Source organism: Dyella terrae (assembly GCF_022394535.1).
Taxonomy (GTDB): Bacteria; Pseudomonadota; Gammaproteobacteria; order Xanthomonadales; family Rhodanobacteraceae; genus Dyella.
Genome location: NZ_CP089414.1, coordinates 4945291 through 5001007 on the forward strand (window position 1 = coordinate 4945291; position 55717 = coordinate 5001007).

Below are 55717 nucleotides of genomic sequence, written 5' to 3' on the forward strand. Positions count from 1 at the left end.
CGATGGAGAAGACAGCGTCGAACGGTTCGTTGAGTTCGCGGTAGTCCTGCAGGCGAATCTCCACCGGCAGGTCGCCGCATAGCTCACGCGCATAGGCGGCCTGTTCCTGCGAGACGGTGATGCCTACGCCCTGCACGCCATAACGTTCCGCCGCAAATTTCAACGCCATGCCCCAGCCGCAACCGATGTCCAGCACGCGCTGTCCGGGCTGCAGGCGCAGCTTGCGGCAAATCAGGTCGAGCTTGGCTTCCTGGGCGTCGTCGAGGTTGTTTGCCTCTGCCCAGTAGCCGCAGGAATACATCAGCCATTTGCCCAGCATGGCCTCGAACAGGTCGTTACCCAGATCGTAATGCGCGCGACCGATCTCGAAAGCGTGATCTCCGCGCTGCATGTTGATGAAGCGCGCCTTCAGGTGCGCCAGCATCGTGTCGAGCGTCTTCAGCTCAGTGTCCAGTTGCGCACCGAGGATGCGCGTGAACATGCCCGGCAGATCCTCGCTGTCCCACCAACCGTCCATGTAGCTTTCGCCCAGGCCGAGCGAGCCGTGCGCGAATACGCGCGCGTAGAGACGTTCGTCGTGCACGTGCATGTCGGTGGGGCGTGCCCCGTCGAGGCGAATGCCGGCATGTTGGAGCAGGCTGGCAGCCCGTGCCTTCAGTGAATCCTGGCTCATGCGTTCCTCGTTTGACGTGGTGACGATGCGAACAGGAGCGGCATGGCGGCTTCAGCTGGCGCCTGGTGCCTTGCTCAACAAGCCGAAGCTTGCGGAAGCGATTGCATACACCGCGTCGACACGGCTGTCGCGCACCGTTTGCAGCAACGCCTGGGCCTGCGCCTCGCTCAGCAGAAACTCCACTTTCACGGCCAGATCATCCGCGAGCTCAAAGAACTGTTCCTCGCGCAGCACGCCGTGCCGACCGAATCCACAGATGGCGCGGAACGCCGAGCCGCCGCCAATGCCCTGTTTGCGCGCGTGTTCAAGCAGCCACTCGTAAACCAGCTTGCCGTCGTGGCATGCCCGCGCATGGGTGTAGAAGCTGAGTAGTACGCCTTGGTGAAGGTTTTCCATAAAGCACCTCTAGCGCAGCACGGTGCGGGTGAGGGCGATGCCGGAGATGGTCATCGCGATGGAGCCGACCAGATGGAGGGCCATGTGGCCGCCGAACCAAAGATACTGCTGACGTAGTAACAGCGTGGTTGATTCCGCCGAGAACGTGGAAAAGGTGGTGAGGCCGCCCAGAAAGCCCGTGGCGGCAAACAGTCGAAGCTCGGGCGGCAGGGATTGGAAGTGGTCAAATACACCCAGTACCACGCCCATCAGCAGGCCGCCGACCAGGTTGGCGGCCAGGGTGCCCAGCGGCACGGTAGGAAAGATGGGGTTGAGCAGCACGCCGAGCATCCAGCGTAACCAGCACCCCAGTACGCCCCCCACGCCGACGGCGAGAAATCCGGTAAAGCCCACGTTGTCGTCTCCTCACTGAAGAACTTCGCTGGAAGGACTTCCTGGAAACAGGCACATGCCTGCGCCCCGGAAAGTCCGGCGGTGCAGGCATCATCAACCCTAAGGGAAGGGTGGTTCGCCCCGGCTGGGGCCGGAGGCATGCCATCTCCGTGTGGCAATCATCGTAGCGGATGATCCCTCGAACGTCATGGCTCGGGAGCAGGGACGCCACCGCTATACTCGGTGCTCCTCGCCCGCCGTGCCAAGCTCATGACATCTTCCCCGCGCCCCGTCCGGCGCAGCCTGCCGTGGTTGCTGGCGGGCCTGTCGATGATCGGTCCGTTCTCGATCGACGCCGTGTTCCCGGCATTCCCGCTGATCGGCGAGCGTTTCGGCGTGGACAGCTCCGGGCTGCAGCAACTGATCAGCGTGTACCTGATCACCTACGCCGTGATGAGCCTGTTCCATGGTGCCATCTCCGATGCGATTGGCCGCAAGCCGGTGATCGTGGCCGGCATGCTGGTCTATGCGCTGGCGTCCGCGGGCGCGGCGATGTCGACTTCCTACAGCATGCTGCTGACGTGTCGCTGCCTGCAGGGTGTCTGTGCCGGCGCCGGTCTGGTTGTTGGGCGCGCCATCGTGCGCGACAGCCTGGAAGGGGCGGCGGCGCAGCAGATGATGTCGCGCGTGATGATGATCTTCAGCGTCGCGCCGGTGATCGCCCCGATCGTCGGTGCACAGCTGCTCTTTCTCAATGGCTGGCACGGCATCTTCTGGGTGCTGATGGGGTTCACCCTGATGATCGCGGTGGCCCTGGTGCTGTTCCTGGAAGAAACGCACCCGCCGGCGGCGCGCACACCGTTCAACGCAACCACTCTGGTCCGCGGCTACGTGAGCTTCGGCAAGGATCGCCCGTTCTGGCCGTTGCTGTTGTCGTGCACGGTGAACTTCGCAGGGCTGTTCCTGTACATCGCCTCCGCGCCGCACATCATTCGCGACCTCCTACATCTGTCCGCGCAGGGATTCCCGTGGCTGTTCCTGCCCACCGTGGCGGGCCTGATGATTGGCGCGTGGATGTCGGGACGCATGGCCAATCGCCGCAGCGTCAGGTACACGGTGAACCTGGGTTACGGCGCCATGTTGGCGGCGTGCGGGCTGCACGTACTGATGGCGCTCATCACGTCCGAGCCGGTGTTGCCATGGTCCATGCTGCCGCTGGTGCTGCATGGCATCGGCGTGCAGCTGGCGTTCCCCACGCTCACCCTGTTGCTGCTCGACCGGTTTCCACAGCGCCGCGGCGGCGCGTCGTCGGTGCAGGCATTCTGCAGCCTGTTGCTGTGCGCGATCGTGGCCGGCGTGCTGTCGCCGCTATTGTCCGGACACATGGCCTATCTGGCGCTTGGCGCAAGCGTGCTGACGTTGGTCGGCTGGTTCGCGTGGCGCTGGTATCTGCGACTGGCTGAACGACCGCGCGTGCCGCATACCGCAGCGGCCGAGGTCGAGGTGGAATTGCAGACGGAAATTACCGAGCCGCGCTGACGTGTGGCGCTAGGCCCTGAGGCGATGCGCGGAGTCAGGCGACTCCGCGCATCGCTTAATCAGTGCTCGTTGACCTGCAGCTTCTCCAGCAGCAGGTTGAGCTTGCCCTTCATGGCCTCTTCGGGGCGTGGTCCATCCACGCCGTAGAACGCCGTATAGAGCACTTCCGGCTTGATGTCGGCACTGGCTTGGGTGCCGCCCACGGCGCCGATGTAGGTCATGTCGTTCTCGCTGTACGGCACGCCATCGTCAGGGTGGCTGCGATTGACGATCTTGCCCCAGTGGTTGCGGAAGCTGTCGTCCAGATCGTCCGAGGGGGCGACGTGGCGGCCGACGGTCACGCGCTCGGCGTTCTCCACGTTGGATCTCACTTCGACCTTCGAGACGTCCCAGATCGTCTTGCCGCGGTCCTGGAAGTAGGACATGCCAAGCACGAGCTGGCTGTCCGCATCGATCTTCTGCAGTGATGGCGTATAGGCGAAACCGATGCGCTTGGACTGGTACTTGAAGTCGTCGCCGTAGTTGAAGCGAATGGCGATGTCCGACAGTACGCTGGGCAACAGGTCGGTGTTGGCCAGAAACTCTTTCCACTGCGCCAGCGTGCCGCTGTAGGACAGATAGACGAAGTTGGCGAGTTGCGTCAGGTCCGCCATGTCTTCGTGCTCGGTGCGGTTGTTGGTGATGCGGACCACGGCCGCATAACCGTCCGGCACCGGCAGCAGGAAAGCTATCAGCAGGCCATTGTTGTACGCCATCGGCCATTCACGGATCTGCCAGCGACGCTGGTAGGCATCGGTGTAGTCGCGCTCCAGCGACGGCTTGCCGAGCGAGGTGATCTTCACTTGCTCTGCGCCCACGCGGCGCTGCAAGGGGGCGGCCTTCAGCGCCAGATCCATGAACAGCTTCGAGTCAGCGTAGAGCTGCTTGCTGGTGACATCGTCAGGCTTACGCAGGTGGAACATCATCTGTTGACCCACCACAGCCCGGCTCAGGTAGCCGTTGCGCGGCAGCACCGCCTTGCTTTCATTGGCTGTCGCAATCGTCCAGTCGCCGTTGCTGTTGCGGTGAAGCAGGGTGGGGAAGGCATTGAGATTGGAGTTGCTGTGCAGCAGGCGGCTCGATCCGGCGCCATGGGGGAACAGAGTGGCGGCATTCTCGGTCAGCAGGTCGTGCAGCTTCTGGTCAACGTCGGCGTTGTGCAGCTTCTGGTAGGTGGCGCTGAAGTCTGCAAACGACTTGGGCAGCGGGAACTGCGCCTTGAACGCGCCGGTGTGCTTCTCCTCGATCACATCCAACTGATAGCTCTCGCGCGTGTCGATCTCGCCGAGATTGGCTGGGGCCTTCAGTACCAGGTCGATAGGCAGCGCATAGTTGAGGTTCTCGTCGGGCGACTTCATCACCACTACGCCGACAACCTTGCCATCCTTGTCCAACAGGGGGCCGCCGCTATTGCCGGGCGAGGCCGCCGCGGAGAAACGCAGCCATTTCCAGCGACCATCCTGCTCTTCCGGCGTCTGCGAGGTGTAAAGGCCGTCGCGGATCACGATACCGGTGCCCAGCGCGTTGCCAACCGCGTAAACCACTTCGTTCATTTCGGGCTGGGTGTTTACCGCGAGCGGGGCGACCTTGGGTGGATCTTTCAGCGTGAACTCGACGAAATCCTCGTGCAGCGAGTAGCGCGTGATCTTGTCGATGGCGTAGACGTGGCCGCTGGCATCGCGCAGGGCCGGTTCGCCCATCAGGCTGTCGATGCCTATCGCGATGACGTGGCCGGCGGTGACGTAACGGTTCTCGCCAATGGCGAATGCGGTACCGACGGAGTAGTACTTGTCCGTGCGCTCCTGGTACGGCAACTGGTCGAGCGGCAGCGGCTTTTCGTAGGTAAGGGGGTCCTTACCGGGTTTGGGGATGACCACCTCGAAGGTCGCGGCCTGCACCTGCGGCAGCACGGCTGGGTCCATCGTTGCGGCATGCAGCGGCGACAGGGTCGCCAGTGCCAGTCCGGTCAGCCATCCAACACGTCGCCACGCGCGCTGGTGCTTCGAAGTAAGCGCTTGCCGAGCGTTGGTTGCCGGCTTATCCATGTGCTGCCTCGTTGTGTTGTCGGCGCGCTGGGTGGCGCCATCCCCTGGGCATGAAAGCCCTGTCCCGCCCATGAGTTTATCCAACGGACCGGGCGTTGGAATGGTGTACGTCGCAAGTTGTGCCGATGACACGTCAGTAGCTTGAGTACCAGTACACCCGAACAGGTTTAAGCTGCGAGCCGCTTCCGTGGAGCCGTCCGATGTCACGCCCGCCCGCTGCCAGTACCGTGCATCTGCCACAGGGATCATGGGATTCCGTGCTGGACGCCCTGTGCGCGCTGTTTCCCCGAATCGAACGCGCCACCTGGGTGGATCGTTTCGCCCGTGGGCGCGTGCTCGACGAGGCAGGCCAGACGATGCGCGCCGACGTGCCCTACCGCGCGGGGCTATGCGTGCATTACTTCCGCGAGGTGCCGCAGGAGGCGCCGATCCCGTTCCACGAAACCTTGCTGCACGTCGATGCCCATCTGGTGGTGGTGGACAAGCCGCATTTTCTGCCGGTGACGCCGGCGGGTGGCTTTGTGGAAGAAACGGTGCTGGCGCGACTGACCCGCACGCTGGGCAACACCGACCTCGTGCCGTTGCATCGCATCGACCGGCATACTGCAGGACTGGTGATGTTTTCGGCCAATCCGGCTAGCCGTGCCGCCTATCAGTCGTTGTTCCGCCATCGGCACATCGAGAAAGACTACGAAGCATGGGCATCGCCGCTGCCGGCGCTGTCCTTTCCGTTGGTGCGTCGTTCGCGCATCGAAGCGGGCGAGCCGTTCTTCCGCATGCACGAGGTGCCAGGCGAGCCCAATAGCGAAACGCGCGTCGCGGTGTCGGAGCGTCGCGGCGAGCACTGGCGTTACGCACTGCAACCAGTCACCGGGAAAAAGCATCAACTGCGGGTACATATGGCAGCGCTGGGCGCGCCGATTCTGCACGACCCGTTTTACCCGGATCTGCCGGAACCCCAGCCGGACGATCACGCGCGCCCCCTGCAGTTGCTGGCCCGGCGGCTGTCCTTCCTCGATCCGCTCAGCGGCGCGCCAAGAGAATTCGTCAGCGAACTGGAGCTGCTGCCCATCGCATGACCGCGCATGGGGCAGGGCGGTCGCGGTTGGTAACATAGGCGACCCAACCAAGGATCGACCTGCCCGATGCCTGCTTTGTTTTCTCCTGCTGCCCACGACGTGGCGCTGGAGGCCCTCTTCGTGCCATTTGATACCGGCGAGTTGCTGCGCCCGGCCGACGGACGCGTGTTGTTTCTGCGCGCACGCGACGGTTTCCGGTTGCGTGAGATGGCGGGAAGGGGCTGGGTGTGCGAGCAGAGTTTCAAGCCATTCGCCGACGCTCTGGTGCGCAGCGGTCTGAATGTGTCGCCGCCGGGTAGCGAGGAATGCTTCCCGATGGTGTTGGTGCTGCCGCCGCGCCAGCGCGACGAAGCCCGCGCGCTGTTCGCGCAGGCCTTGCGCAGGGTATCGGCTGGGGGCGTGGTGCTCGCTGCCGTACCCAATGCCGAGGGCGCCAAATCCGCCGAGGGCGATCTCAGCGAGCCTGGCGGGGCCGCTGCAGCACTTGTCCAAGCACAAATGCCGTGTGTTCTGGACGCAACCTGTCGGCGCGCAGGTGGATGCCGGCTTGCGGGACGCCTGGGCGTTGCTCGATGCACCACGCCTCAACGATGCGGGCCACATCAGCCGTCCGGGTCTGTTCGCCTGGGATCGGGTCGACACTGCGTCGGCCTTGCTGGCGGCGCAATTGCCCCGCGATCTCGCAGGCGACGTGGCTGACCTTGGCGCAGGTTATGGCTATCTGTCGACACAGGTGGTCACGCATTGCCCGGCCGTATCGTCCATCGACCTTTATGAAGCCGAGGCGCGGGCGCTGGAGCCGGCCCGGCAGAATCTCGTGCGTGCGCAGGATGCCAGTGGCCGGGCCGTGGCGTTCTCGGTGCACTGGCACGACGTCACGCAGGGCCTGCCGCGCCGCTACGACGCCATTGTGAGCAATCCGCCTTTCCATCAGGGGCGTGCCGACCTTCCCGAGCTCGGTCGCGCTTTCATCGATACCGCCGCCAACGCCTTGTTGCCGCACGGCAGATTCTGGCTGGTGGCCAATCGCCATCTTCCCTATGAGGCCACGCTGGCCTCACGTTTCAACGAGGTACGTACAGTGGTGACGCAGGACGGTTTCAAAGTAATCGAGGCTCGTGGAGTGCGCGTATGAAGCTGGTCAAGCTGATCGCCAACCTCGGCTATGGCAGCCGGAAAGACGTTGCGCTGATGTTCCGCGAAGGACGCATCACCGATCCGGATGGCGAGGTGCTTTACGCCGACGATAAGGTGGCGCACGAGCACATCCGCGTCGACGACGAACCGCTGGATCCGCCGACGGGCCTGATTCTGATGATGCACAAGCCGTTGGGCGCGACGTGCTCGCGCAAGGACATCGGGCGCGTCGTCTACGATCTGCTGCCGCCACGTTACCGCATGCGCGACCCCTCGCTTTCCACCGTGGGACGCCTCGATCGCGATACCTCGGGGGTGCTGCTCTTTACCGACGACGGCGCACTCTTGCACCGGATCATTTCGCCGAAGGCGCGCGTCGCCAAGGTGTACGAAGCCACGCTGGCAAGCGACCTACAGGGCGATGAAGGCACACTCTTCGCGAGCGGCACGATGATGCTGGAGTCGGAGAAAGAGCCACTGGAACCTGCGGTGCTGCAGGTACTGGAGCCTCGTCGCGTACGCCTCACGCTCACGGAAGGGCGTTACCATCAGGTGCGTCGCATGTTCGCCGCCGTGGGCAATCACGTGGAAACGCTGACGCGTATATCCGTGGGTGCGCTGACGCTGGGTGATCTGCCGCCAGGCGAGTGGCGCGCCCTTGAAGAGCGGGATATCGCGCGCATCTTTGAACCACCGGCGGACGCTTGATGCGCACGCGCGCGTCAGGCGTTCTTTCAGCCGAACGGATTCTGCCGGCGACGCGCGATTTCGTCCTCGCGTCGGGAATGTGCGCCAGGTTGCCAGGAAATCAGCTGAAAGCTGCCTTGCCCTTGGCGTTGGTTATTGCGGACGTCCTGGCTGTCCTTGAGGTTCAGCATCCCTGCCACCAGCTGCATTCCGCGCCCGAGGGCGGAACGTGCGAGAAGCATGTGCATGTTCAGACTCCCGGCCGCCCCTGTGCTGCCGTTTCGACCTCATATAACCAGCTTCACGTGTGATACACAAATGCCAATTGGCACTGAACATCGGCGTAAGTTCTTAGCAAGGCTGTCACAATTTCCACAAAGGTGAACCGCGCAATGTTCTGCGTTTTCTCGGCGAGATCTCCGCTGTTTGTGGCCCGTCCATTCATGGGTGGCCTCCCTGGCCGCGTGTTGTCATGACTCGTCTGACGTTCGACAACGCTTTCGTCCGCGAACTGCCGGCCGATGCCGGGCAGGGTTCGCACCCGCGCCAAGTGCTGGGTGCCCTTTATTCAAGGGTCGAGCCCACACCGGTGGCGGCACCGCAGGTGGTGGCCTGGTCGGCCGAGATGGCGCAGGCCTTGGGTCTCGATCCAGCAGAGATGGCGAGCCCAGGATTGGCCCAAGTGCTGGGCGGCAATGCGCTGCTCGAGGGCATGGAGCCGTTCGCGGCCAACTATGGCGGTCACCAGTTTGGCGTCTGGGCGGATCAGTTGGGTGACGGGCGGGCGATCTCGCTGGGCGAAGTGCTTACGCATGCCGGCGAGCGTTGGGAGCTGCAACTGAAGGGTGCCGGCCGTACGCCGTACTCGCGTGGCGCCGATGGACGCGCGGTGCTGAGGTCGTCCGTTCGCGAGTTCCTGTGTAGCGAAGCGATGCATCACCTCGGCGTACCGACGACGCGCGCGCTCGGCCTGGTGGTGACGGGTGACACCGTAGTGCGCGACATGTTTTACGACGGGCATCCGCAGCAAGAGCCGGGTGCCATCGTGTGTCGCGTCGCTCCCTCGTTTATTCGCTTCGGTAATTTCGAATTGCCGTCGGCGCGCGGAGATATCGCGCTGCTGAAACGCTTGGTCGACTTCACCATCGCTCGCGATTTCCCCCACCTGCAAGGGGCGGGTGAACCGCTGTACGCACAATGGTTCGCCGAGGTGTGCGAGCGCACGGCGCGCATGGTGGCGCATTGGATGCGCGTAGGTTTCGTGCATGGCGTGATGAACACCGACAACATGTCCATCCTCGGGCTCACCATCGACTACGGCCCGTATGGCTGGATCGACAATCTCGATCCGGAATGGACGCCCAATACCACCGATGCAGGACGTCGACGCTATCGTTTCGGTCAACAGCCGAACGTGGCGTGGTGGAACCTCAGTCGTCTTGCTATGGCGCTGGCGCCTCTGTTCAGCGGCACAGAACCTTTGCAGGCAGGCCTCGATCGTTACGCCGCCGCTTACGCGGAGGCCGATCGCGCCAACATTGCTGGCAAGCTGGGCCTGTCGGTGTGCAAGGACGAGGACGTGGAGCGCATGGGAGAGCTGTACGCACTGCTCACGGAGGCCGACGTGGATATGACGCTGTTCTTCCGCGCTCTGGCTGATGTCGACCCAGCCCAGCCCTCGCTGGCGCCGCTACAGGAATCGTTCTACGACGATGCCAAGCGACAGCAACACGAGCCCGCCCTCCAGGCATGGCTCGACAACTACGCATTGCGCGTACGTGAGGACGAACTTTCCGGCGAAGAGCATCGCGCGCGCATGCGTGCGGCCAATCCGCGCTACGTTCTACGCAACTATCTCGCACAGGAAGCCATCGATCGCGCGTCGGAAGGCGATTACAGCGGCATCCAGGAATTACTCGACGTTATGCGCCGTCCTTACGACGATCAGCCGGGCCGCGAGCGATTCGCACGGAAGCGTCCGGAATGGGCCATACACAAGGCGGGTTGCTCGATGCTTTCCTGCAGTTCGTAAGCCTTAGCGCAGCGCGTTGGCGAGGAACTGGCGTAGCTGCATACCGTTGAGCGCGCCGGCTTGACGTGCCACTTCGCGACCGTTGCGCATCACCAGCAAGGTCGGGATGCTGCGGATGCCGAAGCGCTGGGCCAACGCCGGTTGTGCTTCCGTGTCCACCTTGGCCAGCCGCAGTTGTGGCTCCAGACTCGCTGCCGCTTCGGCGAAGACTGGTGCGAAGCCGATGCACGGGCCACACCAGGGCGCCCAGAAATCGATCACCACGGGCAGGTCGCCGCGTGCTGCCACTGCGTCAAAGTTGTTCGCCGTGAGCGTTGCGGGCTTGCCCTCGAACAACTTCAGCTTGCAACGCCCACAAACGGGCTGTTCGCCCAGGCGGCTCTCCGGCACGCGATTGAGGGCCGAGCAGTGCGGGCAGGGAATGGACAGCGTGGTGGACATAGCGGGCCTCGTTGGCCAAAACTCATTACAGCGCCAGATGGCGTTCCCTGCATCAGGAAACAAGGGAGGCGACGTGCGCGAGCGAGGGCCAGGTTCCCATGCAGGCCGCTGGGCCGGCCTGGCGGCTGGCGTGATTTGGACCTTGCCCAACAGCCTGCTTGGGCTGGTGGCGGGGCTCGCCTGCGTGCCCTGGGGCGCCAGGCCCGAGTGGCGCAGCCGCGACTATGCGTTGGCTTTCCGCCGCATGCCGTCCTGGGGCGCTGGAGGCGCACTGACGTTGGGCAACGTGATTCTCTACTCCTGCGATACGCTCGACACGCCGTGCTTCACTTACGCCCATCGCGCAGGCCTTCGCCAGGAGCCGCGCATTTCACTGGCAGCCCACGAGCGAGCGCACGTATTCCAGTACATGGTGCTGGGGCCGTTGTTTCTTCCGTTCTACGCAGCATGTGGCGGTATCAGCGCACGCAATCGTTTCGAGCGCGCTGCGGATCGTTACGCCCAACGCGAAGGTGGCTGGTGGCCGTGGCCCATGGCGTGAGCCGTGGTGCTCGTCAAACGCGATGGCGCGCGTGTCGTGGAATGAGGCACGAGAGATAGCCCGCGATGCTCACGGGCTTGAGCAGCAGTCCGTAGATCAATGCATAACCGAGCAACCCCAATGGATTTCTGCGCACGTTGAGCCCAAGCGTGTGGAACATGCGCGATTGCACGGCGTAGATAACGAGGTTGCCAAGCAGGGCCATGGGTACCGCGAACACCAATACGGGACCGGCCAACCAATAGATGCCAGTGCATGCGAGAACCGTGGCGGGTATGAGCGCTACGGTGTAGATCAGGTCGGTATAGAGCAATAGCAGGTTCCACCAGATAAAGAAGGTGCTCAGCTTGCGCCGGAATAACAACGAGCCGTGGGTCTTAAGCGCTTCGACAACGCCGCGCGACCACCTCCGGCGTTGTTCGAAAAATGATGCAAGCGACGCGGGCACGCGGACGAAGGCGATCGCGTTCTCCGCGTAGCCCACGCGATGATGGTCGCGCAGGATGGCCCAGGTCAGCACGATGTCTTCGCCCGCGCATTCGGGCCATCCGCCGACGACGCGCAGGATGTCGGTGCGATACAGCGAAAACGTTGCGGGCGCGACCAGCGTGCCCTGGCAAAGGCTCTGCACCCGCCGGGTGGCCGAGATGCCTTGGAAATAGTCCCACTCTTGCATGCGCGTCATGGGGTTTTGCCGCGAATTGCCTACCAATACCGCACCGGCGACCGCCGCAGTATTCGGGGGATCGCTCAAGTAGCGCGTCACGAGTTGCCGAAGCGCTTGCGGATGCAGGTGGGCATCGGCATCCAGCGTTACGGTGATGGGATGCGCGGCTAGCCTCAGGCCTGCATTGAGCGCCCTCGATTTGCCGCCAGCGCATGCGAGGTCGAGCACTTCCAGCCATGGGTAGCGCGCGCTGCGCAAATGGTCGAGCGTGGCATCGGTGGATCCATCGTTGATCACCATCACTTCCACAGGCGCGGGATAGCGCTGCGCTGCAATGCTGGCCAGCGTGTCGAGGATGGTGTCCTGCGCATTGTGGGCAGCGATCAGGATACTCACCGCGGGAAAATCACCGTCGGCGAAGTGAGAACGCACGGGGCGCCGGTCGAGCAGCAGGCCAGTCGCCAGGAACACACTCATGAAAGCCGGAAGTACTGCGATGCCAAGGATGAGCAACTGAGCCAGTAGCCGCGTTCCCGTGGATTCCAAACCGGCAGTCCAATGGGACGACAGAACATACGCAAACGTGGCCCATCCGAACGAGAGGGCGAACGCCAGCATGAACTTGAAGACCACCGGCACGTAGCGCGGGCGATGCATCGAGATGTCGTTGGCGGCAGCAAGCGGCAGGCGGACCGTTATCGGAAACGGCCGTCGTTTTGCTGACCAGTCTTGTGCGTTGACACTCATGCGCGAGCCTGCTGCTGCAATGGCCTGTCGCGTGCCTGCGACGGATGATGCGCCCGCCCGCGGCTGCGGGAAAGCGCTTCATACGCCTGGCGCGCGCACGCCGGGTTGGCCCTGTGGCTTCTTGCCATAACTCGGCCTCTCGTTAGTTTGAGGGCAAGAGTTGTGCCAGTGGGGTGGCGCGGCAATATCGCGACAATCTCCGGGAAAAGCGGTCAATTCACCCGTGATGGCCCATGGTCGAGCTGGGGCGGCAGACGCGCGTCGACACAAATCGACGCGCGACGGCGCATGCGTACGTTAGGAGTGCACGCAAGTTCAGGCGCCCTGATTGCCGCCTTGGTTGCCCGGTGCCGGGCGCGGCTGCGGTCGGGGTGCGGGGCGCTGGTTGCCTTGTCCCGGCGATGGCCGGTTGCCGCCCTGGTTCGGCGGCGGGCGATTGCCCCGGGGCGGACGATTGCCACCTTGGTTCGGCGGTGGGCGATTGCCTCCCGGCGGCCGGGGATTCTGTCCCGGGGGACGGGCTCCCGGATTCGGGCTCGGACGATTGTTCGAAGGCGGTCGGTGGCCTTGCGACGGCGGTGGGCGATTGCCCGACGGCGGGGGACGGTGTCCGCCGCCGGATGGCGGACGATAGCCAGGGCCGGGCGGCCGATAGCCGGGACGCCAGCCGGGCGGTCGCGGCGGCGGGCGCGGTGCATATGGACGGCCATACCAATAATCGCGATTGCGATAGAACGGCCGGTTCACGTAGTACGAGCCCCAGTAAGCGGCGATCGAGAAGGTGACAATGGGAATGCCAATGCGTGCACCGTAGTCGGCCACATACACCGGCTGGTTCTGATAGGTGTACTGCACGTACGTGCCGGCCACCCAGCCGCGCATGCCCATGGTGATCACATCGCACCAGCCCCAGCCCGCGGTACAACCCTGGATCGCCACGCCGGCGCCGGCGGGCAGTTGCGCGATAGTGGGGTAGCTGATGTCCGGCCCGGCGTACAGGTCGACGTACGCGGTGACCACGCCATTCGTTTGCGCGAAGGCCGCGGGACTCGCCAATCCGAACAGCACCAGCACGGTCCAGACGATCCGTTTCATGGCTGCCTCTCCCGGGTATACAGGTCGATGAGACTGCGCCAACCGCGAAGGGGGCGTCAACAGAAGATCAAGTTGGTTGGTCAGGCGAAAGCGTCGGCTTGCGCGCAATGAGCCGCCAACACAGGTAGAACGGGCCGCCCGCCAGCAGCAGCACCGCACCCCACATCAGCGGCTCCGTGCCGGCACCGGCGAGCGCCCAGAGCGAGAAAGCCAGGGCGAACGCGGCTACCAGTCGGCGGGTCCAGGCTGCGCGGCCACTTTCCAGGCGCCACCAGGCCAGCGTGGTGACCAGGTAGGGCAGCAGGTTGGTGGCGGTCGACAGCAGGATCACGAAGGTGAACAGTGCCACCAGTGAGCGTGTGAAATTGGCCGCGATCAACAAACTGGTAAGTACGCTGCTGATGAGCAGGCCGATCCACGGCGTGCCGTGGCGGTCTACCCGTGCGAACAGCCGGGGAAACATGCCGTCCTGCGCTGCCGCCATCGTGGTCTGCGCTACTAACAGCACCCAACCATTGAGTGTGCCAAAGCACGACACGACGGCCACGGCCGCCACGCCGATGCCGGCCATGGTTCCCCATGCGTGCGTGGCCGCTGCTGCCATCGGCGCCGCGGAAGCGGCGAGCTGATCACGCGGAAGCATGCCAATCACCACCGTGCAGGCCAGCATGGTGGCAATGCCAGCGACGATGGTGCCGATCATGGTGGCGCGTGGCACGGTGCGCAGCGGATCCTTCACCACGCCGGTGGGCACGGTAGCTGTTTCCAGCCCCAGCAACGCCCATAGCGCCAGCGTGGCGGTGGATAGCGCCACACCGGGCAGCGACAGCCCGTCGGGGTTGAATGGGCGATACGAGCCCGCGTGCAACGTGCCCAGCCCGATCAGGCCAAACAGCAATAAAGGGACGAGCTTGAGCAGCGTCGTCACCATCGCGACGCGACCGGCTTCGCGCACGCCGGCCAGCGTAATGCCGGTACATATCCACAATGCGGCTAGCGCGCACAGCGCGCTGCGCAGCGGCGTCGATGTGGCGGCCGGCCACAGGGCGCCAAGGCTGCCCGCAAAAGCCACCGCCAGCGCGGCGTTCGCCGACCAAGTGCAAATCCAGTAGCTCCACGCCACCAGAAAACCGGTGGTGTCACCGAAGGCGCAACGTGCATAAGCGTAAGGGCCGCCATGATTGGGAATACCTTGCGCCAACCACGCGAATATCTGCGCCAGTGCGAGCGCGCCGCACAGTGTTATCGCCCAGCCGAGCAGACTTGCCGCGCCAAACGGCGCCATGGCTGCGGGCAGTACGAAGATGCCCGAGCCGATGATGTTGCCGATCACCAGCGCGACCAGTGTCCACTGGCCGATCACACGCGTGGTGCCGCTCATGCGTCGGCCTTCGTTTCGCGATAGGCGCGACGCACCATCTCGTGAAAGTGGTGCACTGCATTTTCCCGCAGCGGATTCAGGCGGCCGGCCTCGTACGAGCCCGATGCCAATCCGCGCTGTACGTCCGCGCAGATGGTGACGTCTTCGTCCTGCACTTCGTCGCTGAACTCGACGTCGCGTGCGCGCCGCGCCTGTGCTTCCGGACTGTCGTCGGGTGGGTAATAGAAATCGAACTCTACCCGGCAGCGATCTACGCCCAGTGGCAGCACGCGGTTGGTCTGCAAGCGCGCGGGCAAGATATTGAGCATCGTGTTGGGATGGATGAAGTAGTACAGCGCCTCACCGCTGCCATACAGGTCCCCCGAACTTTCCAGCGGGCTGTACTGGAACGAATACCACTGCGCCGTTTCGGTGATGTAGCTGCGGTAATCGAGCAGGCTATTGAGGCCAGGGTGAATGTGCGGGACGTGGTAACCCTCCAGATAGTTGTCCACGTACACCTTCCAGTTGCAGGCCACGTCGTAGCTCGCTCGATGATGGAACTGATAGTTCTCCAGCGAGCGTTCCGGGCCCAACCGTTCATCGATGCCGGCCACCAGCTCCCGAAAAGGCGGCGCCTCACCGATCGCCACAAACACCAACCCCTGCCATACCTGTACGCGCACCTCAGGCAGACGGATATCCGACGGATTGAAATCCTGCGCGCGGCCCATCTCGGGCGCACCGCGCAGCACGCCGTCGAGGCCGTACGTCCAACCGTGGTAGCGACAGCGCAGAGCCTTCGCGCCACGGCCATCGCAACCGGCGATAGGGCCCGCGCGGTGGCGGCATACGTTGTGGAAGGCTCGGATGATGTTGTCCTCACCGCGCACGATGATCAGCGGCAAGCCGGCGATCTCCGTGACCACGTGATCGCCTGACTCAAGTATTTGCGACTGGTGGCAAACCAACTGCCAGCTGCGCGCGAAGATGGCGCGTGCGTCCAGGTGAGGCATGCGTGGATCGGTATAGAAGCGGGCGGGCAGTGTCAGCGCGTAGTCGAGCGGCTGGGGCGCAAGAACGGAGTCGTCGAGCAGGTCACGCATGGACACATCACCGGCAGCTATTTGTCCTACTATTTAAACCTATGGGGGCGGCAAGGGAAGGGGGGGGATGCGGCCGGCGCCTCAAATGTGGGGTGGTTGCTCGCCTCATCGTTTCGATGAAACCGTCATCCCTGCGTAGGCAGGGATCCAGTAGCCGTGGGTATGGTTGTCGCTTCATGCGCTGCCGCGATCTGGCCGCTTACGCAGCGGGCGTTTCGACCTCCTGCCGGAGGCCGGGTTACTTTTCTTTGTTGGTCCAAAAGATCCCACGGGGACTAGCTTCGCGTCGAAAGTAACCCAAAGAAAATGGCCGATAAGGCCAACGCCCGCAGCATTACCTTGGGATAAGCCCGAACGCTCGAGGAACGTTGCTGCTTGGCAACCTTCGCCGCTACACAGCAGGTACTTCAGAGCGCTTCGCAACGCGCCGTCGCGGAGAGGACTTAAAGCAGGCTTCGCTACGCTTCCCGACCGGTGTGGAGAACTCGCCACACAACGGCACTCCATTTCTTCCCTGAACTTTCCTAACCTTGTGCACCAAGGCAGGAGCAACGCGACTTGCCGCGATGCGATGTGCAGCGAAGCTGCACGAGCCGTCGGCTCGGTGCTTTTGACCTTCGGGCCCCCTGTGCGGCGGTGAGGGGTGGACGAGAAGGCCCGCAGGGGGGATCGGCAAGGATGCCGATCCCTTTTCGCCGGGGCAGGAGCCCCGTCGAAAAGCCCGGCCGCCCCTCACGAACTGGCCGGCGCAGCCGGCCAGCGCCAAGTGGGGGTGCCTTTCTCTTTGGTTACTTTCTCTTGGGCAAGCAAGAGAAAGTGACCCGGCCTCCGGTAGGAGGACGGAAGCCCGCCGCAGGCGAGCCAAGTCGCCGCATCGCTAAAATCAAGCGATAAAACCAAATCTTCGCGTTAGCGATAAAAAGCAGCACAAACGACAGAAGACGCCAACCAACCCATCAAGCCTCAGCCAACTGCTGCTGCACCTCATTAATCGAATTACGAATACGCTGACTAAAAATCGAATCCTCGTGATGGATCAACACCAGCCGCTCCGTCGCCCGCGTCATCGCCACATAAAGCAAGCGCGCCTCCTCCGTTTCATTCTTGCCCGGCTTCGGCAACGACCCAAGCCCCGGAATGATCACCAGCGGAAACTCCAGACCCTTGCTCGAATGCATGGTGATCAGTTTCACCGTGTCGTCCACGACAAAGAGCGAGCTAGCACCATTGCCTTCCGCCAGTTGGCTGGGAATACCTGCTTGCTGCAACGCCTCATGCAGTTTTTCTCCCTCCCAGCTGTTGCGGAAAATGACTGCCATGTCCGGCAGGCGCCGTCCGGCGGTTCGTTCCTCGCGCAGGCGATGAATGATCGCGGGAAGTTGATCCTTCTGCTGTTCGACGCGGATAAGTTCAGGCAGCGCGCCGCGCCGCCCGGCGCTTTGCGGTTCGATCAACGGAATGCCGTCATCGTCTTCGTCGTGCCCCAGTAGCAGCTCGTTGGCGAATACGCGTGCCACGGAGAGGATTTCCAGGGTGTTGCGGTAATTGAGCTTGAGGATGGTGGTGCGGCCTTGCGCCTGCACGCCCAGGCTCTTCCAGCTGAGCTTTTTGCGATTGGCTTGGCCGTAGATGTTCTGCGCGTCGTCGTACAACACCAGCAGCGAGTTGGTGTTGGGATCGATCATCTGCACGATGAGCTTGTACCACTCGGGTTCGAAGTCGTGGCCTTCGTCGATCAGCACCGCGCCGTACTGGAAGCGCGGGATCTGGCCGCTATCCACGCCCGCGATAACGGCGGGCGGCAGCTCTTCGGCGACATGGGGGCCGTCTTCCGGCACCGGCACGTGGTAGGCGGTGAGCATGCTGCGGCACCACCTGTGGAAGTTGTAGACCTGCACTTTGTCGCTGAGGCCGCGTTCGCCCATCAGTTGCTCGAGCCGCGCGGCGAGTGCCGTGTTGTAGCAGAGCACGAGGATAGGCTTGGATAGCGTGCGCGCCAATTCCATGGCGCGGAAACCCAGGATCATCGTTTTGCCCGAGCCCGCGACGCCGTGAATGATGCGGTGTTCGTCGCCCAGCGAACGCGCCAGCATTTCCTGCTGCGCGTCCATCACTTGGATCAGGTCGGGAATGGCTACCTTGCTGACTTTGCTGCGCGCACCGGCGGCGAACAGGCCGAACTGACCTTCGCCGGCCTCTACGCGGATATCGGGGAACAGGTGCCAGCGCACACGGTCGATCTGCGGCAGCGTGAGCGCGGTAGGGAATATCTGCGGGAACATTGCCCACAGGCGCTCCTGAAATGCCTCCGATTCCACCGACTCGAACATCTCGTCCTGACAGATCGCGAGGTGCGCGGGAATCGCCGACTCGAGCTGACCAGCCTCGAACTGCTTGCGGCTGATATTGGCGAGCACCACGCCATGGCCCAGCGGCATCTGCAGCCGACCTTCATAGGCATGGCCCGGCGGATAACACAGGGCGGGATCGCGCTGCAGCATCTTGGCGATCTCGTTCGCGCCGTCGCGGGCCTGCATCAGCGGGTTGTGTTCCTTCAGGCTGCTGTTGCCGGCGATCAGGGTGAACAAGGTGCGGTCAGCCTGCTGGATGCTGCCAGGCTTCCAGTCCTTTACCTCCAGCACCAGCAAGCCACGCCGTGGGTGGAACACGATGAAGTCGGGGCGGCGCTCTTTCGGGCCGATGGCCACGTCGTACCACAGCAGGTAGTCGGCCTCGAGTTTCTGCTCCAGGCGTTCGGAGAAGCGTTTTTCGCCGCCGGTCATCTCGGGCAGGCAGCTGTTTCGGGATGGAATGAGCGTCGCCACTGGGAGCTGCCTCTTGCCTTTCCTTGGGTGTACGCGGGGCGTTTCAGGTCCGGCGACGTTAACGGATCGGCGGGAGGAGTCAATCTAGCCGGCCTGTCACCGGGAGGGGGGGCTGGGATTTTCGCCAAGACGCCGATCTGGCACCGTGCGTGATCCCTTGGGTCACGAATGGCTGGTGGGGCACGAGATCGAGAAGGTCAGCGCCGAGGAAATGCAGCGGCGCTACGACGCGGTTACCGCTGAGTGTTAGGCCTTAACGCCAACGATGAAGCGTGTCGCCTGCGACACCGACACGCGCGCATGCGCGGCTGGCGATGCCGTCGGGCAGCGCCATGCGAAACACCGGGGCGACTGACCATAGCGCCCGTGCCGCCAGTCGCGACTGTGCACGTTGCAGTGGTGTGCGCTCCAATAAAGCATCCGCCCACGGGGGCAATAAGGCGGCGCCCGCTTGCAGAAAAACGTCGCGCGACAAGCCCGCCACCGGCACGGGGAGCCGCACGCGATACAACACCGCCAGCACCTCGCGCGAGCGTTCGGTAAAACGCAATTCGGGGCGCATGCGTCGGAAGTAGGTAGTGATCTCCGCTTCGGATGCCGGTACGTCGCGCGCGCCCAGCGCCTCGGCAATGCGTCGCACCTCGTCGTAATAGCGATCCGCTGCACCGGCAGGAAGATTGATGTGGCTATAACGACGATAGCCCTGCAAAAAGCTGTAGGCCTCGGTGACATGCACCCAGGTGAGGAGGTCCGGATCGTCGGCGGCGTATGGCCGTCCATCTTCGCCCACGCCCTTCACCTGCGCATGAATCTGCTTCACCCGCTCGATCAGCATCTGCGCTTGGTCGAGCGGCGCGTAGCTGGTGCCGCTGACGAAGGACGTAGTGCGACGCAGGCGGCCGATCAGGTCCTCGCGAAAATTGGAGTGATCCCACACGCCCGCGAGTGCGAGCGGGTGCAAGGTCTGCAGCATCAATGCCGCAAGGCCGCCTGCAAGCATGCCCGGGAAGTCGCTGTGCACGCGCCAAGTGGCGCTGTCTGGGCCAAACAGGCCTGGATCACCGACCGGATGATCATAGTCGACGTGCCCGCCACCGCCGCGTGGAAACGCGCTGAGCACCCAACGTCGGATGGGTTCACGGGCAGGGCGGGTAAGTAGGTTCCACGGTGAAGTCATGCGGGCAGTTTAGCGTTCGCCAAGCGTGTTGGTTTCAAATGCATCCTTTGCATGCGCGAAAAGCCTGTGTTATTCCTTATCGCCATGACCTTCCACGCCACCCGCCAGTATTTTTGGTTTTACGGCTATCCGATGCCGCTGGCGGAGGGTTGGTCGCGATTGTCTTAACGACAAGACACCATTCCCAAAAAGGCCGCCAGCCACCACTGGCGGCCTTTTTTATGGTCGCCAGTGGCCCCCCAAGGAGACCACAGTGAACCCTTCTACCGACGATTTACGCATCCGCGCCATCACACCGCTCAGCACCCCGGCTGAGGTGATGCGCGATTGCGCTGCAAGCGTGCACGCCGCGCATACCGTGAGCGCCTCGCGACAGGCCCTGCATCGCATCCTGACGGGCGAGGACGACCGCCTCGCCGTGGTGATCGGCCCGTGCTCGATCCACGACACCCGTGCCGCGCTGGAGTACGCGGAGCGGCTGGTGGCGCAGCGCAGTCAGTATGCGGGGGAGCTTGAGATCGTGATGCGTGTGTACTTCGAAAAACCGCGCACAACGGTGGGTTGGAAGGGGCTCATCAACGATCCCGACCTCGACGGCAGCTTCCGTATCGACAAGGGGCTGCGGCTGGCGCGTGGCTTGCTGCGCGACATCAACGAACTGGGCGTGCCGGCGGGCTGCGAGTTCCTGGACATGATCACGCCGCAGTACATCGCCGATCTCGTGGCCTGGGGCGCCATCGGCGCGCGCACCACCGAGAGTCAGGTACATCGCGAATTGGCGTCCGGTCTTTCGTGCCCGGTGGGTTTCAAGAACGGTACCGATGGCAACGTGAAGATCGCCGTGGATGCGGTCAGTGCGGCATCGCAGCCGCATCATTTCATGGCCGTCACCAAGGGCGGCCAGACGGCCGTCGCCACGACCACGGGCAATGAGGACTGCCACGTGATTCTGCGTGGCGGAAAAACGCCGAACTACGATGCGCCCAGTGTGGATGCAGCATGCCTTGCCATCGCCAAGAGCGGGCAGGCGGCGCGCGTGATGATCGACGCCAGCCACGCGAACAGCAACAAGCAACCGGAAAACCAACCGTTGGTGATCGACGATATTGCCGCGCAGCTGTCGGCGGGCGAGCAGCGTATCGTTGGCGTGATGGTGGAAAGCCACCTCCTTGGCGGTCGGCAGGATCTGGTGGAAGGACAACCGCTGCGCTATGGCCAGAGCATCACGGACGGCTGCATCGACTGGGACGCCTCGGTGCAGGTGCTCGATCGTCTCGCCCAGGCGGTGCGCGCACGCCGCATCGCGCGGCAGGCGGCACAGCGAACGGCGCGCCTGGCCTCCGGCTGCTGAGCGAAAGTATGCTCAGTGCATGCTTTCACGGCTGGTGGCGCTGGGATCGACGGCGAGCGTCAACGTCGCCACCTGCAGGTTTCCCTCGAGGGACATCTGCGCGATGGAATCGCTGCCATGCTGATTCGTGTAGACGTTGTCTTCCGGCAGCGTAGTGCGCTCAAGGCCGTGCCGCTGATAGGCCTCGCCGGCCATGGCGTCGAGCGATGACGCTTCGGGAAAGAACAGCTGCCCCGTGTGCACCACCGTGCCGCCGCGATAGTGGCCGTCCTGCATCTTTCCGCCTGCGTGAAGCTTGAGGTGGATGTGATTGCAGCGGCCTGCGTAGTAGCCGGGGAAGATGGTGTGGAACGTGACCGCGCCTCGCGCATCAGCGATCTGCACGCCGCGCAGGAAGGTGAGCTGGTCCGAGGGCACGCTCTTCGGCGGCGCGCCACGTGGACCGCCGGCCAAGCCCGGTGGCATGCCGCCCGGCGGCGGACCCGGGGGAGGCGTGCCGTGTGCACCTCCGGGCGGTAGGCCCATGCCGGGACCGCCGGGCGACATGTGGGTGAAGCCGGAGTAGAGGCCCTGCGCATCGCAGTGCCAGATTTCCAGTGCGGTGTCGCTCAATGGGCGGCAGGTGCGGCTGTCCAGTACCTCAAAGCGCAGTGTGAGCGGCAGGCCGGGTTTGCCTTCCGTGATGTCCTGTCGCAGCAGGGCGCGATCGAGGTAATAGGGGCCTTCCGTCTGTTCCGCGCTCAGGCGGCAGGCCGGACGTCCATCCGGTAAGGCGCGTGCCACGCGAGAGAAGGGCAGGGCGGCGACGCCGCCAAGGCACATCTGCAGAAAATGACGTCGATTCCAGGTGATTTTCACTACGCGTCCTGAGCGGATGACGGGCGCCGCGATGGCGCAACTCTTCATCGAACGCGTTGGCGCGCGCGAGGATGACACGCGTGAACGATTCGTTGACGCGATGACTATTGTTCAGTCTTCCAATTACGCATCAAGGTTGATCGTCGCCTTGAGCACGTTGGATACCGGACAACCTTCCTTCGTCGCACAGGCGATGGCATCGAACGTGGTCGCATTGCCAGAGCTTGCCGAAAGTTCCATGCACGAAATGCGAACGTGGAAGGCCGACATCTTCACGCGTGGTTCGCTGCCATTTGATTTACTCTCCGCGCCTTGCTTCATCAGGGTGCATTTCATGTTTGCCGATATCAACCACAACCCCAGGGCGCATCGTTTCGAAACCAAGGTGGATGGTGTGCCTTGCGTGCTGGACTACACGCTCGAAGATGGCGTGATGACCATCACCCACACCATTGTGCCGTCTGCTGTCGGTGGCCGCGGCATTGCCTCCAACCTTGTTCGCACGGCGTTGGACACGGCCCGCGAAGAGCATTGGAAAGTGGACCCGGCCTGCTCGTATTCCGAGATATGGATGACCCGCCATCCGGAGTACCAGGATCTGCACGTCTGAGCTAGCGGTTGGCGCCCGTGATTGGGGCGGATGATGGGGATGCGGCCAGCAGGCTCTAAGATGCGCCATGCCCGATGTGGGGTCATGGAGAGATCGTTGTGTCGACGAGTTACCTGAACGTCGCGGAGACGCTCACATGAGCGTTACGCCCGGTGAAACCCGTCCACGGGCGCGCGGCTTCGGCCCGTTCCGGATATTGCGTGCGCGCCCGCGCTTGATGATTTCCGGGGCTGTAGCGTTGTTGACCGGTGTGTCGCTCTGGCATTGGGCAGAACTGAAACCAGCAAAGGCGCTGTTGCTCGGGTTCGACCTTGGCGTGGCGGTCTATCTGATCGCGCTTGCCATCCTGTTCTGTCGTACGACATCGGTGGAACTGATGCAGGGACAGGCGCGCAGGCAGGACACGGGCCGTTGGGGCGTGCTGTGGACGGCGATGCTACTGACCGGTTTTGTATCGCTTGCGCTCACCACCGAAATGGGAGCGGCCAAGGGTGGTGATGCCAAGGCGCTGACGATCGCCGCCGTGAGTATCGTGCTGTCGTGGCTGTTTCTGAATGTGATGTTCGGTATGCACTATGCGCATGGTTATTACGGTGACTTCGGCAAGAAGCACGAAGGGCTGGAATTTCCGGGAACGCATGAGCCGGACTACTGGGACTTCATGTACTTCGCGATCGTGATCGGCATGACTTTTCAGGTTTCTGATGTGCAGATCAGCAGTCGTTATTTGCGGCGCGTTGCGCTGTTGCATAGTGTGATCGCGTTTTTCTTTAACGTGTTTATTATTGCGATCAGTGTGAATATTGCGGCGGGGTTGGCGGGGTGAGGTTCGATTTCTGCTGAGGTTTTGTTGTTGGCGTTGTCTTGGCGCGTGCTTAGGGAGTCAGGATAGGACAAGCGTCGAGTGCACCGGTTGCCTCAGTTCTTCTCCCTCTCCCTTTCGGGGAGAGGGTTGGGGTGAGGGGCGGGTGCTCGCTGTATCGTTTCATCTGAGCCGTCATCCCTGCGAATGCAGAGATCCAGTAGTCGTGAGTGTGGTTATCGCTTCGTGCGCTGCCGCGACCTGGCCGCTTACGCAGCGGGCGTTTCGATCGTCTGCCGACGCTCGAGTCACTTTTCTTTGCTGGCCCAAAGAAAAGTAACCCGAAGAAATGGCCTGACGGGCCAACGCTCGCAGCATTGCGCAGGGATAAGCCCGAGCGGGTGAGGAACGTTGCTGCTTGGCAACCTTCGCCACTACACAGCGAGTACTTCGAAGCGCTTCGCAACGCGCCATAGCGGAGAGGACTTAAAGCAGGCTTCGCTACGCTTCCCGACCGCCGAGGCGAGGTAAAGGGAGCGCTACGCTTTCCCACCACTCGGACAAGACAAAGGGGACGCTACGCTTCCCGACCGTCGAGGAGAACTCGCCACGTTACGGCGGTGTCCGTCTGCTTTGACTTTGGGCACATGTAGCAGGAGCAACGCGACCTGCCGCGATGCGATGTGCAGCTCCGCTGCACGAGCCGTCGGCTCGGCGCTTTTGACCTTCGGGCCCCCTGTGCGGCGGTGAGGGGTGGACGATCAGGCCCGCAGGGGGGATCGGCAGGACGCCGATCCCTTTTCGCCAGGGCAGGAAGCCCTGTCGAAAAGCCCGGCCGCCCCTCACGTACTGGCCGGCTTCATCGGCCAGCGCCAAGTGGGGGTGCCCTTTCTTTGGGTTACTTTTCTTTACTCCGGGCATCCTGCCCTCCGCCCTTCGGGCCGGCTTCGCCGTTCGCACGCGCTCCTGCGCGTGCGTGGGCAAGCAAAGAAAAGTGACTCGGCCTCCGGTAGGAGGGCGAAAGCCCGCCGCAGGCGAGCCAGTTCGCGATTACGCGACAACCAAGCGACACGGAAACTGGATCCCTGCCTGCGCAGGGATGACGAGACACACGGTGAGGCTAGATTGCCCCCTCACCCCAACCCTCTCCCCAAAGGGGCGAGGGAGCACAGCTGTTCGCATGTGTAGGCCACACGCAGCGGCGTCCACCCCCTCAGCGACAGCACACCCCATCTTCAATCGCGGAAATTATCAAACTGCAACGGCAACTCCACGTCAGCCTTGCGCAGCACCGCCATCGCCAACTGCAAGTCATCGCGCTTCTTGCCGGTCACGCGCAGCTTGTCACCGTTGATCTGCGCCTCGACCTTGATCTTGGCTTCCTTCAGCGAAGCCACCAGCTTCTTGGCGATGGGCTGTTCGATGCCCTGCTTTACGGTGACCTTCTGACGCGAGCCACCCAGGTTGGTTTCGGCGTCACCCACATCAAGTGCGCGGATGTCGATTTTTCGCGAGATGAGGCGGCCACGCAGGATGTCCAGCATCTGTTCCAACTGGAATTCGCTGGGCGCGGACTGGGTGATCTCGAACTTGTCCAGCTCGAACTTCGCATCGGTGCCCTTGAAGTCGAAGCGGCTGGCCAGTTCGCGGTTGGCCTGGTCGATGGCGTTGGTCAGTTCGTGCTTGTCGACTTCGGAAATGACGTCAAAGGAAGGCATGGTGGCGGTTCCGGCACAAAGGAAAGCCGCAGTGTAAGCGATGTGGCCTCTCCTGACGGATAATACGCAGCCATCGGGATAGGAGCGGGTTATGACAGCGGTGTGCGCATGAAAGTGGATGTACTCATCATCGGTGCCGGCGCAGCCGGGCTGATGTGCGCCATCGTGGCCGGGCAGCGCGGGCGTAGCGTGCTGGTGGTCGATCATGCCAACAAGGTCGGCAAGAAGATCCTGATGTCGGGTGGCGGGCGCTGCAATTTCACCAACACGGGTGTGACGCCAGCGTGCTATCTCTCTGCCAATCCGCATTTCGCCAAGTCGGCGTTGGCCCGCTATACACCGTGGGATTTCATTGCGATGGTGGAGAAGCACCGCATCGCATACCACGAGAAGGAACTTGGTCAGCTGTTCTGCGATGAGTCGTCGAAACTGATCGTGCGCATGTTGCTGGACGAGTGCGCGCAGGCCGGTGTGCGCATCGAAACCAGTTGTGGCGTGCAGCGCGTGCGCAAGACGGACGAAGGATTCAGCGTCATCACCGCGCACGGCGAGGTACATGCGCAATCGCTAGTGGTCGCCACGGGCGGCTTGTCGATTCCCACCATGGGCGCCACCGGATTCGGTTACGAATTGGCGCGTCAGTTCGGCCATGCGGTGTTGCCTACGCGTGCAGGTCTGGTGCCGCTGACGCTAAGTGGCAAACACCAGGAGCGCTATCACGACTTGTCAGGTGTTGCCTTGCCCATGGTGGAGGCGCGTGTGGGTAAGCATTCCTTCCGCGCCGGGATGTTGTTCACGCATCGGGGTGTCAGTGGGCCTGCCATTCTGCAGATTTCTTCGTACTGGCAGCCGGGTGACGACTTGCGTATCGATCTGTCGCCCGCACTTGATCTAGGTGAATGGTTGCAGGAACAGCGCAACGTGCGACCGGCAGCAGAGCTGAAGAATGTGCTGGGCGACGCGTTGCCTCGACGGCTCGCGCAGCGTTTGTGCGAGCTCTGGTTCGAAAGCAAGCCGATGCGGCAGTACCGCGAGGCAGAGCTCAAGAACATTGGCGAGCAATTGCACGATTGGCCTGTGGTCGCCAGCGGCACGGAAGGTTACCGCACGGCGGAAGTGACGTTGGGTGGTGTCGATACGGATGGCCTGTCGTCGTCGACCATGCAATCCAAACTCGTGCCCGGCCTTTATTTTGTCGGGGAAGTGGTCGATGTCACCGGCTGGTTGGGCGGTTACAACTTCCAGTGGGCTTGGGCTTCAGGGCATGCGGCGGGTGAAGTTGTGTGATTTCGCGTTGGTTGAACGCACGGCGTGATCCACTGCGCCTGTTGTTTTGTTTGGAGGATGTCGCATGAAGGTAGGTTTTATCGGTCTCGGATCCATGGGCAGTGCCATGGCGAGCAACTTGATCAAGGCCGGGCACGAGGTGACCGTGTGGAATCGCTCGCCGGGCCCGACCGAGCCGCTCGCATCGCTGGGCGCGAAGGTGGTGAAGACGGCGGATCGCGCAGCGCAGGGTGATGTGCTGTTCAGCATGCTGGCCAATGATCAGGCCGTGCGCAGCGTGTTCTTTGACGGTGGCCTGTTGGATGGCATGGACAAGGGCACCGCACACGTCAACCACGCCACTATTTCGGTGGCGCTGGCTCGTGAGATGGCGGAGGCTCACGCCGCTCGTGAGATCGACTACGTGGCTGCGCCGGTCTTTGGCCGGCCGGATGTGGCCGCCGCGGGCAAGCTGAATATCCTTGCGGCGGGAAAATCGCATGTCATCGATCGCGTGCGCCCGTTGCTGGAAGCGATGGGTAGTCGCATCTGGCCGCTGGGCGAAGCGCCCGAGCGGGCGAACGTGGTGAAGATTGCCGGTAACTTCATGCTTGGCGCGGCCATCGAAAGCATGGCCGAGGCGTCCGCATTGACGCGTGCGCACGGCGTCAGCGCAGCGGATTTTCTGGAAGTGATGACCAGCACCTTGTTTGCTGCGCCGGCTTATCAGGGTTACGGCAAGCTCATCGCGGAGTCGCGTTATACGCCAGCGGGCTTTGCGCTGCCGCTGGGCTACAAGGACATCGGCCTTGCATTGGCTGCTGCGGATGCCACCCGCGTGCCGCTACCGCTGGCGGGTCTGTTACGCGACAGCCTGCTTGAAGCGCTATCAGCGGGTGATGAGGACGTGGACTGGTCGATCCTGGCGCAGGTCGCCGCGCGTCGCGCGCATCTGGACGAGCGGAAGCTCTGAACAAAACGTGGCGTGGTTTCGTGCAGGCGCTCAGCGCGCCTGCCGGAACTGCACCAGCCAACGATCCAACTGGTTGGCAAAGGCCTGTTTGTCGCGTGCATGGAACGCCGCGGGGCCGCCGGTATCCACACCTGCGCCGCGCAGTTCGTCCATGAAGTTACGCATGGAGAGCCGCTGCGCGATGGTGTCGGGCGTGTAGAGCTCGCCACGCGGATGCACGGCGAGCGCGCCCTTGGCGATCACCGCGGAGGCGAGCGGAATGTCTTGTGTGACGACCAGATCGCCGGCGACGACGCGCTCGACGATCTCGTTGTCCGCCACGTCAAAGCCGCCGGGTACCTGGATGGCACGCACGAAGCGTGAGGGCGGCGTGCGCAGCCATTGGTTGGCAACCAGGGTGACGTGGACCTGCTCGCGTTCCGCCGCACGGAACAGCACTTCCTTGATCGGGATGGGGCAGGCGTCGGCATCCACCCATATTTGCGGTCGCGTGCTCAATCGCGACCGCTCCAGTGCAGCGAGCCATCGATGATGGTGTTGGTATGGCCGCCGATCCACACGGTGGCGCCGTCGATACGCGCGATGAGGCTGGCGTCGTGGCCGATCTCACGGCCCTGGCTCACGACGTAGCCGCGGGCCAGCGGACCCTCAGGCTCGGCATGGGCGATGTAGGCGGCGATCAGCCCGTTGGCTGCGCCGGAGGCAGGGTCTTCCACCAGGCCGACGCCAGCGGGCAGCGCACGCACCACCAGTTGGTAGTCCGGGTGCGAGCTGCGCGCGAAGACGCACAGGCCCATGCTGTCGGTGGCCTTGGCCAGTGCGCCGATGGCGTCGTGGTCGGGTTTCCATTGGCGCAGCGAGGCCTCGTCTGCACATTCGGCCAGCCACCAGTGGCGGCCACCGGACACGTAGGCGGGCGGTAGCACGCCCAGCCCGATGCCGGACAGGGCTGCATCCAGCAGCGGATGCGCGTCGCGTCCGGTTTTCTCTACGGTGGAATGGGGTGATTTCAACAGTAACTGTTGTTTGCCGCCGTTTTCTTCCACACGAATGGGGAGCACACCGGCACCGCATTCCTGCCACAGCAGGCCATCCACGGGCTGGGCCAGTCCGCACAGCAACACGGCGTGCGCGCTGCCGATGCTCGGGTGGCCAGCAAAGGGAATTTCCTTGTGTGGCGTGAAGATACGCACGCGATAGCTGGCGTCAGGCTGGCTGGGCGGCAGCAGGAACGTGGTTTCGACGAGGTTGGTCCAACGGGCGAAGGCTTGCATGCGGGCGTCGCTCCAGCCGGTGGCGTCGGTGACGACGCCCAGGTGGTTGCCGCCCCCGGGCGTGGCGGCAAAGACGTCCAGATGCAGGTAACGGATCGACATGGAGGGGGCCTGGGGCGTGGGGAGACGCGGGAAGCCGGGGATAATAGTGCGGAATGTGGCGCTGCGCTTAGAGTCGCCAACAAAACTACTGCGCGACCGCCAGGCGGGCGCGGTCGGTGCTCGGAATCCTCATGTACGTAAAAGTACACTCCGGTTCCTGCGCGCCGCCCGCACCCACCTGGCGGCCGCTCGCTACGTTTTGTTAGCGACTCTTAGACTTTTCAGCTATGTCGACAGTCGACAAGCGTTCCCCGCGCCGCCAAGATGCAGGGTCTTTGCCGCTGCCTTCAGCCTCATACGGAACACCGCATGATCACCCTGATCATCATCGCCATCACCGCCATCGTGTCTTTCATGGCGTTTAACAACGCCCGCCTGATGAACGATCTGATCCTCTGGCCACCGGCGATCACGCGCAATCGCGAGTATCACCGCCTGGTGACCTACGGCGTGGTGCATGCCGATTTCGGCCACCTGTTGTTCAACATGATCACGTTGTTCTTCTTCGGTCGCCAGATGGAAGGGTTTTTCGCCGCGCGGCTGGGCATGATGGGCTTTGCGCTGTTCTACATTTTGGGGCTGGTGGTCTCGATACTGCCGACGTATCTGAGCAACAGGAATAACCCGAGCTACCGCAGCCTGGGTGCATCGGGCGCGGTGTCGGCGGTGCTGTTCTCGTTCATCCTGCTGGCACCGTGGTCACGCATTGTCGTGTTCGTGATTCCGATGCCGGCGATCATTTATGCAGTGCTTTACGTGGTCTATTCGATCTACATGGATCGTCGCGGGCAGGGTAATGTGAATCACAGCGCGCACCTGTGGGGTGCCGCGTACGGCATAGCGTTTACGCTGCTGGTGCGGCCTGAAGTGCTCTCGCATTTCCTCTCCGAACTCTCGCGCCCGAGATTCTGAGCGTACTGCCGATGCAGGAAAAACACGGCTTTGCTCACACCTGATACATCTTTGCGGTGTTACTTCTCGGTTTAGCCTGGCGTGATTGGGGGCGTCGGGCTTTCTCGACTACCGCAGGAGTGAAGACGCATGGCAACGACGCGCAAGCCGGCCGCGAAGAAATCCTCGGCCAAGAAAACAGCAACCCGCAAATCCACTGCCAAGAAAAGCACCACCCGCAAGCGCGCAGCCGCCACGACTCGCGGCGCCGTTCGCAAAACCGCTGCACGCAAATCGGCCACCCGCAAGACCGCCACCCGCAAAGTAGCCACCAAGAAAAAAGTAGCCGTCAAGAAAACCGCCACACGCAAGACGGCGACGCGTAAGGCCGCTACCCGGAAAACGACAGCGCGCAAGACCACGGCCCGCAAGACAGCCACGAAGCGCGCAGCGCCCCGTAAGGTAGCGGCCAAGAAGACGTCCGCCAGAAAGACTGTGCGCAAGTCCGCGACGGCGAAGAAGGCGGTCAAGAAGACCGCCCGAAAGGCGGTGGCCAAACGCGCTGCGCCTCGCAAGGCGGCAACCAAGAAAGCGACGGCAAAGACGGTGCGCGCGACGGGTCGGAGCCGCGCAACACCGGTATCCGCCAAGACGCGTCCACGGCGTCCGGCGCGCAAGCACATCTCGCCGCAGGAGGCGGTGGCGCAAATCCAGGCCCTGCTCGAAGCGAAGCAAGAGCGTGTCCGGCAGGGCCCCACGTGGCCGGGCGCGGACGAACATCCCGCCGAAAGCAACGGCAACAAAGGGACAGGTGCAGGGAACGTTGGCGTATCCAGCGAAGCGGTGTACGGACACATCCGCCAACCACCTGAGCACAGCGGCAATAACTGAACCGGCCAACGCGGCCAGGTCACGGTATGGCCGGCAGGTAACTAGGGCCTGTTAACACTATTCGCGTAGCCCGCGTTGCTTGTCCGTAGCCGGCTGGTGGCAGTGCGTGGCGCAGGCCTGGCTGGCTGCCAGGTCAAGCCGCGCGCTGCCGCCGGTTGGTTACGGACAAGCAACCCTTCGGGCTGGGTCTTTTTGCCCGCCATACCGCGTCATCACTCAGTCGTGTACGGACGTACACTCCATCGTTCTTCCTTGTCTGGCGGGCAAAAAGCTCCCAGCGCGGGCCACGCGAATAGTGTTAACAGGCCCTAGCTGTCGGCCATGTCGGAATCGTTCAGTGCGCACTCAACGGCGTAGGTTCAAAGTGAAGCTGTCTTCCCCGAAGGCCTTATGTCATGAAACGCGTGCTTGCCGGTCTCGCCTTGGCGGTCGCCACCGCGGCGCTATCTGGTTGCTATTACGACCCGGGTTACAGCTATGTTCGCCCGGTTGCGACTGGCGGCGGTGATGCCTACTACGGTTCGGCTGTCACCTATAGCGGCGGTTACTACGCCTCGCCGTATTACTACCCGAGCTACGGTTACTACGGCTGCTGCTATGCCCCTGCCGTGAGCATCGGCATTGGCGGCTACTACGGTGGTGGTTATTACGGTCGCGGCTATTACCGTGGCGGTTACTACGGGCACGGTTATTACCACGGCGGTGGCGGTTATTACCGTGGTGGTGGCCATGGCGGTTGGAGCGGTGGCCACGGTGGCTGGAGCGGTCACGGTCACTGAACCATGAACGCCTGAGATCAAGCACAATCGCGGCATGAGGTTGTCATGCCGCGTATCACGAATACTCTGGATTCCCAGGCCCGTCATCGCGTTGATGATGGGCCTGGCGCTTTCTGCTTGCAGCACGGTTGATTACTACGCCCACGTGGCCAAGGGGCAGGGCGAGTTGGTGGTGAATCGCCGCGACGTCAGCAAGGTGCTGCGTGATCCCTCCACCGATGCCACGACCCGGCAGCGCCTGGCGCTGTCGCAGGAGGCACGGCGTTTTGCTACGGATCACCTGGGCTTGCCGGACAACCGCAGCTACACCAGCTATGTGAAGCTGGATCGGCCGTACGTGGTGTGGAATGTCTTCGCCGCGCCCCGGTTCTCAGTGTCGCCGGTGCAGCATTGCTTTCCCTTTGCCGGGTGCGTTGCCTATCGCGGGTACTTCGCCAAGCAGAAGGCCCAGGCCGAAGCGGCGAGGCTGGAGGCCAGTGGCGATGATGTCTACGTCGGCGGCGTGCCGGCCTATTCCACGCTGGGTTGGTTCTCCGACCCCATCCTCAGCAGCATGATGCGTTGGGACGACGACGAGCTGGCCAGCACCATCTTCCACGAGCTAGCGCACCAGCTGATCTACGTGAAGGACGACAGCGCCTTCAATGAATCCTTCGCCAGCTTCGTGCAGGAGGAGGGCCTGCGCGAATGGCGACAGTCGCGCGGCCTGCCGCCGCAGGACGACCACGAAAAGACCATGGACGACGGCTTCACCTGGCTAGTGATGGACCTGCGCGACCGCCTGAAGACGCTCTACGCCAGCGGTGTGGGCGAGCAGGCTATGGCCACTGGCAAGCAACAAGTGATCGATGACTTTCGCGTGCGCTACGTGCAGTGGCGCGATCTCGACTGGCCGAACGACCATCGCTACGACGCCTGGGTTAACGGGCCGATCAACAACGCCCGGTTGTTGCCGTTTGGTATCTATGACCGTTGGACACCTGTGTTCCTGGCCCTGTTCCGCCATGCGGAAGGGCAGTGGCCGGCGTTCTACGCCAGCGTCCGGCAGTTCGCGCGTCAGCCTTATGCCCAGCGGCAGAAGTCGTTGCAGCAATGGCTGGACTCCACCAGCCGCCCTACGGCGGCACCGCCCTGATCCCCGGCCCTAGGGCTGGACCTTCCGTCCCGCCATGTGGCGCAGGTAGGTGAGCAGGTCGTCCAGGTCCTGGTCGGACAGTGCCTTACGGTCGAAGCCCGGCATTCGCGCCTGTGGCCAATGGCGCAGGGCTTGCGGGTCGCGGATGTAGGCGCGGAACAGGTCCTCGCGCAGGTATTCCGTTGGGCTGTGCGGGATGTTGAGGTCCGGCCCCAGCTTGGCGTCGCCCTGCCCGTTGAGGGTATGGCAGGCAAAGCAGGTGTGCTGGAACACCACGAAACCGCGCTGCACGGGGCTGTCGGCCTTCAGGGCTGGGTCGGGCAGGATGGCCGGGAAGCGTTCGGCCACTGACGGCTGGCGGCGGATGCTGGCCAACTGGAACGGCCATTGCTCCGGGCCGATCTTCATGGCTTCCGGATCGGTCCACACCACATAGAACGGACCGGCGTCACCCTTGATCTCGTCCAGCGTCGGCCAGGGGTGGGTGGGGTCCTCAACCGCCAGCCAGGCTTGCGAACCCTGGGCGCGGACGATCAGCGCGGCGGAAATCTGCGCGGCGAAACCGTCGGAGGCAACGAACTGCAGGGTGTCCCCCGGCGATGCGCCATCCAGCAAAGCCTTCAGCGGCACCGCCCGGTAGCGCATGGCGCGCTTGAATGCCACGTCGGCGGGAATGGTCACGTCGCGTGCGTCACTGCGCGCCAGCAGTTGCGCCGTCGTGTAGGTCTTGGTGCCGTGCCCCAGGTCAATGACCAGGTCGGCCGCGTGCAGGGGCAGGGCGAGCCACAGGGCAAGCAGACACAGGCGGCGAAGCGCGCGAATCATTGGATGGCATTCCCTTTCCAAGAATCTAACGATTGTAGGCGCCTCGGCCAGCTTGCCAAAAGCTGAACGAAACGATGAAGACGCTTGAACTCGGTCCGCACCGGCCACACTAAGAATTCGTATCGCCGTGACGGCGACAAGAAGTGGTGCAGCCTTATCGTGCCACTGAGGGGTCGGTCCTTTTCCCCTCTTTGTTTTGGACCAGGCCTGACAAACCCCGCTAGCCCCTCCCCTGGCTACCGGGGTTTTTATTTGCCTGCGGTTTGACGAGCAACTCCCCGCGATCGATGCAGGGCGAGGATAATCGCGCTACTCCCCGTGGCGCGTGAGCGACCGATGATTGTTACCTCCCTGCTCGACACCGATCTCTACAAGTTCTCCATGATGCAGGTTGTGCTGCATCACTATCCGGCCGCCCAGGTCGAATACAAGTTCAAGTGCCGTAACCCGGGTATCGATCTGGTTCCCTACATCGACGAGATCCGTCGCGAGCTGCAAGACTTGTGCACGCTGCGCTTCACTCCGGAAGAACTGGATTACCTGCGCAGCTGGCGCTTCATCAAGAGCGACTTCGTCGACTTCCTGGGGCTGTTCCAGCTCAACGCCAAATACGTGGAGATCTTTCCCGCGCAGGACGGCCCCGGCGATATCGAGATACGCATTCGCGGGCCGTGGCTGCACACCATCCTGTTCGAAGTGCCCTTGCTGGCCATCGTCAACGAGGTGTACTTCCGCAACACGCAACCCCAGCTCGATTTGTCCGAGGGGCGCCGTCGGCTGCGCGAGAAAATTGCGCTGCTGCGCGATACCGAAGGGTTCCAGGATTGCCGGATTGCCGACTACGGCACGCGTCGTCGTTACTCGCGCGCATGGCACGAAGAAGTGGCCACTACTTTGCGCGAGGGCCTGGGTCGGCAAATGGCGGGTACGAGCAACGTCTGGCTGGCGTGGAAGCTGGGCCTGACGCCGCTGGGCACGCTGGCACACGAATACCTGCAGGCGCACCAGGCGCTGGGGCCACGGCTGCGTGATTCGCAGGTGGCAGCGTTAGAGACGTGGGCACGGGAATATCGCGGTGACCTGGGCATCGCGCTATCTGACGTCTACGGACTCAGCGCCTTCCTGCGCGACTTCGACATGTACTTCTGCAAGTTGTTCGACGGCACGCGCCACGATTCGGGTGATCCGTTCGCGTGGGGTGAGCGCGTGCTCGCGCATTACCGCGCCAATCGTGTCGATCCGCGCAGCAAGGTATTGGTATTCAGTGATGGCCTGGACGTTCCCAAGGTGATGCGGCTGTACCAGCACTTTCATGGACGCTGCCAGCTGGCCTTCGGTGTGGGTACCAATCTGACCAATGACGTGGGGCCGGAGCCGCTGCAGATCGTCATCAAGATGGTTCGCTGCAACGGTCAGCCGGTGGCCAAGATCAGCGACACGCCCGGTAAAAACATGTGTGACGACAGCGCCTATGTCGCCTATCTGCGGCAGGTGTTCGAGATTCCCGTTGATCCCGAAGCCGTGCCCTGCTGAAAACAGAACAGGGGCGCACGGGTGCGCCCCTGTAGGAAGCCGCGAGAGCGTTTTAGAGTCGCTAACAAAACGTAGCGAGCGCCCGCCTGCCGGCGCGCAGTAGGTTTATTAGCGGCTCTTAGTTAGAACGCCGGCAGCACCGCGCCTTGATACTTCTGTTCGATAAACGCCTTGATCTCGGGGCTGGTCAACGCCTTGGCGAGCTTCTGGATGCGCGGGTCGTCCTTGTTGTCCGGACGGGCTACCAGGTAGTTCACGTAGGGCGAATCCTTGTCCTCGATCAACAGTGCGTCCTTGGTCGGGTTGAGCCCGGCGGCGAGCGCGTAATTGGTGTTGATCAGGGCGAGATCCACTTCGTCCAGCGTGCGCGGCAGCATGGCGGCTTCCAGCTCGCGGAACTTCAGGTTCTTCGGGTTGGCCGTGATGTCCTTCAGTGTGGACATCTCGTTGGTCGGGTCCTTCAGCGTAATCAGACCATGCTTGGCGAGCAGCAGCAGCGCGCGGCTGTTGTTGCTGGGGTCGTTGGGCAGGGTCACCGAGGCGCCGTCAGGCAACTGGTCGATGGACTTGAGCTTGCGCGAGTACGCGCCGAACGGCTCGATGTGCACGCCCGTCACAATGGTCAGGTTGGTGCCACGCTCGCGGTTGAACGCGTCGAGATAAGGCTTGGTCTGGAAGTAGTTGGCATCGACCGACTTTTCCAGCACCTGCGTGTTGGGCTGCACGTAGTCGGCGAACACCTTGATCTCCAGGTCGATGCCTTCCTTCGCCAGGATGGGCTTGACCTGCTTGAGGATCTCCGCGTGCGGCACGGCCGTGGCAGCCACTACCAGCTTCTGGCTGCCGGCGTCGCCATTGCCATTGGACGAAGAGCAGCCGGCCAGCGCGAGCAGCACGGAGAAAATGGCTATGAGCTTATGCAACTTTGTCATATGGGGCAGGCACTTGATGCGGTGCACCAGAATAGCCGTCCATACCGCCGGATGCAAAAAGGCCCGGCGGTGTGCCGGGCCTTTCTCTGTCTCTCAGTGCCGCGTATACCGTGCCACGATGCGGTCGCCGGCCATCTGAAGCAGCTGCACCAGCACGATCAACAGCACCACGGTCACCACCATGTAATCCGACTTATAGCTCAGGTAGCCGTAGCGGTAGGCCAGATCGCCCAGGCCGCCCGCGCCGATGGCACCGCCCATGGCGGTATAGCCCACCAGGGCGATGGCAGTGACGGTGGTGCCTGCGATCAAGCCGCCTCGCGCCTCCGGCAGCAACACATGGCGCACGATCTGCCAGATGCTGGCACCCATGGCCTGACTGGCCTCGATCACACCGCGCTGTACCTCCCGCAGGGCGGTTTCCACCAGTCGTGCGAAGAACGGCGCGGCACCGATCACCAGCGGCGGAATCGCACCGCGGATGCCCAGTTTGGTGCCGACCAGCACGTAGGTAAGCGGCATCAGTACGATCATCAGGATGATGAAGGGGATCGAACGCAAGATGTTCACCAGCAGCGACAGCACGGCATAAAGCTTGGGCATCTCGCGCAGCTGGCCTTTGCCGGTGAGATACAGCAGCACACCCAAAGGCAGGCCAAGTATCACGGTGAGCAACAACGATCCGCCCAGCATCAGCAGCGTGTCGATACAGGCGTGGCCGATCTCGCCCCAGTCGTCGATATTGGGAAACAGGTTTTGCAGCAGCGGGGCGCTCATGCGTGGTGCTCCGGCGAAACGGTGATTTCTTCGATCTCGATGCCGGCCTCGCGAAGAGTGATCAATGCATCGTCCACGCGCTCGCCCTGCATGGCCAGCGTGAGCTGTCCGTACGGCAGGTCTTTGATGCGGTCGATGCGGCCGGCGAGGATGTTGAAGTCGACGCCGGTTTCGCGGGCCACGCGGCCCAGTGCTGGCGTCCAGGTGGCCTCACCGCGGAACGACAGCCGCAGGATGCGGCCCGGCACATGGGCGAACGGCATCTGCTCGCCAGCGGCTTCTTCTGGCAACGCCTCGTTGACGAAGCGGCGGGTGGTCGCGTGCTTCGGGTGGAGGAACACGTCCGCCACCGGGCCCGTTTCCACGATGCGTCCAGCGTCGAGCACTGCCACGCGATCGCAGACGCGGCGCACCACGTCCATTTCGTGCGTGATCAGCACGATGGTGAGTTTGAGCTCGCGGTTGATCTCGGCCAGCAGGTCCAGCACGGCGGCGGTGGTCTGCGGATCGAGCGCGCTGGTGGCCTCGTCGCACAGTAGGATCGACGGCCGGTTCGCCAATGCGCGGGCGATGCCCACGCGCTGCTTCTGACCGCCAGAAAGCTGCGACGGGTATTTGCTCGCATGTGCGGTCAGGCCCACGCGGGCGAGTAATTCGTCCACACGCTGGCGGATTGCCGCCTCGTCGTGCTCCCCGGCCAGGCGCAGCGGAAAGGCCACGTTGTCGGCCACCGTCTGCGACGCCAGCAGGTTGAAGTGCTGGAAGATCATGCCGATGCGTTGGCGCTTCTGGCGCAGCTGCGTCTCGGTCAACGCCGTCATGTCGGTGTCATCGATCAGGATGCGGCCGCCGCTGGGGCGCTCGAGCAGGTTGATCAGACGTATAAGCGTCGATTTACCCGCACCCGAATGGCCGATGATGCCGAAGACCTCGCCGTCGGCGATGTCTAGGTTGAAGGGTTGCAGTGCAGGGACGTCCCGGCCGTCGACACGGTAGGACTTGTGCACTTCATGGAATCTGATCACGGGGTACCTTCGGGGGAACCGGGGGAGGGGCGCGCCTCGAGGGGCGGCGCCGACCGGTGGCAAGCATAAGACACCCGGGGCATCCGTGGGGCTGAGACTGGCGGTCTCACCGACTGGGATGGCTGCGATGACCTCTGTCTATGACTTTTCCGCTCGCGATATCGACGGCAACGAGCATTCGCTCGCCGAGTATCGTGGCAAGACGTTGCTGATCGTGAACGTGGCCTCCAAATGCGGTTTCACTCCGCAGTACACGGGGCTGGAGGCGCTATGGCGCGCCGATCGCGAGAAGGGGCTGGTGGTGCTCGGGTTTCCCTGTGACCAGTTCGGCCACCAGGAGCCGGGTGACGAAGCGGAGATCCGCAACTTCTGTTCGACCAGCTATGACGTGACCTTTCCCCTGTTTGCAAAGATCGACGTGAACGGCGAAGGCGCGCATCCGCTCTACAAGTGGCTCAAGAGCGAGGGCAAGGGCATCCTGGGCAGCGAGTCGATCAAGTGGAACTTCACCAAGTTCCTTGTCGACAGCAACGGGCAGGTAGTGAAGCGCTATGCGCCGACCGATACGCCGGAAAAGATCGGCAAGGACTTAGGGAAGCTCTGACCTCATTCAACGCCGGTGTCGCCGACTCAGTTGGCAGGATGCGTCGCCGCGACGGGCATCGTTGCCGAGCCCGTCGCATTGCGTGAGCCGGCGAGCAGTTCGGCGATCTGGTCGATGTCCTTCGTGGCAGTTGGCGCGCCGTTGGGTGGATCGTAATTGTTGAGCATGATGGCGAACGCCAGCCGCTCGCCGCTGCCGCTGGTGACGTAACCCGCGAGGCAATGCACGAAGCTCATGCTGCCGGTCTTGGCGTGCACGTTGTTCTCAGCTGGCGTGTTACGCATGCGCCACTGCAAGGTGCCGTCGATGCCGGCGATGGGCAGGGCCTGCGCCAGTGTGGGCCCATAGGGCTGGCTGGCGAGGAAGGCGAGCAGGCGTGCCATCGCATTGGGCGTCGCCAGATTCCGGCGCGACAGTCCTGACCCTTCTTCGATCAAGCTGGCCGCAGGGGCGATGCCGATCTGCTCCAGCATCTGATGCATCGCACGGATGCCCCAGCGCTCGCTGGTGATGAAGCCCATGCTCCCTTCGCGCTGTTCGGTGTCGGCCTGCGCCTTGACGCCAGCGAGCAGCAGCAGGTTCTGCAGATAGAGGTTCTGCGAACGCTTGAGGCCGCGCTCGAGGATGTCGCTTACCGGCGGCGAAAGCACTTCGGCCAGGGTGCGCGGCTGGTTCGGCAGGAAGGTATCGCGCCGCGGCCAGTGCATCGCGACCAGCTTGCCATCCAACTGAATGCCATGACGCAACAGTGCCTGTTGCAACTGCCGGCCCGCAAACCGGGCGGGGTCGGGCAGGGCGAGTTTGTAGTTCTGCGCAGCCGATTTCGCCGCGATATTGCCGAAGGCATACAGCGTGTCATCGCCCGGCGCGCGATAGAGATTCACGTCATTGCGCGTGCGCTGGGCGCTGGTGAGCACGTCGTTGGTTACGGCGGGGATGGCGTCGTCGGGGTCGAAGTGCAACAGCGCGGGCGCGCCTGCGCCAACACCGGGGGCGACGGTCACTTCCACCTGGTTCTCGCCTACGCTCAGCGCGCTCGTCGGCACGGCGAACCAGCTTTGCAGGTCGGTAGCTTCCCAGCCGCTGCCCATCATGGGGCTGGCGAAGTAGGTGGCATCGGCGATCAGGTCGCCGTGCACGTGCTTAAGGCCTTGCGCGGCCAGTTGTTCGGCGAGTTGGTCGGCCCAGTGCAGAGTGGCTGCATCTACGCCGAGCGTGGGGTCACCCATGCCGTAGAGGATCAGGGGACCATCCAGCTTTCCGTTGTGGATCTCGCCACCGGCGAACACACGCGTGGGAATGCGGTAGTCCGGACCGAGCTCGCTGAGTGCCACCGCGGCCGTAAACAGTTTGGTGGTGGAGGCCGGCTGGAAAAGCTGGTCCGCGTGATGGCTGTAGATCGTGCGGCCCGAGCTGAGGGAGATCACGGCGATGCCCCAGTCGGCGCCCGCAAAGCGGGGCTGGCCGATGAGGTTGTCGATCTGGTCGGTCAGCGAAGGCGCCGTGGCGGCGCGGGTGGGAGCGGACGTCGTAGGGCCAGGGGTGGAGGCCGTTTGTCCCGCTGCGGAAGGCATTACCAGCGCCATGCCAAAAAGCGCGGCGGTACAACGGCATAGCAGGCGATACGGTCGGGCCATGGGCGGAGTATCGCCAATCCTGGGCGCTTTCGGCTAGGGATGGGCAGGGGCGTTGAGAACACCCCTGGTCGGCCACGTCGCCAGGGGTCTGCTACGCTTATTCCTTCGTGCCGGCCCCTGCCGGTGCTTCCTCCCTATTCGAGCCTATTTGAGATTCATCTATGCAGATCGCCAAGAACTCCGTCGTTTCCTTCCACTACACGCTGACCGACGACAACGGCCAGGTGCTCGACAGCTCGCAGGGTCGCGAGCCGCTCGTTTACCTGCAGGGCGTTGGCCAGATCGTCCCGGGCCTGGAGAAGGTGATGGAAGGCCGCCAGGTCGGCGACCAGTTCAAGGTCGACGTTGCGCCGGAAGAGGGCTACGGCGTGCATCACGCTGAGCTTGTGCAGGAAGTGCCGCGCGAGGCCTTCCAGGGCGTGGAAGACATCCAGCCGGGCATGCAGTTCCAGGGCCGCGGCCCGCAGGGCGTGATCAACGTCACCGTGACCAAGATCGAGAATGACACGGTGCACATCGACGGCAACCATCCGCTTGCCGGCCAGACGCTGCACTTTGACGTGGAAATCACCGACGTGCGCCAGGCCAGCGAAGAAGAGCTCGCCCACGGCCACGTGCACGGCGAAGGCGGCCACGACCACTGATGCATGACGCGGACGTTGGCCCACGCGCCAACGTCCGCGAAGCACGGCATGATGCCGTTGCCTGACACCGGGTTGCACCCGGCTGGACAAGGAGTGTCATGCGAGGAAATCTGCATATCGCCGTGGTGGGCTATGGCGTGGCCGGGCAGGCAAGCTGCCTGTTGCTGGGTGCCGCAGGGCACCGCCTGACCGTCTTCGAGCAAGCAGCGTCACCCGGGCCCGTCGGCGCGGGTTTCTTGCTGCAACCGACAGGCCTCTCTGTGCTTACCCGCTTGGGCCTGCTCGAACAGGCGCTGGCCAGCGGTCAGCGGATCGAGCGTTTGTACGGCTGTAACCTCGCAGGGCGCGCCGTGATGGACATGCGCTACGCCGAGCACGCTGCTGGTTGCTTCGGGCTTGGCATGACGCGTGGGGCCTTGTTCTCGTTGCTCGATGGCGCTTGGGCAGGGCGCAGTGCGATACGCAGCGGCACGCGAATCGATCGCCTGTCGGATGATGGTCGCTATCTGATCGACGGCGAAGGCCAACGATACGGCCCGTTCGACCTGATCGTGGCAGCGGACGGCGCGCACTCCGCGCTGCGCCGACAGCCCGGTGTGGTCCGTCGCGAAGGGCTCTATCCCTGGGGTGCTATGTGGTGCCTGTTGCCGGCCACGCAGTGGCCGCATAACGACGTACTGCACCAGCGTTACGCGGGAACCCGGGAAATGATTGGCCTGCTGCCCGTGGGGCGCCGTGACGATACCGACGCACGGTGGCTGACGTTTTTTTACAGCCTGCCCGGCGCGCAAGTCGATGCTTTCGACGACGAAGCGCTGCAACGCATGCGTCATCGTCTCGGCGAACTCTGGCCTGAGGCGCTGCCGTTGCTCGAGGGCATCCAGTCATCCACCCAGTTGCATCGCGCGCGCTACCGCGACGTGGTGCTGCACCAGACGACATGGAACAACGTCGTTTTCATCGGCGACGCTGCGCACGCGATGAGCCCACAGCTCGGGCAGGGCGTGAACATGGCATTGCTCGACGCACAGGCGCTTGCCGATGCACTGGCAGAGCACGATGACCTCGCGCCGGGGTTGGATGCCTATCGACGGCAGCGCCGCACGCATGTCGGCATCTATCAGCGATTGAGCCGCTTCCTGACGCCGTTGTTCCAATCGGATCGCGACATGCTGGCCGGCATTCGTGATCGCGTTTTCGGCCCGCTCGGGCGTATGCCCATCGCGCGCGGAGAGATGCTGCGCATACTCACCGGCACCAAGCGGACCTGGTGGTAGCTGACATTAGTACCAATCGAGCAGCGAAATGCCGATGCCGAGGTAGGTGGCGTTGTGGTTGTAGTCGATCATGCTTTCGCCATAACCCTTGAACAACTCCATGTAGCCGCGCAAGTTGCCCGCCACCGGGAACGACCAGGTCAGCTGCGCTGCGCCATGGCTCTCGCTGCCGCCGCGCAGTGAATGACGCAGCATCAGACCGAATTCCTGACCATTCCATTCATGGATGATCTGCATGTCGGCGCGCCCCATGTAGTTGCTGATGTCGGGGTTGTTGTCGTCTTTGCCGCCTTCGGGAATGCGCCACCACGGCCGGAACATGATGGTCCATTCGGGGCGTTCGAAGCCGAAGTAGCCCATCACACGATTCCAGCTCCGCGACAGTGGATCAGACTGTCCGTTGGATTGATGGTTGAGCCCGATGCCCATCAGTCGGCCGTCCCATCCGGCCACCTGATAGTTCGTGTCGAACATCAGCATGGCTTCCGGCTCGTAGTTGGTTTCGCGGAATGGTCGCGATTCTTGTTTGTTGTAGACCTGCCAGCGCGACGACTGGGTATAGCCCACCCACAGATCGCCCGTGTCGCCGAACACACCTTGCCAGATTTTGGTCTTCAGACTGAGCTGGAACTTGCTCTCGATATTGTCCAAGTGCTGTGGTTCGTCGACGCTGTTGATCGGGTTGGCGCTCGTCGGCTGCCGGTTCTGATTGCTGCTGGCAAAGAACGGCAACACCACAATCGGTTTGTAGCCGCGCAGGTTGAACGTACCGAGCTTGCTCTCGGGCGACAGCTCCCAACGGCTGTCGAGCAGGGACAGTGGTTTTACCTCAGGTGTTGCCTGCGCCGTGGCGGTCGACGGATTGGCGCCCGTGTTCTTGGACGCTTCGTGGCCAAACACGTTGGTAGAGGAGGCCGTGGATGCCTCCTGTGCAGCGTTGTCAGTTTTCTTTTGTGCTGCCGGAAGATTGTCGCGCCCCGTGGCGCGGTCGTAGCAAGCCAGGCGCTGCGAGTCGGTTTCGATGGCGGTGCATGCGCGGATATCCATCGGGCTGGGATTTTGCGCACGGGCGGCGAGCGAAGGCAGACCAAGCGTGAGCACCAAAGCTGCCGAGGTGGTAAGTCGCATGGGGATAGGCTCCATCCTGGTCGGGCGCGATCATTGCGCAGCGCCGAAAGCCGGTTCCATATCAGCAGCGCCATGCATCGCACGTGACGACGCGGGCCGCCGTTGCCGGTGACCCGCGTCAATATCACTGCATCTTACTGGTTGTTGTTCAACCAGCGCTCGTACTGTGCCTTGGTGATGTGCCCGGAATGGCCCTTGTCCACGTAGCTGAAATCATTGGCGAGCAAGGGATAAGCCGAGGCCTGCGTCTCCGTGATGTACTTGGAACCACCCGACAATTGCTCGAAGCTCGGCGCCGGGCCCGGATTGACCGGTGGAACGCTGGAGTTGATCGTCACCTGCTGGCCACCGGCATTGGTCTGCGCCTGCGTACCACCCGGCGGTGGTGGCGGCGTCGGCGTGGCGCTGGGCATCGTCTGGGTCGGCGGTGGCGGAGGCGACGGCATGTTTTGCGTCGGCGGCGGTGGTGGTGTTGGCATGGTCTGATCCTGTGCCAACAGCGAGCCCGCCAGCATCATCGATCCGGCGGTTACAAGAGCGAGAAGGGGAATGCGGGGTTTCATCGTCGTTACTCCATGCCAGAATGCGTGGCTCGTATGCGGATGCGCGCGATGGTGCAGCGATGTGCGATTTTCGCGCTGCAAGTCCTTCGCGCTGATTTCAAACTAACAAAACGCGGCTAAATGCCACCTCAACAAAGGCATCGTGATCACGTGAAGGCATCGTTACCGTTGTCGGTTGCTTCATCTGCGCTATCCGCTTCGTTGAGCCTCGCGCAGGCGCAACGCCTCCATTTGGCCGCGCAGGGCGTGCTTAACAAGCCCAAGGCACGGGCGAAGAAGGCGGATGTTGTCGATACGGTGGCGCGCATGCGCCTGCTGCAGATCGACAGCATCCATGTGGTCGCACGCAGCCCTTACCTGGTGCTGTACTCGCGCCTTGGCGACTATGATCCGCAATGGCTGGAAGGCGTACTGGAAGACGGGCGCATCGCCGAGAGCTGGGCGCATGAAGCATGCTTTGTACCAGCGGCAGACCTGCCACTTCATCAGGCATGGCGCACGCAGCGAGCGATGCATTGGGCTTACAAACATGCCGATCGAATGCATCGCGAGCATCGTGAGGGCATGGATGCGTTGCTCACACGCATACGCGACAACGGTGCTGCGCGCGCCGCCGATTTCGAGAGCGAAACGCGCAGCGCAGGTGGCTGGTGGTCATGGAAGCCGGAGAAGCGCTGGCTCGAAGCATGGTTCGCTCTGGGCGAGTTGATGGTGACCCGGCGCGAGCGCTTTCAGCGTGTTTACGATCTGGCGGAGCGCGTGTTGGAAAAACTCGAGCCACCGATGGATCCAGCATTGCTTGCACTTGATCATGAAGCGTTGCGACGTCGCTTTATCCTCGACAGCGTTCGCGCGCTCGGCGTCACACAGGCGCGTTGGGTTGCCGACTACTATCGACTGAAACCCGCAGTGACCGACAAGGAGCTGGCGCCGTGGGTAGGCAGCGGCGAGTTGCTGATGGTGCAGGTGGCCGATTGGAACGTGCCCGCTTACGTGCATCGCGACAACGAAGCGTTGCTCGCGCAGGCGGCATCAGGTCAATTGCGTCCGACGCACACGACGTTGCTGTCGCCGTTCGATCCCATTGTGTGGGATCGCGCACGTGCACAGATTTTGTTCGGGTTCGAATACACCATCGAGTGCTATGTGCCGGCACCCAAGCGTCGCTACGGCTACTACGTGTTGCCGATCCTCCATCGGGGACGGTTGATCGGCCGACTGGATGCGAAGGCTCATCGTCGCGAGGGCGTCTTCGAGGTCAAAGCTCTGTTCCTTGAGCCTGATGTCGAGGCGACGCCTCGGTTGCTTGAGGATGTCGCCGGCGCGATACGCGCGTCGGCGCAGTGGCATGGCACGCCCAAGGTGAAGCTCGCACGCAGTCGGCCCACGTCCGTGGCCCCCGCGCTACGTGCGCTTCTTCGCTGAAACTCAGTGTGCGCTGCTGCTCCCTGCAGGGCTCGTCGGCGCGCACGACTTGCCCTGGAGCGTGGCGCGCAATTGCTTGGCGAGCGCGCTGCAGCGTGCGCCCAGTTGTGGACGTGCATTGGGATCCACGGAGTCTTGCAGCAGGCTGGTGCGCATGTCTTCGTAGCGGCCCTGGATCTGGTCGGGCGGGTACACGCCCGCGGCGGCGTGGCAGGACACATAGCTGGCCAGATAATCGTCGCAGGCAGGGATGCCTGTACTGCTGGGCAGGGGCTTGCCGCTGGATGTGGTCACGGTACCGGTGCGTGTTCGCGGTGCGCTGGTGCTGGCGCTAGTAGCCGCGGTTCGTGAGCTGGTGGCAGTTGTGCCGTGGGAGCCGTTCGTTGTGCGGGTTTCCGGTGTACTGGAGCAGCCAGCGAGGATCACGCCGCTTGCGACAATAGCGAGGAGGGCCGGGCGGTAAGGGCGACGGAACATCATGGAGCTTCTCCTGCGCTGGAAATGGGGCCGGCGGTTGAAATGAATCTCGCTCGCCAAGTGATGAGATGAAATGCGAAGACGGCGTGAAAATCAAACCCGTTGAGTAAGAACTGACGGTTATTCATTCAGGTTTCAGCCGTGTTTTCCTATTCACCTCGTGGCCGTGGAGCCGGTATGATGCACTTACTGTGTTTGCCGGGGTCACCAGAGTTTTGTGACCCGATGCCGCTGATCTCGATCTAGCAACATCGCCTCACCCCTAGGGTTTCCTTGCACACCAGTAAGCCGCCTGCGCATGTCGCGCGGGCTGAGTCTGATTAAACCTGTGGAGTGATTTATATGTCTGATCGTCAGATCGGTACCGTCAAGTGGTTCAACGATGCCAAGGGTTTCGGCTTTATCAGCCGTGACAACGGCCCGGATGTTTTCGTGCATTTCCGCGCGATCCAGGGCAATGGTTTCAAGAGCCTCGTCGAAGGCCAGAAGGTCTCCTTCAAGGTCGTGCAGGGCCAGAAGGGCCTGCAGGCTGACGAAGTGATCCCGCAGTAATTTAGCGGTTTCAAATGTTAGAAAAAAAGCCAGGCAGCAATGCCTGGCTTTTTTTGTTTTATTCGCAAATGTCGTTGAAATGTGAAAATCAAAACGGTGATTTAGAGCCATTCACTTGCATTAAAGAAATCCGTTATGCTGGATTCACTGTGGTTGCTCGGTCACGTGCGTGCCCGATGCGTGACTCGCAAGGGTCCACATCGCTTCACCCCGATCTTGCATGCCCAGTAAGCCGTCGGCCAAAGGGGAGGCTGACTTGTCTCAGCATCGAGTTGATCGGAGTGAGTCATGTCGGATCGTGAAGTTGGCACTGTTAAATGGTTCAACGACGCCAAAGGCTTTGGCTTCATCAGTCGTGAAAGCGGCCCAGATGTTTTCGTACATTTTCGGGCGATCAGCGGAACGGGGTTCCGCAGCCTGAAAGAGGGCCAGAAGGTGAGCTTCAAGGTTGTGCAGGGGCAGAAGGGCCTGCAGGCTGATGAAGTGGCGCCCGCCTGAGTTCATTGGGGAATCTAATCGTTGCGTGAAGAAAAGGCCGGTGCATGCCGGCCTTTTTTATGCCCGGCTTTTTTGTCGTGCACCGATTAGTTAGCCTGCATGCCTTTCCTTTTGTCATATGGCGCGCATGTCTGCATCTTTCTCCGTGCCCTCCGCGCTTCCGTCGTGCGATGTCCTGCCCACCGTGGCCATCGACGGCGCGCGTGCGGATGTGCTGCTACAACGCCCGGCGGCGGAGCCGGTTCGATTGCTGTATTGGCTGCCTGCCTTGGGTGTAGCGGCCAAGCACTATCAGCCGCTCGCGCAAGCACTGGCAGAGCACGGGATCGCCGTAGCCATCCATGAGTGGCGTGGCATTGGGTCCAGCGACAAGCGCGCAGGGCGGCACGAGAACTGGGGCTATCGGGAATTACTGGAGGACGACGTGCCGGCCGGTATCGCCGCAGCTCGTGCCCGCTTGCCCCAGGCTCGCCTCTATCTGGGCGGTCATAGTTTGGGCGCGCAGATCGCCGCGCTTTACGCCAGCCTGCACCCGCAGGATGTGGTCGGCTTGCTGGCGGTGGCGAGTGGTGCGCCGTATTGGCGACAGTTTCCACAGGGACGTCTGTTGTGGTCCGCGTATGCGTTGGCGCCATGGTTGGCACGCGTGGTGGGCTATCTACCCGGGCGCCGGCTGGGTTTCGGCGGCAACGAGGCCCGGCAACTGATTGACGACTGGGCACGCACGGGCCGCACAGGCCGATATGCTGCCGTTGGCATGGACGCCGATTTCGAGGCGCTGCTCGGCAAACTTCGCTTGCCCACGTTTGGCCTGCGTATGCAGGACGACTGGCTCGCTCCGCAGACATCGTTGTCATGGTTGTTGGGGAAAATGGCTGGCAGTCCGTCGATGCAGGTCGTCACCGCCGCCGATCTCGGCAACGACAAGGCAGACCATTTCGGTTGGATGAAGACGCCTTGGCCGGTGGCCATGCGTATCGCGGAGTGGTTGGGCGCGCAGCCTACCTGATCGGGTACTTGAACCCGGCGCTCGCCGCCGGCATCTGTGGCAGACGTTTTTTTCGAGAGCGGGTCCGATGAAACTCTTCACGCCTTACGCGCAACGTAGCCTCTCGCTTCGTAATCGCATTGTGATCGCGCCGATGTGCCAATACTCGGCCATCGACGGCATACCGAACGACTGGCATCTGGTGCACCTGGGTAGTCGCGCCGTGGGCGGTGCAGGCTTGGTGATCGTCGAGGCCACGGCAATATCGGCTGAGGGGCGGATTTCCCCCCGGGGATGTTGGGCTTTGGAGTGAGGCGCACCAGCGGGCTTGGCAGCCCATCACCCGTTTCATGAAGGCCCAGGGAGCCGTCGCAGGCGTGCAGCTCGCTCACGCGGGGCGCAAGGCCAGCGCTCAGCGGCCGTGGGAGGGCGGTGGCCCGCTCGCCGCTGATGCGGGCGCGTGGCCAACGGTGGCGCCGTCCGCTGTGCCATTCGACAAGCATTGGCATACGCCACAGGCATTGGACAAGGCGGGCATCGCCAAGGTGATCGCCGATTTCCGTGCCGCCGCCGAGCGTGCGCTGGCAGCTGGCTTCGAATTGATCGAGCTGCATGGTGCTCACGGCTACTTGCTGCACCAATTCCTGTCGCCGTTGAGCAATCAGCGCACGGACGAATACGGTGGAAGCTTTGACAATCGGACACGCCTGGTTCGCGAGGTGATCACCGCCGTGCGCGAGGTGTGGCCGGAGCACTTGCCGCTGTGGCTGCGCATCTCCGCGACAGACTGGACTGAGGGTGGCTGGGACATCGAGCAAAGCGTGCAGCTGGCGATCCAGGTGAAGTCGATGGGCGTGGACCTTATCGACGTGTCCAGCGGTGGCCTGATTCCGCACGTGAAGATTCCGGTGTCGCCTGGCTATCAAGTGCCATTCGCGGCGCGGCTGCGCCACGACGCGGGCATCGCGACGGGGGCCGTGGGCCTCATCACCGAATCCACACACGCGGCGCGCATCATCGAGGAAGGATCGGCCGACGTGGTGCTGATCGCGCGCGAGAGCCTGCGCGATCCGTATTTCCCGCGCCGTGCCGCGCAAGAACTGGGCGTCGCGATCACTGCGCCCGAGCAGTACCAGCGCGCCTGGTAAACGAGGAGACATGATGGAACAGCAACCGATATTGATCGATGGCCGCGTGCACGACCTGGGCGACGGTTTCAACGTGCGCCGCTTGCTGCCGGTGCTGCAGGCCCGGCACGTGGGGCCGTTCGTGTTCTTCGACTACATGGGGCCAGTGACCTTTCTCGATGACAAGGGGATGGACGTGCGTCCGCATCCGCACATCGGCCTTGCCACGGTGACTTGGTTGTTCGAAGGCGTGATCCGCCATCGCGACAGCATCGGCAGCATTGCGGACATCCGTCCGGGCGAAGTGAACTGGATGACGGCAGGGCGCGGCATCGTGCACTCCGAGCGCACGCCGCCGGAAGCACGCGGTGGCGGCCAGCGCGCGCACGGCATCCAGGTATGGGTGGCGTTGCCACAGAAGGATGCGGAGGTAGAGCCGGAATTCCATCACCACGGTGCCGATGAATTGCCCAAGATCAACTTGCCGGGCGCGGAGCTGGTGCTGATTGCTGGCACCGGCTACGGCAAAGAATCGCCAGTGAAAGTGTTCGCGCCGATGTTCTTCGTCGACGCGACGTTGGAAGCAGGTGCGGAGTTGCCATGGCCTGATCAGCACGTCGAACGTGGCGTTTGCGTGGTCGAGGGCGAGGTGGAGTGGGATGGTGTGACCGTGTCGCCCATGCATGCCGCTGTGCAGACGGGGCCGAATTCACCCGCGCTGCGTGCCCGCACGAAAAGCCGCGTGATGTTGTTCGGCGGCGCACCGTTGGATGGCGAGCGTCACCTGTGGTGGAACTTCGTTGCCAGCACGCGTGAGCGCATCGAGCAGGCCAAGGCGGACTGGATAGCGCAGCGCATGGGCAAAGTGGTCGGTGACGAGGCCGAGTTCATCCCGCTGCCTGTTTGAAACGTCGCATGCTGCAGGCGCGCATGCACTGGCGAATGGTGAGGATTACCCTCTGGATGCATCATCCAGGGTGATCCTCATGTCCCAGTTCGCCAGCTTCCGCGACTTCTACCCGTTCTATCTGAACGAGCACAGCAATCGTCAGTGCCGCCGCATGCACTTCGCTGGCAGCACGTTGGTATTGGCCGTGATCCTGCTGGCGATTTTCACCGGTAACGCCCGGTGGCTGCTGCTGGCCCCGGTGGCGGGTTACGGCTTCGCCTGGATCGGGCACTTCGTCTTCGAAAAGAACCGGCCCGCCACGTTCACCCATCCGCTGTACAGCCTGGTTGGCGATTGGGTGATGTACTGGCAGATCCTGCGGGGCAAGGTAAAGATCTGATTGCTCCCACAGCGGGCAGCGAAATCAGCGGTACTGTTGGTGGCAGGACTGGCAGGTTTCCCCGATGGGCTTCATGGCTATCGCCAGCGCTGCGCAGTCGGCGGGCGCCGCCTGCAGGGCTGCCTGGGTCCTTTCGTGCAGCTTGGTCGCCTCGTCCTTGAACGGTTGATCCACGCCCGGGAAGGCCTCGTTGATGTCCGCCTGGGTTTCCAGCAGACGGGACAAGTGGTGCTGCACCTGGGCGGCATCGCATCTCTGCGCCTTCACGGCCGCGCTGAGTGCACCGGCATGGTGGGCCATGGTGGTCATCAGGGTGTGCGAATACGGTTCGCGGTCGTGCAGCGCGTTCATGGCGAATACGGTGCCGACGATGCCGATGAGCAGGCCGAGCACGATCAAAAGGCTGGAGCGCATGCAGTGGAATCCCTTGCGATAGGCGATAGACCACCAGCATAACGGACGCCTGCAAAAGCGGGCGGTTCCCGATAAAATGCCGTTTCTTCAAAGTGTTGTCATGGCTTCAATGATGCAGAACGAAAACATTGCCACGGTGGAAGAACAACGCGCGCCGGTCGCGGACGATGCTGGCGTGCCGTTTCCACGTGAGCGCTTCGCCGGCGTGGAGCGTCTCTATGGCGTGGGCAGTCTGGATCGGCTGATGCAGGCGCACGTCTGTGTCATCGGTATCGGCGGTGTCGGCTCGTGGGCCGCCGAGGCGCTGGCGCGCAGCGGCGTGGGGCATCTCACGCTGATCGATGCCGACGACATCTGCGTCTCCAACACCAATCGCCAGCTGCATGCGCTGGATGGCGAGTTCGGCAAGTCCAAGGTCAAGGTGATCGAGGCGCGCCTGCGTGCGATCAACCCGGCCATCAAGGTGGATGCTATCGAGCGCTTCCTCACGACCTCCACGCTCGACGAACTGCTCGATCGCGGCTATGACGTGGTGCTGGATGCCTGCGATGCCTTCCGCGTCAAGCTGGAGGCCATCGCGTGGTGTCGTCGCCGCAAGCTGCCGATGGTGACGGTAGGTTCCGCTGGTGGCCGCACCGATCCGACGCAGATCCGCATACGCGACCTGTCGCGCACTGAGCACGACGCCATGTTCAGCCTGATCCGCAAAAAGCTCCGGCAGGACTTCAACTTCCCGCGCAACCCCGATCGCTACTTCGGCGTGTCGGCGGTGTATTCGCTGCAGAACGTGCAGTACCCCCAGCCGGACGGCAGCGTGTGCGGTACGCGTCCGCCGGTGGCGAATGGAGCAGAAGCACTGAACCTTGCCTGCGGTGGTGGGCTGGGTGCGGCCACGCATGTCACCGGCGCTTTCGCCTTTGCGGCGGTGGGCAGGGTGATGGAGAAGTTGTTGGACTGGAGATAGAGCATGTTTTGCTTTCGTGCTTACACATGCACGATGCGTACTGAATTTGCCTCACCGTCATCCCCGCGAAAGCGGGGATCCAGCGTATTTCGTTCTTCCCGCGAGCCTCAAAAGGCTCTGGATCCCCGCTTTCGCGGGGATGACGGTGAGGGGTGTCGGTTCTACCGGAGCTATTCAGGGTGGTCGCGCGCGTGTCGGCGCGGCGAAACCTTACCAACCCATGTAATGCCCACCGTTGATGGAGAGGTTGGCACCGGTAATCCAGGCTGCCTCTTCACCCGTGAGGAACGCCACCGCGTGCGCGATTTCCTCGGGCTTGCCTGAGACGGCCCACCGGGATCTGCGCGACGATCTTCTCGCGCACTTCTTCCGGCACGGCCATCACCATGTCGGTGCCGACATAGCCCGGAGAAACGGTGTTCACGGTGATGCCGAATTTGGCGTTTTCCTGCGCCAGCGAAATGGTGAAGCCATGCATGCCGGCCTTGGCGGCGGCGTAGTTGGCCTGACCGTACTGACCCTTCTGGCCGTTGATCGAGCTGATCTGCACGATGCGGCCCCACTTGTTGTGACGCATGCTCTCGATCACCGGACGGGTGACGTTGAAGCAGGCATTGAGGTTGGTGTTCACCACTTCCATCCACTGCGGATAGGTCATCTTGTGGAATGTGGTGTCGCGGGTGATGCCGGCGTTGTTGACCAGAATCTCCACCGGGCCCAGCGCGCCTTCGATGATGCGCACCATGGCTTCGCAGGAATCGGGGTCCTTCACGTCACCCGGCACTAGCAATACTTCGATGCCTTCCTTTGCCATCAACTCTTTCATCGCTTCGGCCTTGGCCTGGTCGCGGTAATTGGTGGCGACCCGATGTCCCTGGTGTGCGAGATAGCGAATGATCGCGGTGCCGATACCACCCGTACCGCCAGTGACCAATGCCGTGCGTTGCGTCATGCCTGTTCTCCAAAGATGCCAATGCCCATGCGCCCCGGATCGTGTAGCCGGGACGTTGCCATGTCTACCACGCGCAACATGGCAAAACGTCTACGGAGAGTACGCCGTCTCGCGGCCTTGTTGGTGGCTGGCGGATGAAACGGTTGATGGCGGTTTAGGCTGCCGCCCGTTCGCTGCAGTGCGGCAGACGTTCGGGCGAGAAATGGGCGAGGGCGTGCTCGAGCAAGGCCGCCGGATCGCGCGCACCCTGCAACACCGGCAGGTCGAGGAAATCCAGCGCACGGCGCAAGGCTGGCATCGGGTGGGTGGGGTCCACCGGATGGGCCCGCTCGGACTTGGATAGCTTGCGGCCATCGCTATCCAAAGCAAGCGGCAGGTGCAGGTAGTTTGGCGTTGGCAGGTCCAGGCAGCGCTGCAGGAAGATCTGGCGCGCCGTGGAGTCGAGCAGGTCGTTGCCTCGCACGACTTCGGTGATGCCCTGGAAGGCGTCGTCCACCACGCAGGCCAACTGGTAGGCGTAATAGCCCTCTACACGGCGTATGACGAAATCTCCGGCGACCAGCCGGAGGTTCTGCGTCTGCGGGCCTTGCAGGCCGTCCACGAAGCTTATGTCGAGGTCAGGCACACGCAGGCGCCACGCCGGGACGCGCCCCTCGACCGGTGCGGCCAGACACTGGCCGTCCAGGTGCTGCCCGCCAGCGAGATCATTGCGGCTGCACCAGCAGGGGAACACCCGATTCGCCGCCTTGAGTTGTTCGAAGGCGGCGTCGTAGGCGTGCATGCGCCGGGACTGGAGCAGGGGCAACGCATCGGCTACCAGGCCGAAGGCGGGCAGGGCAGCCAGGATGCTTTCGGCTGAGCCGGGCATTTCGCGGGGCGGGTCGATATCCTCCACGCGCAACAGCCATTTGCCACCCGCGTGGCGCGCGCACAACCAGCTTCCCACGGCGGCCACGAGGGAACCGAAATGCAGATGGCCGGTCGGAGAAGGGGCGAATCGTCCGCGGTAGTTCATCGGGTTATTTTACGGGTGGGGCGTCGCTAGCTGACGACATCATGAAATGTCCGTGGGCCGAACCAGCCCTTGGCCCTTGAAACCGCAAGATTTCGCCACGATCCTGTCGTAACGGCGAAAGCCGTATCCCCCTTTCATGACTGCCCGAGAGACAGCCATGCGTCGCATCGCATTGTTCCTGCTTACCAATATCGCCGTCCTGTTCCTGCTCAGCATCGTGTGCCACCTGCTGGGCATCGATCAGTGGACCGCCGCCCGTGGTTACGGCGGCATGGGCAACCTGCTGGCCTACGCTGCCGTCATCGGCATGGGCGGCGCGTTTATTTCGCTGGCCATGTCCAAGTGGACGGCAAAGATGTCCACCGGCGCCCGCGTCATCGAACAGCCGCAGAACGAGGCTGAGCGCTGGCTGGTGGACACCGTGCGCCGCCACGCGCAGAACGCTGGCATAGGCATGCCCGAGGTCGCCATCTACGACGCGCCGGAAATGAACGCGTTCGCCACCGGCATGACCAAGAACAGTTCGCTGGTCGCCGTAAGCACCGGCCTGTTGCAGCAGATGGATCGCGAACAGGTGTCGGCCGTGCTTGGCCACGAAATCGGCCACGTTGCCAACGGCGACATGGTGACCCTGACCCTGGTCCAGGGTGTGTTGAACACACTGGTGATCGTGGCGGCCCGCGTGGTCGGTCGACTGGTCGACAGCTGGTTGTCCGGCGGCCGCGACCGCGAGGGTGGTGGCGGCATCGGCTATTTCGTGTCGGTGATGGTGCTCCAGTTGGTGTTCGGCCTGTTTGCCTCGGTGATCGTGATGGCCTTCTCGCGTTGGCGCGAATTCCGCGCCGACGCTGCCGGCGCGAAGCTGGCGGGCCGTGGCGCCATGATCTCCGCCCTGCAGCGCCTGCAGGTGCAGCATGGTGAAAGCACGCTGCCGCAGACCATTGCCGCTTTTGGCATCTCCGGCCACTTGGCCACGGGCTTCAAGCGCCTGTTCATGAGTCACCCGCCGCTGGAAGAGCGCATCGCTGCGCTGCAGAACGCCTCGACCAACGGCTGATCGTCTTCACTCGCTCTCCGACGGAGAGCGGGCATCATGAGGGGCCGACTTGTCGGCCCCTCCGTTTATCCTTTCCTTCGCCGACCTTTGCACGAGTCTCCCCGCATGACGAACGCCGCGCCCGAAACCCGCAAATTCGAAGCTGAAGTCGCCCAGGTGCTCCACCTGGTCACGCATTCGCTCTACTCGCACAAGGAAATCTTCCTGCGCGAGCTGATTTCCAATGCATCCGATGCTTGCGACAAGCTTCGTTTCGAATCCATCGCCCAGCCCGACCTGCTCGCCGGAGACGGCGAACTGCATATCGACGTGAGCTGGGACCCCCAGGCGCGCACCGTCACCGTGCGCGACAACGGCGTTGGCATGAGCCGCGACGAAGTCGTAGCCAACATCGGCACCATCGCCAGCTCCGGCACGCGGCGTTTCCTGGAGGCGATGAGCAGCGAGCAGAAAACCGACGCACGCCTGATCGGCCAGTTCGGCGTGGGCTTCTATTCGGCCTTCGTGGTGGCCGACCGTGTCACCGTGCTCAGCCGCCGCGCCGATCTGCCGGCTGGCGAAGGCGTGAAGTGGGAGAGCGACGGCAAGGGCGAATACAGCCTCTCGGCCGCAGACCTGCCCGAACGCGGTACGGCGGTGATCCTCCACCTGAAGGCCGACGAAGATGAATTCCTCAAGGGTTGGGAGTTGCGTTCGCTGATCCGCAAGTACTCCGACCACGTGGCCTTCCCGATCCGTATGCCCAAGGATGTGGACGGCAAGCCCGGCGACGAATGGGAAACCGTCAACGACGCCTCGGCTCTGTGGGCCAAGCCGCGCAACGAGATTTCCGACGAGGACTACCAGAGCTTCTACAAGTCGCTCGGCCACGACTTCAACGATGCCCTGGCGTGGACGCACAACCGCGTTGAGGGCAGTCAGAGTTTCACCACGCTGTTGTACATCCCCGAACAGCCGCCGTTCGACCTGATGATGGGCGGGCGCGACGAGCGCAAGGGCTTGAAGCTTTACATCAAGCGCGTCTTCATCATGGACGCGGCGGAGGAACTGCTGCCCAACTACCTGCGCTTCGTGCGTGGCGTGGTGGATGCGGATGACCTGCCGCTCAACGTGAGTCGCGAGATCCTCCAGCACAACCGACAGTTGGAGCGTATTCGTGCGGCCTGCGTGAAGCGCGTGCTCGATCTGTTGGAAAAGCTTTCGCGCGACGAGCCTGAGAAATACGCCACCTTCTACAAGGCCTTTGGCAACACGTTGAAGGAAGGCATCGCCGAAGACTCTGCCAACCGCGAGCGCATCGCCAAGCTGCTGCGCTTTGCATCGACGAAAGGCGAGGGCGTCGCGCAAACGGTATCGCTGTACGACTACATCACCCGCATGCCCATCGGCCAGGATGCCATCTGGTA

53 protein-coding genes, 1 other RNA gene, 3 pseudogenes and 1 riboswitch (2 of these 58 running past the window's edge) are annotated in these 55717 nt (G+C 63.0%); of the genes and pseudogenes, 30 read left to right on the plus strand and 27 right to left on the minus strand.

Annotated features, from left to right (window positions below):
- The 3 genes in view from cfa to crcB are tightly spaced (at most 24 nt apart) and all read right to left on the minus strand, a layout consistent with a single transcriptional unit that may run on beyond the window.
- On the minus strand, positions 1-700 hold the 5' portion of the coding sequence (gene cfa / locus DYST_RS21905; RefSeq protein ID WP_275666984.1) for a cyclopropane fatty acyl phospholipid synthase. It extends 446 nt beyond the left edge of the window; 700 of the gene's 1146 nt are visible here — the first part of the coding sequence; the start codon lies at positions 698-700; its stop codon lies off the left edge, out of view.
- 24 nt (positions 701-724) lie between these two features.
- A complete protein-coding gene (locus DYST_RS21910) occupies positions 725-1069 on the minus strand; it encodes a DUF190 domain-containing protein (protein ID WP_102303952.1) in 345 nt (114 codons plus the stop codon).
- Between the two features lie 9 nt (positions 1070-1078).
- Complete coding sequence (gene crcB / locus DYST_RS21915; protein ID WP_102303953.1) at positions 1079-1462, minus strand: fluoride efflux transporter CrcB; 384 nt, start codon at positions 1460-1462, stop codon at positions 1079-1081.
- Positions 1463-1539: 77 nt separating this feature from the next.
- A riboswitch (Fluoride riboswitch) is annotated at positions 1540-1620 on the minus strand.
- 91 nt (positions 1621-1711) lie between these two features.
- Between crcB and DYST_RS21920 the strand changes: the two genes are divergently transcribed.
- Positions 1712-2980 (plus strand): multidrug effflux MFS transporter, encoded by a 1269-nt coding sequence (locus DYST_RS21920; RefSeq protein ID WP_102304020.1) that lies wholly within the window; start codon positions 1712-1714, stop codon positions 2978-2980.
- Positions 2981-3039: 59 nt separating this feature from the next.
- On the opposite strand, the gene DYST_RS21925 is transcribed toward DYST_RS21920, so the two are convergent.
- Positions 3040-5064, minus strand: a complete 2025-nt coding sequence (locus DYST_RS21925) for a S1 family peptidase (RefSeq protein ID WP_239948402.1) — start codon at positions 5062-5064, stop codon at positions 3040-3042.
- Positions 5065-5264: 200 nt separating this feature from the next.
- Here DYST_RS21925 and DYST_RS21930 point away from each other — a divergent pair, with 200 nt between their 5' ends.
- The 3 genes and pseudogenes from DYST_RS21930 (at position 5265) to DYST_RS21940 (ending at position 7988) form a co-directional block, all read left to right on the plus strand.
- A complete protein-coding gene (locus tag DYST_RS21930) occupies positions 5265-6143 on the plus strand; it encodes a pseudouridine synthase (protein WP_239948415.1) in 879 nt (292 codons plus the stop codon).
- Positions 6144-6209: 66 nt separating this feature from the next.
- Positions 6210-7278: pseudogene (locus DYST_RS21935) on the plus strand (class I SAM-dependent methyltransferase).
- Complete coding sequence (locus DYST_RS21940) at positions 7275-7988, plus strand: pseudouridine synthase (protein ID WP_239948417.1); 714 nt, start codon at positions 7275-7277, stop codon at positions 7986-7988. Before DYST_RS21935 ends, DYST_RS21940 begins: the two are co-directional and overlap by 4 nt.
- 26 nt (positions 7989-8014) lie before the next feature.
- Here the strand turns inward: DYST_RS21940 and DYST_RS21945 are convergent, their stop codons facing one another.
- Positions 8015-8215 carry a hypothetical protein gene (locus tag DYST_RS21945; RefSeq protein ID WP_102303958.1) on the minus strand — a complete coding sequence of 67 codons (201 nt, stop codon included), beginning with the start codon at positions 8213-8215 and terminating at the stop codon, positions 8015-8017.
- A 224-nt stretch (positions 8216-8439) separates the two neighbouring features.
- Between DYST_RS21945 and DYST_RS21950 the strand changes: the two genes are divergently transcribed.
- Positions 8440-9999 carry a protein adenylyltransferase SelO gene (locus DYST_RS21950; RefSeq protein ID WP_239948419.1) on the plus strand — a complete coding sequence of 520 codons (1560 nt, stop codon included), beginning with the start codon at positions 8440-8442 and terminating at the stop codon, positions 9997-9999.
- 3 nt (positions 10000-10002) lie between these two features.
- Here DYST_RS21950 and trxC read toward each other — a convergent pair whose 3' ends face one another.
- Positions 10003-10440, minus strand: coding sequence for a thioredoxin TrxC (gene trxC / locus DYST_RS21955; RefSeq protein ID WP_239948421.1), 438 nt, complete (start codon positions 10438-10440; stop codon positions 10003-10005).
- 37 nt (positions 10441-10477) lie between these two features.
- On the opposite strand from trxC, the gene DYST_RS21960 reads away from it, so the two are divergent.
- Positions 10478-10981 carry a hypothetical protein gene (locus DYST_RS21960; RefSeq protein WP_428993934.1) on the plus strand — a complete coding sequence of 168 codons (504 nt, stop codon included), beginning with the start codon at positions 10478-10480 and terminating at the stop codon, positions 10979-10981.
- Positions 10982-10994: 13 nt separating this feature from the next.
- Here the strand turns inward: DYST_RS21960 and DYST_RS21965 are convergent, their stop codons facing one another.
- The 6 genes from DYST_RS21965 to DYST_RS21990 form a co-directional block, all read right to left on the minus strand.
- A complete protein-coding gene (locus tag DYST_RS21965; protein WP_239948435.1) occupies positions 10995-12395 on the minus strand; it encodes a glycosyltransferase in 1401 nt (466 codons plus the stop codon).
- A gap of 315 nt (positions 12396-12710) precedes the next feature.
- Positions 12711-13490: an SH3 domain-containing protein gene (locus DYST_RS21970; RefSeq protein ID WP_239948436.1), complete on the minus strand. Its 780-nt coding sequence runs from the start codon at positions 13488-13490 to the stop codon at positions 12711-12713.
- 67 nt (positions 13491-13557) lie between these two features.
- Positions 13558-14871, minus strand: coding sequence for an amino acid permease (locus DYST_RS21975; RefSeq protein ID WP_239948438.1), 1314 nt, complete (start codon positions 14869-14871; stop codon positions 13558-13560).
- Positions 14868-15956, minus strand: coding sequence for an aromatic ring-hydroxylating oxygenase subunit alpha (locus tag DYST_RS21980; RefSeq protein ID WP_239948440.1), 1089 nt, complete (start codon positions 15954-15956; stop codon positions 14868-14870). Before DYST_RS21980 ends, DYST_RS21975 begins: the two co-directional genes overlap by 4 nt.
- 956 nt (positions 15957-16912) lie before the next feature.
- Positions 16913-18739, minus strand: a complete 1827-nt coding sequence (locus tag DYST_RS21985; RefSeq protein WP_102304022.1) for a 3'-5' exonuclease — start codon at positions 18737-18739, stop codon at positions 16913-16915.
- A 295-nt stretch (positions 18740-19034) separates the two neighbouring features.
- On the minus strand, positions 19035-19958 hold the full coding sequence (locus DYST_RS21990) for an oxygenase MpaB family protein (protein WP_239948446.1): 924 nt from the start codon (positions 19956-19958) through the stop codon (positions 19035-19037).
- 253 nt (positions 19959-20211) lie between these two features.
- Between DYST_RS21990 and DYST_RS21995 the strand changes: the two genes are divergently transcribed.
- Positions 20212-21309 (plus strand): 3-deoxy-7-phosphoheptulonate synthase, encoded by a 1098-nt coding sequence (locus DYST_RS21995; RefSeq protein ID WP_239948448.1) that lies wholly within the window; start codon positions 20212-20214, stop codon positions 21307-21309.
- A gap of 12 nt (positions 21310-21321) precedes the next feature.
- Here DYST_RS21995 and DYST_RS22000 read toward each other — a convergent pair whose 3' ends face one another.
- Positions 21322-22167, minus strand: a complete 846-nt coding sequence (locus tag DYST_RS22000; protein WP_239948449.1) for an intradiol ring-cleavage dioxygenase — start codon at positions 22165-22167, stop codon at positions 21322-21324.
- 16 nt (positions 22168-22183) lie between these two features.
- On the opposite strand from DYST_RS22000, the gene DYST_RS24400 reads away from it, so the two are divergent.
- Both DYST_RS24400 and DYST_RS22010 read left to right on the plus strand, forming a co-directional pair.
- Positions 22184-22777 carry a GNAT family N-acetyltransferase gene (locus tag DYST_RS24400; protein ID WP_428993935.1) on the plus strand — a complete coding sequence of 198 codons (594 nt, stop codon included), beginning with the start codon at positions 22184-22186 and terminating at the stop codon, positions 22775-22777.
- A gap of 136 nt (positions 22778-22913) precedes the next feature.
- Complete coding sequence (locus DYST_RS22010; protein WP_239948451.1) at positions 22914-23603, plus strand: DUF1345 domain-containing protein; 690 nt, start codon at positions 22914-22916, stop codon at positions 23601-23603.
- Between the two features lie 1211 nt (positions 23604-24814).
- On the opposite strand, the gene DYST_RS22015 is transcribed toward DYST_RS22010, so the two are convergent.
- Positions 24815-25297, minus strand: a complete 483-nt coding sequence (locus tag DYST_RS22015) for a YajQ family cyclic di-GMP-binding protein (protein WP_102303970.1) — start codon at positions 25295-25297, stop codon at positions 24815-24817.
- Positions 25298-25405: 108 nt separating this feature from the next.
- Between DYST_RS22015 and DYST_RS22020 the strand changes: the two genes are divergently transcribed.
- Together DYST_RS22020 and DYST_RS22025 are read left to right on the plus strand one after the other, a co-directional pair.
- Entirely contained in the window at positions 25406-26584 is a 1179-nt protein-coding gene (locus tag DYST_RS22020; RefSeq protein ID WP_102303971.1) for an NAD(P)/FAD-dependent oxidoreductase, read from the plus strand.
- Between the two features lie 64 nt (positions 26585-26648).
- Complete coding sequence (locus DYST_RS22025; RefSeq protein ID WP_239948453.1) at positions 26649-27536, plus strand: NAD(P)-dependent oxidoreductase; 888 nt, start codon at positions 26649-26651, stop codon at positions 27534-27536.
- A 30-nt stretch (positions 27537-27566) separates the two neighbouring features.
- Here DYST_RS22025 and DYST_RS22030 read toward each other — a convergent pair whose 3' ends face one another.
- Together DYST_RS22030 and DYST_RS22035 are read right to left on the minus strand one after the other, a co-directional pair.
- Complete coding sequence (locus DYST_RS22030; RefSeq protein ID WP_239948455.1) at positions 27567-28034, minus strand: YaiI/YqxD family protein; 468 nt, start codon at positions 28032-28034, stop codon at positions 27567-27569.
- On the minus strand, positions 28031-28912 hold the full coding sequence (locus tag DYST_RS22035) for a PhzF family phenazine biosynthesis protein (RefSeq protein ID WP_239948456.1): 882 nt from the start codon (positions 28910-28912) through the stop codon (positions 28031-28033). Before DYST_RS22035 ends, DYST_RS22030 begins: the two co-directional genes overlap by 4 nt.
- 131 nt (positions 28913-29043) lie before the next feature.
- Between DYST_RS22035 and DYST_RS22040 the strand changes: the two genes are divergently transcribed.
- The 5 genes from DYST_RS22040 (at position 29044) to DYST_RS22060 (ending at position 32608) form a co-directional block, all read left to right on the plus strand.
- A non-coding RNA gene (locus DYST_RS22040) (sX9 sRNA) lies at positions 29044-29120 on the plus strand.
- Positions 29121-29221: 101 nt separating this feature from the next.
- Positions 29222-29824: a rhomboid family intramembrane serine protease gene (locus DYST_RS22045; RefSeq protein ID WP_239948458.1), complete on the plus strand. Its 603-nt coding sequence runs from the start codon at positions 29222-29224 to the stop codon at positions 29822-29824.
- 129 nt (positions 29825-29953) lie between these two features.
- Positions 29954-30694 carry a histone H1-like repetitive region-containing protein gene (locus DYST_RS22050; RefSeq protein ID WP_239948460.1) on the plus strand — a complete coding sequence of 247 codons (741 nt, stop codon included), beginning with the start codon at positions 29954-29956 and terminating at the stop codon, positions 30692-30694.
- Between the two features lie 395 nt (positions 30695-31089).
- Entirely contained in the window at positions 31090-31473 is a 384-nt protein-coding gene (locus tag DYST_RS22055) for a hypothetical protein (protein ID WP_102303977.1), read from the plus strand.
- Positions 31474-31570: 97 nt separating this feature from the next.
- On the plus strand, positions 31571-32608 hold the full coding sequence (locus DYST_RS22060; RefSeq protein ID WP_239952174.1) for an aminopeptidase: 1038 nt from the start codon (positions 31571-31573) through the stop codon (positions 32606-32608).
- Between the two features lie 9 nt (positions 32609-32617).
- On the opposite strand, the gene DYST_RS22065 is transcribed toward DYST_RS22060, so the two are convergent.
- Complete coding sequence (locus DYST_RS22065) at positions 32618-33433, minus strand: cytochrome c (protein ID WP_239948461.1); 816 nt, start codon at positions 33431-33433, stop codon at positions 32618-32620.
- Positions 33434-33769: 336 nt separating this feature from the next.
- Between DYST_RS22065 and pncB the strand changes: the two genes are divergently transcribed.
- Entirely contained in the window at positions 33770-34966 is a 1197-nt protein-coding gene (gene pncB, locus DYST_RS22070; RefSeq protein WP_102303979.1) for a nicotinate phosphoribosyltransferase, read from the plus strand.
- A gap of 122 nt (positions 34967-35088) precedes the next feature.
- On the opposite strand, the gene DYST_RS22075 is transcribed toward pncB, so the two are convergent.
- From DYST_RS22075 to DYST_RS22085, 3 genes are all read right to left on the minus strand, one after another.
- Entirely contained in the window at positions 35089-35898 is an 810-nt protein-coding gene (locus tag DYST_RS22075) for a MetQ/NlpA family ABC transporter substrate-binding protein (RefSeq protein ID WP_199179015.1), read from the minus strand.
- A 93-nt stretch (positions 35899-35991) separates the two neighbouring features.
- Positions 35992-36675 carry a methionine ABC transporter permease gene (locus tag DYST_RS22080; RefSeq protein WP_102303980.1) on the minus strand — a complete coding sequence of 228 codons (684 nt, stop codon included), beginning with the start codon at positions 36673-36675 and terminating at the stop codon, positions 35992-35994.
- Positions 36672-37700 (minus strand): methionine ABC transporter ATP-binding protein, encoded by a 1029-nt coding sequence (locus tag DYST_RS22085; RefSeq protein ID WP_102303981.1) that lies wholly within the window; start codon positions 37698-37700, stop codon positions 36672-36674. The genes DYST_RS22080 and DYST_RS22085 overlap by 4 nt, the downstream gene beginning before the upstream one ends.
- Positions 37701-37827: 127 nt before the next feature.
- Between DYST_RS22085 and DYST_RS22090 the strand changes: the two genes are divergently transcribed.
- Positions 37828-38304, plus strand: a complete 477-nt coding sequence (locus DYST_RS22090) for a glutathione peroxidase (protein WP_239948463.1) — start codon at positions 37828-37830, stop codon at positions 38302-38304.
- Positions 38305-38330: 26 nt separating this feature from the next.
- Here the strand turns inward: DYST_RS22090 and dacB are convergent, their stop codons facing one another.
- A complete protein-coding gene (gene dacB, locus DYST_RS22095) occupies positions 38331-39941 on the minus strand; it encodes a D-alanyl-D-alanine carboxypeptidase/D-alanyl-D-alanine endopeptidase (protein WP_239948465.1) in 1611 nt (536 codons plus the stop codon).
- Between the two features lie 161 nt (positions 39942-40102).
- On the opposite strand from dacB, the gene DYST_RS22100 reads away from it, so the two are divergent.
- The gene (locus DYST_RS22100; protein WP_102303984.1) at positions 40103-40585 is read left to right on the plus strand and encodes an FKBP-type peptidyl-prolyl cis-trans isomerase; all 483 of its coding nucleotides are present in this window, start codon (positions 40103-40105) and stop codon (positions 40583-40585) included.
- Between the two features lie 98 nt (positions 40586-40683).
- Positions 40684-41862 carry an FAD-dependent oxidoreductase gene (locus DYST_RS22105; protein ID WP_239948467.1) on the plus strand — a complete coding sequence of 393 codons (1179 nt, stop codon included), beginning with the start codon at positions 40684-40686 and terminating at the stop codon, positions 41860-41862.
- Positions 41863-41868: 6 nt separating this feature from the next.
- Here the strand turns inward: DYST_RS22105 and DYST_RS22110 are convergent, their stop codons facing one another.
- Both DYST_RS22110 and DYST_RS22115 read right to left on the minus strand, forming a co-directional pair.
- A complete protein-coding gene (locus DYST_RS22110) occupies positions 41869-42990 on the minus strand; it encodes a phospholipase A (RefSeq protein ID WP_102303986.1) in 1122 nt (373 codons plus the stop codon).
- Between the two features lie 134 nt (positions 42991-43124).
- Complete coding sequence (locus DYST_RS22115) at positions 43125-43553, minus strand: hypothetical protein (protein WP_102303987.1); 429 nt, start codon at positions 43551-43553, stop codon at positions 43125-43127.
- A gap of 150 nt (positions 43554-43703) precedes the next feature.
- Between DYST_RS22115 and DYST_RS22120 the strand changes: the two genes are divergently transcribed.
- Entirely contained in the window at positions 43704-44978 is a 1275-nt protein-coding gene (locus DYST_RS22120) for a winged helix-turn-helix domain-containing protein (RefSeq protein ID WP_275666888.1), read from the plus strand.
- 3 nt (positions 44979-44981) lie between these two features.
- Here the strand turns inward: DYST_RS22120 and DYST_RS22125 are convergent, their stop codons facing one another.
- Complete coding sequence (locus DYST_RS22125; protein WP_239948469.1) at positions 44982-45458, minus strand: hypothetical protein; 477 nt, start codon at positions 45456-45458, stop codon at positions 44982-44984.
- A gap of 339 nt (positions 45459-45797) precedes the next feature.
- Between DYST_RS22125 and DYST_RS22130 the strand changes: the two genes are divergently transcribed.
- The 6 genes and pseudogenes from DYST_RS22130 to DYST_RS22155 all read left to right on the plus strand — a co-directional run bounded on the left by DYST_RS22130 (position 45798) and on the right by DYST_RS22155 (position 49909).
- Positions 45798-46007: a cold-shock protein gene (locus DYST_RS22130; RefSeq protein WP_019465667.1), complete on the plus strand. Its 210-nt coding sequence runs from the start codon at positions 45798-45800 to the stop codon at positions 46005-46007.
- 288 nt (positions 46008-46295) lie between these two features.
- Positions 46296-46505 carry a cold-shock protein gene (locus DYST_RS22135; protein ID WP_038616299.1) on the plus strand — a complete coding sequence of 70 codons (210 nt, stop codon included), beginning with the start codon at positions 46296-46298 and terminating at the stop codon, positions 46503-46505.
- Between the two features lie 127 nt (positions 46506-46632).
- Positions 46633-47514: an alpha/beta hydrolase family protein gene (locus DYST_RS22140; protein WP_239948470.1), complete on the plus strand. Its 882-nt coding sequence runs from the start codon at positions 46633-46635 to the stop codon at positions 47512-47514.
- Positions 47515-47581: 67 nt separating this feature from the next.
- Positions 47582-48641, plus strand: a pseudogene (locus DYST_RS22145) (NADH:flavin oxidoreductase/NADH oxidase).
- 13 nt (positions 48642-48654) lie between these two features.
- Positions 48655-49527: a pirin family protein gene (locus DYST_RS22150; protein ID WP_239952176.1), complete on the plus strand. Its 873-nt coding sequence runs from the start codon at positions 48655-48657 to the stop codon at positions 49525-49527.
- Positions 49528-49606: 79 nt separating this feature from the next.
- Complete coding sequence (locus DYST_RS22155; protein ID WP_239948471.1) at positions 49607-49909, plus strand: DUF962 domain-containing protein; 303 nt, start codon at positions 49607-49609, stop codon at positions 49907-49909.
- A gap of 24 nt (positions 49910-49933) precedes the next feature.
- Here DYST_RS22155 and DYST_RS22160 read toward each other — a convergent pair whose 3' ends face one another.
- A complete protein-coding gene (locus DYST_RS22160) occupies positions 49934-50323 on the minus strand; it encodes a cytochrome c (RefSeq protein WP_239948472.1) in 390 nt (129 codons plus the stop codon).
- 112 nt (positions 50324-50435) lie between these two features.
- Here DYST_RS22160 and DYST_RS22165 point away from each other — a divergent pair, with 112 nt between their 5' ends.
- Entirely contained in the window at positions 50436-51287 is an 852-nt protein-coding gene (locus tag DYST_RS22165; protein ID WP_428994001.1) for a tRNA threonylcarbamoyladenosine dehydratase, read from the plus strand.
- 210 nt (positions 51288-51497) lie between these two features.
- Here DYST_RS22165 and phbB read toward each other — a convergent pair.
- Together phbB and gluQRS are read right to left on the minus strand one after the other, a co-directional pair.
- A pseudogene (gene phbB / locus DYST_RS22170) lies at positions 51498-52239 on the minus strand (acetoacetyl-CoA reductase).
- A 154-nt stretch (positions 52240-52393) separates the two neighbouring features.
- A complete protein-coding gene (gene gluQRS / locus DYST_RS22175; protein ID WP_239948474.1) occupies positions 52394-53254 on the minus strand; it encodes a tRNA glutamyl-Q(34) synthetase GluQRS in 861 nt (286 codons plus the stop codon).
- Positions 53255-53411: 157 nt separating this feature from the next.
- On the opposite strand from gluQRS, the gene htpX reads away from it, so the two are divergent.
- Together htpX and htpG are read left to right on the plus strand one after the other, a co-directional pair.
- On the plus strand, positions 53412-54311 hold the full coding sequence (gene htpX, locus DYST_RS22180) for a protease HtpX (RefSeq protein WP_239948476.1): 900 nt from the start codon (positions 53412-53414) through the stop codon (positions 54309-54311).
- A gap of 105 nt (positions 54312-54416) precedes the next feature.
- A protein-coding gene (gene htpG / locus DYST_RS22185; RefSeq protein WP_239948478.1) for a molecular chaperone HtpG crosses the window boundary here: on the plus strand, positions 54417-55717 show its 5' portion. Its footprint extends 571 nt past the window's final position; the window shows 1301 of its 1872 coding nt (coding positions 1-1301); the start codon lies at positions 54417-54419; its stop codon lies off the right edge, out of view.

What these genes read in the sequence shown, in the direction of transcription:
- DYST_RS21910 (WP_102303952.1), bottom strand. Translation starts at nt 1,069, where the DNA reads ATGGAAAACCTTCACCAAGGCGTACTACTCAGCTTCTACACCCATGCG.
- DYST_RS21920 (WP_102304020.1), top strand. Translation starts at nt 1,712, where the DNA reads ATGACATCTTCCCCGCGCCCCGTCCGGCGCAGCCTGCCGTGGTTGCTG.
- DYST_RS21925 (WP_239948402.1), bottom strand. Translation starts at nt 5,064, where the DNA reads ATGGATAAGCCGGCAACCAACGCTCGGCAAGCGCTTACTTCGAAGCAC.
- DYST_RS21930 (WP_239948415.1), top strand. Translation starts at nt 5,265, where the DNA reads ATGTCACGCCCGCCCGCTGCCAGTACCGTGCATCTGCCACAGGGATCA.
- DYST_RS21940 (WP_239948417.1), top strand. Translation starts at nt 7,275, where the DNA reads ATGAAGCTGGTCAAGCTGATCGCCAACCTCGGCTATGGCAGCCGGAAA.
- DYST_RS21945 (WP_102303958.1), bottom strand. Translation starts at nt 8,215, where the DNA reads ATGCACATGCTTCTCGCACGTTCCGCCCTCGGGCGCGGAATGCAGCTG.
- DYST_RS21950 (WP_239948419.1), top strand. Translation starts at nt 8,440, where the DNA reads ATGACTCGTCTGACGTTCGACAACGCTTTCGTCCGCGAACTGCCGGCC.
- trxC (WP_239948421.1), bottom strand. Translation starts at nt 10,440, where the DNA reads ATGTCCACCACGCTGTCCATTCCCTGCCCGCACTGCTCGGCCCTCAAT.
- DYST_RS21960 (WP_428993934.1), top strand. Translation starts at nt 10,478, where the DNA reads ATGGCGTTCCCTGCATCAGGAAACAAGGGAGGCGACGTGCGCGAGCGA.
- DYST_RS21965 (WP_239948435.1), bottom strand. Translation starts at nt 12,395, where the DNA reads ATGAGTGTCAACGCACAAGACTGGTCAGCAAAACGACGGCCGTTTCCG.
- DYST_RS21970 (WP_239948436.1), bottom strand. Translation starts at nt 13,490, where the DNA reads ATGAAACGGATCGTCTGGACCGTGCTGGTGCTGTTCGGATTGGCGAGT.
- DYST_RS21975 (WP_239948438.1), bottom strand. Translation starts at nt 14,871, where the DNA reads ATGAGCGGCACCACGCGTGTGATCGGCCAGTGGACACTGGTCGCGCTG.
- DYST_RS21980 (WP_239948440.1), bottom strand. Translation starts at nt 15,956, where the DNA reads ATGCGTGACCTGCTCGACGACTCCGTTCTTGCGCCCCAGCCGCTCGAC.
- DYST_RS21985 (WP_102304022.1), bottom strand. Translation starts at nt 18,739, where the DNA reads ATGACCGGCGGCGAAAAACGCTTCTCCGAACGCCTGGAGCAGAAACTC.
- DYST_RS21990 (WP_239948446.1), bottom strand. Translation starts at nt 19,958, where the DNA reads ATGACTTCACCGTGGAACCTACTTACCCGCCCTGCCCGTGAACCCATC.
- DYST_RS24400 (WP_428993935.1), top strand. Translation starts at nt 22,184, where the DNA reads ATGACGGGCGCCGCGATGGCGCAACTCTTCATCGAACGCGTTGGCGCG.
- DYST_RS22010 (WP_239948451.1), top strand. Translation starts at nt 22,914, where the DNA reads ATGAGCGTTACGCCCGGTGAAACCCGTCCACGGGCGCGCGGCTTCGGC.
- DYST_RS22015 (WP_102303970.1), bottom strand. Translation starts at nt 25,297, where the DNA reads ATGCCTTCCTTTGACGTCATTTCCGAAGTCGACAAGCACGAACTGACC.
- DYST_RS22020 (WP_102303971.1), top strand. Translation starts at nt 25,406, where the DNA reads ATGAAAGTGGATGTACTCATCATCGGTGCCGGCGCAGCCGGGCTGATG.
- DYST_RS22025 (WP_239948453.1), top strand. Translation starts at nt 26,649, where the DNA reads ATGAAGGTAGGTTTTATCGGTCTCGGATCCATGGGCAGTGCCATGGCG.
- DYST_RS22035 (WP_239948456.1), bottom strand. Translation starts at nt 28,912, where the DNA reads ATGTCGATCCGTTACCTGCATCTGGACGTCTTTGCCGCCACGCCCGGG.
- DYST_RS22045 (WP_239948458.1), top strand. Translation starts at nt 29,222, where the DNA reads ATGATCACCCTGATCATCATCGCCATCACCGCCATCGTGTCTTTCATG.
- DYST_RS22050 (WP_239948460.1), top strand. Translation starts at nt 29,954, where the DNA reads ATGGCAACGACGCGCAAGCCGGCCGCGAAGAAATCCTCGGCCAAGAAA.
- DYST_RS22055 (WP_102303977.1), top strand. Translation starts at nt 31,090, where the DNA reads ATGAAACGCGTGCTTGCCGGTCTCGCCTTGGCGGTCGCCACCGCGGCG.
- DYST_RS22060 (WP_239952174.1), top strand. Translation starts at nt 31,571, where the DNA reads ATGGGCCTGGCGCTTTCTGCTTGCAGCACGGTTGATTACTACGCCCAC.
- DYST_RS22065 (WP_239948461.1), bottom strand. Translation starts at nt 33,433, where the DNA reads ATGATTCGCGCGCTTCGCCGCCTGTGTCTGCTTGCCCTGTGGCTCGCC.
- pncB (WP_102303979.1), top strand. Translation starts at nt 33,770, where the DNA reads ATGATTGTTACCTCCCTGCTCGACACCGATCTCTACAAGTTCTCCATG.
- DYST_RS22075 (WP_199179015.1), bottom strand. Translation starts at nt 35,898, where the DNA reads ATGACAAAGTTGCATAAGCTCATAGCCATTTTCTCCGTGCTGCTCGCG.
- DYST_RS22080 (WP_102303980.1), bottom strand. Translation starts at nt 36,675, where the DNA reads ATGAGCGCCCCGCTGCTGCAAAACCTGTTTCCCAATATCGACGACTGG.
- DYST_RS22090 (WP_239948463.1), top strand. Translation starts at nt 37,828, where the DNA reads ATGACCTCTGTCTATGACTTTTCCGCTCGCGATATCGACGGCAACGAG.
- dacB (WP_239948465.1), bottom strand. Translation starts at nt 39,941, where the DNA reads ATGGCCCGACCGTATCGCCTGCTATGCCGTTGTACCGCCGCGCTTTTT.
- DYST_RS22100 (WP_102303984.1), top strand. Translation starts at nt 40,103, where the DNA reads ATGCAGATCGCCAAGAACTCCGTCGTTTCCTTCCACTACACGCTGACC.
- DYST_RS22105 (WP_239948467.1), top strand. Translation starts at nt 40,684, where the DNA reads ATGCGAGGAAATCTGCATATCGCCGTGGTGGGCTATGGCGTGGCCGGG.
- DYST_RS22110 (WP_102303986.1), bottom strand. Translation starts at nt 42,990, where the DNA reads ATGCGACTTACCACCTCGGCAGCTTTGGTGCTCACGCTTGGTCTGCCT.
- DYST_RS22115 (WP_102303987.1), bottom strand. Translation starts at nt 43,553, where the DNA reads ATGAAACCCCGCATTCCCCTTCTCGCTCTTGTAACCGCCGGATCGATG.
- DYST_RS22125 (WP_239948469.1), bottom strand. Translation starts at nt 45,458, where the DNA reads ATGATGTTCCGTCGCCCTTACCGCCCGGCCCTCCTCGCTATTGTCGCA.
- DYST_RS22130 (WP_019465667.1), top strand. Translation starts at nt 45,798, where the DNA reads ATGTCTGATCGTCAGATCGGTACCGTCAAGTGGTTCAACGATGCCAAG.
- DYST_RS22135 (WP_038616299.1), top strand. Translation starts at nt 46,296, where the DNA reads ATGTCGGATCGTGAAGTTGGCACTGTTAAATGGTTCAACGACGCCAAA.
- DYST_RS22140 (WP_239948470.1), top strand. Translation starts at nt 46,633, where the DNA reads ATGTCTGCATCTTTCTCCGTGCCCTCCGCGCTTCCGTCGTGCGATGTC.
- DYST_RS22150 (WP_239952176.1), top strand. Translation starts at nt 48,655, where the DNA reads ATGGAACAGCAACCGATATTGATCGATGGCCGCGTGCACGACCTGGGC.
- DYST_RS22155 (WP_239948471.1), top strand. Translation starts at nt 49,607, where the DNA reads ATGTCCCAGTTCGCCAGCTTCCGCGACTTCTACCCGTTCTATCTGAAC.
- DYST_RS22160 (WP_239948472.1), bottom strand. Translation starts at nt 50,323, where the DNA reads ATGCGCTCCAGCCTTTTGATCGTGCTCGGCCTGCTCATCGGCATCGTC.
- DYST_RS22165 (WP_428994001.1), top strand. Translation starts at nt 50,436, where the DNA reads ATGCAGAACGAAAACATTGCCACGGTGGAAGAACAACGCGCGCCGGTC.
- gluQRS (WP_239948474.1), bottom strand. Translation starts at nt 53,254, where the DNA reads ATGAACTACCGCGGACGATTCGCCCCTTCTCCGACCGGCCATCTGCAT.
- htpX (WP_239948476.1), top strand. Translation starts at nt 53,412, where the DNA reads ATGCGTCGCATCGCATTGTTCCTGCTTACCAATATCGCCGTCCTGTTC.